General features: G+C 67.8%; 27 protein-coding genes (1 of these 27 only partly in view). 21 read left to right on the top strand and 6 right to left on the bottom strand.

What is annotated here, in order from left to right:
* Positions 1-10: 10 nt before the first annotated feature.
* The 6 genes from ACSFBC_RS27415 to ACSFBC_RS27390 all read left to right on the top strand — a co-directional run bounded on the left by ACSFBC_RS27415 (position 11) and on the right by ACSFBC_RS27390 (position 17297).
* Entirely contained in the window at positions 11-11272 is an 11262-nt protein-coding gene (locus ACSFBC_RS27415; RefSeq protein WP_435513492.1) for a filamentous haemagglutinin family protein, read from the top strand.
* Positions 11273-11288: 16 nt separating this feature from the next.
* Positions 11289-11873: an RNA polymerase sigma factor gene (locus ACSFBC_RS27410; RefSeq protein ID WP_435513491.1), complete on the top strand. Its 585-nt coding sequence runs from the start codon at positions 11289-11291 to the stop codon at positions 11871-11873.
* 373 nt (positions 11874-12246) lie between these two features.
* Positions 12247-13725, top strand: coding sequence for an aldehyde dehydrogenase (locus ACSFBC_RS27405; RefSeq protein WP_435513490.1), 1479 nt, complete (start codon positions 12247-12249; stop codon positions 13723-13725).
* 51 nt (positions 13726-13776) lie between these two features.
* Positions 13777-15249, top strand: coding sequence for an FAD-dependent oxidoreductase (locus ACSFBC_RS27400; RefSeq protein WP_435513489.1), 1473 nt, complete (start codon positions 13777-13779; stop codon positions 15247-15249).
* 88 nt (positions 15250-15337) lie between these two features.
* Positions 15338-16309: a Bug family tripartite tricarboxylate transporter substrate binding protein gene (locus ACSFBC_RS27395; RefSeq protein WP_435513488.1), complete on the top strand. Its 972-nt coding sequence runs from the start codon at positions 15338-15340 to the stop codon at positions 16307-16309.
* A gap of 91 nt (positions 16310-16400) precedes the next feature.
* Positions 16401-17297, top strand: a complete 897-nt coding sequence (locus ACSFBC_RS27390) for a LysR family transcriptional regulator (RefSeq protein ID WP_435513487.1) — start codon at positions 16401-16403, stop codon at positions 17295-17297.
* A 24-nt stretch (positions 17298-17321) separates the two neighbouring features.
* On the opposite strand, the gene ACSFBC_RS27385 is transcribed toward ACSFBC_RS27390, so the two are convergent.
* A complete protein-coding gene (locus tag ACSFBC_RS27385) occupies positions 17322-17690 on the bottom strand; it encodes a VOC family protein (RefSeq protein WP_435513486.1) in 369 nt (122 codons plus the stop codon).
* Positions 17691-18002: 312 nt separating this feature from the next.
* Here ACSFBC_RS27385 and ACSFBC_RS27380 point away from each other — a divergent pair, with 312 nt between their 5' ends.
* A complete protein-coding gene (locus ACSFBC_RS27380; RefSeq protein WP_435513485.1) occupies positions 18003-18830 on the top strand; it encodes a hypothetical protein in 828 nt (275 codons plus the stop codon).
* A 42-nt stretch (positions 18831-18872) separates the two neighbouring features.
* Here the strand turns inward: ACSFBC_RS27380 and ilvB are convergent, their stop codons facing one another.
* The gene (ilvB, locus tag ACSFBC_RS27375; protein WP_435513484.1) at positions 18873-20666 is read right to left on the bottom strand and encodes a biosynthetic-type acetolactate synthase large subunit; all 1794 of its coding nucleotides are present in this window, start codon (positions 20664-20666) and stop codon (positions 18873-18875) included.
* Positions 20667-20787: 121 nt separating this feature from the next.
* Here ilvB and ACSFBC_RS27370 point away from each other — a divergent pair, with 121 nt between their 5' ends.
* The 7 genes from ACSFBC_RS27370 to ACSFBC_RS27340 all read left to right on the top strand — a co-directional run bounded on the left by ACSFBC_RS27370 (position 20788) and on the right by ACSFBC_RS27340 (position 27561).
* Entirely contained in the window at positions 20788-21231 is a 444-nt protein-coding gene (locus tag ACSFBC_RS27370; RefSeq protein ID WP_183025354.1) for an Lrp/AsnC family transcriptional regulator, read from the top strand.
* A 70-nt stretch (positions 21232-21301) separates the two neighbouring features.
* On the top strand, positions 21302-21841 hold the full coding sequence (locus ACSFBC_RS27365) for a sigma-70 family RNA polymerase sigma factor (protein WP_435513483.1): 540 nt from the start codon (positions 21302-21304) through the stop codon (positions 21839-21841).
* 18 nt (positions 21842-21859) lie between these two features.
* A complete protein-coding gene (locus tag ACSFBC_RS27360) occupies positions 21860-22828 on the top strand; it encodes a FecR family protein (RefSeq protein ID WP_435513482.1) in 969 nt (322 codons plus the stop codon).
* 109 nt (positions 22829-22937) lie between these two features.
* Entirely contained in the window at positions 22938-25400 is a 2463-nt protein-coding gene (locus ACSFBC_RS27355; RefSeq protein ID WP_435513481.1) for a TonB-dependent siderophore receptor, read from the top strand.
* Between the two features lie 14 nt (positions 25401-25414).
* Positions 25415-25678 (top strand): hypothetical protein, encoded by a 264-nt coding sequence (locus ACSFBC_RS27350; RefSeq protein ID WP_435513480.1) that lies wholly within the window; start codon positions 25415-25417, stop codon positions 25676-25678.
* Positions 25675-25977, top strand: a complete 303-nt coding sequence (locus ACSFBC_RS27345) for a hypothetical protein (RefSeq protein WP_435513479.1) — start codon at positions 25675-25677, stop codon at positions 25975-25977. Before ACSFBC_RS27350 ends, ACSFBC_RS27345 begins: the two co-directional genes overlap by 4 nt.
* 6 nt (positions 25978-25983) lie before the next feature.
* Entirely contained in the window at positions 25984-27561 is a 1578-nt protein-coding gene (locus ACSFBC_RS27340) for a PepSY-associated TM helix domain-containing protein (protein ID WP_435513478.1), read from the top strand.
* On the opposite strand, the gene ACSFBC_RS27335 is transcribed toward ACSFBC_RS27340, so the two are convergent.
* Positions 27558-28013: a RidA family protein gene (locus tag ACSFBC_RS27335; RefSeq protein WP_435513477.1), complete on the bottom strand. Its 456-nt coding sequence runs from the start codon at positions 28011-28013 to the stop codon at positions 27558-27560. The genes ACSFBC_RS27340 and ACSFBC_RS27335 overlap by 4 nt on opposite strands.
* A gap of 33 nt (positions 28014-28046) precedes the next feature.
* Positions 28047-29369 (bottom strand): aminotransferase class V-fold PLP-dependent enzyme, encoded by a 1323-nt coding sequence (locus ACSFBC_RS27330; RefSeq protein WP_435513476.1) that lies wholly within the window; start codon positions 29367-29369, stop codon positions 28047-28049.
* Positions 29370-29679: 310 nt separating this feature from the next.
* Between ACSFBC_RS27330 and ACSFBC_RS27325 the strand changes: the two genes are divergently transcribed.
* The 6 genes from ACSFBC_RS27325 (at position 29680) to ACSFBC_RS27300 (ending at position 35636) form a co-directional block, all read left to right on the top strand.
* Positions 29680-30390, top strand: a complete 711-nt coding sequence (locus tag ACSFBC_RS27325; RefSeq protein WP_435513475.1) for a helix-turn-helix transcriptional regulator — start codon at positions 29680-29682, stop codon at positions 30388-30390.
* Positions 30391-30931: 541 nt separating this feature from the next.
* Positions 30932-32197: an ABC transporter substrate-binding protein gene (locus ACSFBC_RS27320; protein ID WP_435513474.1), complete on the top strand. Its 1266-nt coding sequence runs from the start codon at positions 30932-30934 to the stop codon at positions 32195-32197.
* Between the two features lie 135 nt (positions 32198-32332).
* Positions 32333-33187, top strand: coding sequence for a branched-chain amino acid ABC transporter permease (locus ACSFBC_RS27315; RefSeq protein ID WP_435513473.1), 855 nt, complete (start codon positions 32333-32335; stop codon positions 33185-33187).
* A gap of 13 nt (positions 33188-33200) precedes the next feature.
* Positions 33201-34208, top strand: a complete 1008-nt coding sequence (locus ACSFBC_RS27310; RefSeq protein ID WP_435513472.1) for a branched-chain amino acid ABC transporter permease — start codon at positions 33201-33203, stop codon at positions 34206-34208.
* A complete protein-coding gene (locus ACSFBC_RS27305; protein WP_435513471.1) occupies positions 34205-34939 on the top strand; it encodes an ABC transporter ATP-binding protein in 735 nt (244 codons plus the stop codon). Before ACSFBC_RS27310 ends, ACSFBC_RS27305 begins: the two co-directional genes overlap by 4 nt.
* Positions 34929-35636 carry an ABC transporter ATP-binding protein gene (locus tag ACSFBC_RS27300; protein ID WP_435513470.1) on the top strand — a complete coding sequence of 236 codons (708 nt, stop codon included), beginning with the start codon at positions 34929-34931 and terminating at the stop codon, positions 35634-35636. Before ACSFBC_RS27305 ends, ACSFBC_RS27300 begins: the two co-directional genes overlap by 11 nt.
* A 42-nt stretch (positions 35637-35678) precedes the next feature.
* Here ACSFBC_RS27300 and ACSFBC_RS27295 read toward each other — a convergent pair whose 3' ends face one another.
* Both ACSFBC_RS27295 and ACSFBC_RS27290 read right to left on the bottom strand, forming a co-directional pair.
* Complete coding sequence (locus tag ACSFBC_RS27295) at positions 35679-36653, bottom strand: Bug family tripartite tricarboxylate transporter substrate binding protein (RefSeq protein ID WP_435513469.1); 975 nt, start codon at positions 36651-36653, stop codon at positions 35679-35681.
* A 48-nt stretch (positions 36654-36701) separates the two neighbouring features.
* Positions 36702-40190: an indolepyruvate ferredoxin oxidoreductase family protein gene (locus ACSFBC_RS27290; protein ID WP_435513468.1), complete on the bottom strand. Its 3489-nt coding sequence runs from the start codon at positions 40188-40190 to the stop codon at positions 36702-36704.
* 269 nt (positions 40191-40459) lie between these two features.
* On the opposite strand from ACSFBC_RS27290, the gene ACSFBC_RS27285 reads away from it, so the two are divergent.
* Positions 40460-40633, top strand: partial view of a GntR family transcriptional regulator gene (locus tag ACSFBC_RS27285; RefSeq protein ID WP_435513467.1) — the 5' end (the start) only. The gene runs 558 nt beyond the window's last position; 174 of the gene's 732 nt are visible here — the first part of the coding sequence; it begins with the start codon at positions 40460-40462; the stop codon falls past the right edge of the window.

Here is a 40633-nt window from a genome sequence, read left to right as displayed (position 1 = left end):
CAGCAACGACGTGTGGATCGACCGGCGCAGCCTGGTGTTCGTGCCCAAGGGCACCAACGGCTACGAGAGCGACCGCTGGTACACCGCGGGCGGCCTGCTGGAGGTCGGCGGCTACCTGGGCACGCAGGGGCACACGGTCGGCGAATGGATGGCGCAGGGCGGCACGGTGAGCTTCGGCGGCAAGGATGTGGTCACCCAGGCGGGCTCGAACATCAATCTCTCGGGCGGCACGATCGATGTGCAGACCGGCTTCCTTCGACAGACGTGGCTCAAGGGTGCCGATGGGCGGCTGTACGAAGTGAACAAGGCCCCGGGGGACCAGCGCTACACCGGGGTCTACAAGGGCTTCGAGGACCGGCACGAACGCTGGGGCGAGAAGGCGACCGACTACTACTACAGCCCGCTGATCGCATCGCAGAGAAGGCTGGAAAGCGGCTACACCGTGGGCCGCGACGCCGGCCTGCTGGTGGTCGGGACGAAGAGCGCGGTGATCGAGGGTGACATCGTCGGCGACACCTTCCAGGGCGTGCGCCAGACGCAGGCGCCCAACATCAACCTCGACGGCTACAACCAGTCGCAGAATGCGGCGGCACGTGGCGGGCAACTGGTCGTCGGCAGCTACATCCCGTACTACGTCAAGGACAGCGCCACGTTCCGGCACCGGCTGACAGGCGATGCGAACACGGTGCAGAACGTCGTCTTGGACAACACCGCGGAGAAGATCGCCGCCGGGCTGGACCTGAGCACCACGCTGTCGCTGGAGCGGCAGGGCACGCTGTTCCTGGACACCGATCGATTGAATGCGTCCGGCTTGGGCGGCGTGAAGATCGCCGCGGTCAACAGCATCACCGTCGACAACGACCTGACGGTGGGCAACGCGGGAGAGATCACGCTGTATGGGCCGAAGATCGACGTCAACGCCGATCTCACGGCCCATGGCGGCACGATTCGGTTGGGCAATGTGCTGCACCAGGTCAGTGCCGGTGCGCGCATCGAGGACACGACGCTGGCTGCCCCGGCGCGGACGACGGCAGGTGTGACGGTGGCCGAAGGTGTGCTGCTCGATGCCGGCGGGCTGTGGAGCAACCAGCGGCTCGACGCCAGCGACGGCAGCCGCTTGCCCTACCTCAATGGCGGCAGTGTGGCGGTGCGCAGCACTGGCGATGTGACCCTTGAGGCGGGCAGCCGGGTGGACGTGTCCTCCGGCGCGGCACTGGATGCCAAGGGCCGGCTCACGGGCGGAAAGGGTGGTGACCTGACGCTCGCGGCCAACGCCAACACCGCTGGCAGCCTGGGCAATCTGGTATTGAACGGGGCGTTGCTCGGGTACGGGGTCAACGGCGGCGGGCGCCTGAGCGTGCAGGCCGGCAAGGTGGTGATCAGCGACCAGGCTGTCGCCCCCCAAGCCGGCACGTTGCAACTCGACAGCGGGTTCTTCGACAAGGGCTTCGGCGCCTATGACATCACCGGCAATGAAGGTTTGCTGGTCGCCGATGGCACCCAGGTCGCCGTGACTTCGCCGGTGTACCGCCTCAATGAAAGCGCACAAGGCGTGGCAAGTGGCACGGACCCGCACGGTGCACTGGAAATCTGGACGCCGCCCCCCTACCAGGACAACCCCACGAAGGGCGTGTTGACCCCCCGCAAGGGCGCGAGCCTGAGTCTGCAAGTCGGCACGCTGTTGTCGACGGCGACGCAGATGGCCATGGCGCAAGCACGCATCGGCGATGGCGCCCAGATCAACGTGGACCCGGGCCAGTCCATCAGCGTACGCAGCATTGGACAGCTGACCGTGGACGGCACCCTGAATGCCTGGGGGGGCAGCATCACCTTGGGTGGCGTCAGCATAGAACCCACCGTGGCCAGTAGCGTTGAAGCCCAGGGCCATGGCCGTTCGATCTGGATCGGTGAACACGCGGTGCTGGACGCGGCCGCGCGGGCGGCAACCGCAGTCGACAGCCGTGGCCGTCGCTACGGCGTGGTGGGGCAGGGCGGCAACATCGTGATCGGCGGCGATATCGACCCGGCCACCGGGATCGCCACCGCAGCCAACCTGTTTGTGGTGGTCCGCGACGGCGCGCGTCTTGACGCCTCCGGCACCCAGGCGGTGCTGGACCTGCCCGGCGTCGGCCCGAGCGTGATCGCCAGCCGCGGCGGCAACATCTCCCTGGCGTCCAACAATGGCGTGTACCTCGACGGAACGCTCAAGGCCAACAGCGGCGGCGCAGGTGCTGCGGGCGGCAGCTTGAGCCTGGCCCTGGAAGCACCGCTGTACCCAGAGGCAGCCGCCGCCCGCGTGCGGCAAGCCCGTGAATTGATCGTCAGTGCCGCCGATCCCGGCAAGTCGTTGCCGGACGGCAGCACTCCCGAATCGGTCGCCGGCACCCTGGCTTACGGCCATGGCCGGCTGACCGTCAGCCAGGTCAACGCCGGCGGCTTCGACAACCTGTCGCTGCTGAGCAATGGCCTGATCAGCTTCCATGGTGACGTGTCCCTGCGTCTGGGGCAGAGCCTGAGCCTGTATTCCGGGGCCATGGCCTTGACGGATGGCGCGGCCCGGCAGTCCCAAGTGCTGCTGGCGGCACCGTATGTGCGCCTGGCCGGTGTCGGCAACAACGATGCGGGCACCGACAGCGCCGTTCGCCCGACGGTCCAGGGCGGCGTTTCCACTCAGGGCGCGGCAGGCCTATTGAGGGTGGAGGCCGCGAACGTGCTGGACGTGCGCGACAGCGTCAACTTCGGTGCCCATGCCGAGCGCTCCAAAGCGCTGGCAGACACCATTGACCGTCGCGCTTTCGATCAGGCCCATTTGGTCAGCCAGGGGGACATGCGTTTTCTGGCGGGAACTACGTCTCTGGTCAAGACCACCTTGACCACCCAGGCCGACCTGAACCTGACGGCGGCGCAGATTTACCCGGCCACCGGGACCGTTGCCGAGGTCACGGTCGGCTTTGCGGGGCTCAACAGCGACTTTGACCCGACGCGTACCTTGCGCATCGGCAGGGTCGGCAGTACGGCCCCTGCGCAACCTGATTCCGTGTTCGGCAGCTTGTTGTTGAGTGCCTCGACGATTGAACAAGGCGGTGTACTGCGGGCACCCATGGGCAAGCTCACCTTGGGTGTGGATGGTGGCATCACTCGTTCGACCAAAGTGATCGACCTGCTGCCTGGCAGCCTGACCTCCGTCAGCGCCGGGGGCCTGGTGCTGCCGTATGGCGGGACGGTCGATGGTGTGACCTGGCAGTACGACGGCAAGCAGGTGGAGTTGCTGGGCGTCGGTGGCACCTCTAATTCCGGCAGTTTGGCGGTTGGCCTGCAACTGACGGGACGCTCACTGAATGTGCAGCAGGACGCGGTGCTGGACCTTTCCGGTGGCGGTGAACTGCTCGGCGCGGCGTTTGTTTCCGGGCGCGGCGGCTCCACCGATGCACGCTTCAGCCCCTTGGTGCAAATCGGCGCGGACGGGCGCTTTGCCTTGCCGGGGCTGGCCACCAACCCGGTCTATGCGATCGTTTCCGGCGCGCAGCCGGGGGTCGCGCCCAGTGGTGGAGAGCCGGGCGCAATCCAGCCGCTGGTGGGGCAACAAATCAGTATCGGTGCCGGCGTTCCCGGCCTGCCGGCGGGCATCTACACCTTGCTGCCGTCCACCTACGCCCTGTTGCCGGGGGCGTTTCGTGTGGAGATCAACGGTCTGGCACCCGCGTTTGCCGCCGGGTCGATGCCACATCCCTTGGCCATGAAGAACGGCTCCTGGTCAACCGAAGGCGTCCTGTCGATTGCGCATACCGGAATTCGCGACAGCCTGTCGAGCCAGGTGATCGTCACCCCGGCGGCGGTATTGCGCAGTTACTCCCAGTACAACGAAACTCGCTACGCGGACTTTGTTCGCGCTGACGCTGTGCGGCTGGGCGTACCACGCGCCGCACTGGAGGCCGATGCAAAAACCTTGCGCCTGCAACTGATTGCCGGGCAAAAGGATCTGGGGTTCACGTTTGACGGTGAGGGACGCTTTGAACCCGCCAAGGGCGGATTTGGTGCCAGTGTCTACGTGGTACCAGGCGGCGACATAGAGGTGATTTCCGACAGCGCCCAGGCCAGTACATCGCCGTCGATGGTGTCGGTGCGTGCCAGCGATTTGAATGCCCTGGATGCTGCCCGTTTGGTGGTGGGCGGCGACATGACGGTGGCGTATGGCCAGGGTGGCAACTTCGTAGGATTCGACAAGGGGGCCTACGCGACTTCGGTGGTCGTGCGTCAGGGCGCGACCCTGGCGGCGCCGGAGGTATTCTTGATGTCGGGGCGGTCTTCGGGCGCCATTGAGATCGAGCAAGGTGCATCGATCAACACCCTGGGGCGCGGCAAGGCCGCCTACGACTCGGACGATGGCTTTATCTATCGGCCCGGCAATCGCAGTGTGCTGGCGGTCTCCAATGGGCGCTTGCAAATGCTGGCCCCGACCCACGGGGATGGTTTTACTGGACCGGGCAGCATCCTGATCGGCCAGTGCAATCCAGGTGCCTGCGGCGGTGAAACCTCACTGTATTCCGAGGGCTCGATTGCCTTTGCGACCACCAACCGGTTTGCCTTGGGCGACAGCGTGCGCTACGGCACTCGCCATCTGGCACTGGCGGTGGGCGGGATCAACGTCGGCAGCGCCGAGGCGCTGGCCGATGCTGCCGCACGGGGGGCGTTGCCGTCGGGCTTGACCCTCAATCAGCAAGTGATGGATCGCCTGCTGCGCGGCGATACCGCCAACGGCGCGCCAGCCTTGCAAAGCCTGGCGCTGACCGCCGGGCAGTCCTTGAATTTCTATGGCACCACCACCCTGAGCACCCTCGACAGCTCGGGTAAATCCTTGCTCGATGAGCTGCTGCTCACGACCCCGGCGATCTATGGCCATGGCAACGCGGGTGACGTGGCGCTGATCCAGACCGGCACCTTGGTGTGGGGCGGCAACACCAGCGCGCCGCCGGCCGTGATCAGCAATGGCGCGGGCACCGGCAGCGGCACCCTGGAACTGCAGGCGCGACGCATCGAATTCGGCTACGGCCCCAATGCCCAGCCCGACAGCCTGGCCGACAACAGCCGGATGACCCTGGGCTTTGCCAACGTCAACCTCAACGCGAGCGAACGCATCACGGCCAACCACAAAGGCAGCCTGGCGGTGCATCAGTCGCAGGGGGCCTATGAAGCCGGCAAGGGTTTTGCCTACAGCGGCGGCAACCTGAGCATCACCGCGCCTTTGCTCACGGGCGAAGCCGGTTCGGTCAACCGGATCACCGCCGGTGGCGCAGTGACCGTCATGGCCCCGGCCAGCGGCGCGGCACCGGTGGATGCGGCGGCCATCGACGCGCTGGGCGCCGAGTTGCTGTTGTCCGGGCGCAGCGTGGCCCTCGACACGTCGGTGGTGCTGCCCAGCGGCAAGCTGACCCTCAGCGCCGATGAGGCGCTGACCTTGGGCGCTTCTTCGCGTCTGGACCTCAGTGGCCGCAAAGTGCAGATCAACGATGTCGGCAAATACAGCTGGGGCGGTGACGTCAGCCTGGAAAGCCGGCACGGCAACATTCGCCAGGCGGCGGGTGCGCTCATCGACCTGTCGGCCCCATTCAACCAGGGTGGCTTGCTCAAGGCCGTGGCCGTGGACGCCGCAGCAGGCCAGGTCGATCTGCAAGGGCAGATTCGTGCCGGTGGCAGCGGTTACTACGATGCCGGTGGCACCCTGGTGCCGTACAAGGCGGGCGGGGTGGACATCCGCGCGCAGCAGGTGGGGGATTTCGCCGCGCTGAACCAGCGCTTGAACCAGGGGCAGGTGTTCGGCTCGCGCAGCTTCCAGCTCAAGCAGGGCAACCTGGTGATCGGCGATGAGCTCAAGGCCAATCAGGTCAACGTCTCGGTGGACAACGGCAGCTTGACGGTGGTGGGCACCATCGACGCCAGTGGCGAGCGGGTCGGCACCATTCGCCTGGCCGGCAAGCAGGGCCTGACCCTCGCCGGCAGCGCCGTGCTGGATGCCCACGGCAGGGCATTGCGGGTCGACAGCTACGGCAAGATCATCGACGCGCCCAACCGTGCGATGGTCGAGCTCAACAGCGGGGACGGCCAATTGACCTTGGCCGATGGCGTGCACATCGATTTGCGCCACGGCACGGCCGCGGTTGCGGGCAACGCCCCGGGGCAATACGACGGCTTGGCCCGGGGCACCCTGGAGCTGAATGCGCCACGCCTCAATGCCAATGACGTGGCCATCGATGCCAGCGGGCGGGTCCATATCCTGGGCGCCCGTTCCATCGCGGTCAACGCGGTGGCCCGTTACACCGATGCACCGGTCGGCACCGAGCCGTCGGCCAGTGGCCGACCGTATCAGTGGATCGACCAGGGCTACCTGAGGAAAAAACACGACCTTGCCGAAACCTTCATCAACAACGCCTTGAACAACGACGGGCTGATGAAAGGCAAGCTCGCGGGTTTGAACAACAGCAGTTACAGGAATGCCTTCCACCTGCGCCCAGGCGTGGAAATCGTCACCGAAGGCGATCTCGTGGTCAGTGGCGACCTGGACCTGTCGGGCATGCGCTACGCCAGCGTCAACCCCAACACGCAGAAGACGTCGCTGTACGGCTCGGGCGAGGTCGGCAGCCTGGTGGTGCGTGCCGGTGGCAACCTGGACGTCTACGGCAGCATCAACGACGGTTTTGCCCCGCCGCCGGCCACCCCGGACGACAACGGCTGGGTGCTGACCCCCGGTCTGCAAGGGTTCGGTGCCGATGTGATCGTGCCCGGCCCTGGCGTGGTGCTGGCAGCGGGCAGTGCGTTCCCCACGGGCAAGACCCTCAACTACCCGTTGCCGATCCAGGCCACCAAACTGGCCCAAGGCACGGTGCTGCCCACCCAGGGCATCCTCGACGCACCCCTGACGCTGCCGGCCAATACCGTGTTGAGCGCGGCGGTGCGCGACAGCACCGGCAACCTGCTGTATGCCGCAGGCACCCTATTGCAACAACCCGTGATGCTGGCCGCCGGCACGCAACTGGACGCGGGCACCGTGCTGGCGGGCGCGGCCTCCCTGCGCGCGATGACCTGGCCGGCGGGCGTGCCGTTGCCCAGCCGTGGCCCGGTGACCGGCAGTGCGGCCGACGGTGTGGTGCTGGCCGAGAGCCTTGCACTCAATGTCGGAGCGCTGATCCCGTATGGCACGGACCTCAAACTGCCCGATGGCGCGCTGTCGGTGCCGTTGCGCACCGTGACCGGCGCCACGGCGCGCCAGAACTGGGCCATTGCGCCGATGTTGGCCGAAGGCTCGCAGTCGTGGTCATTGCGCCTGGTGTCCGGTGCCGATACCCAGGCTGCGGACACGCGCTCGATCCAGCCGGCCTTTGCCGGCGACCTGACCCTGGCCGACACGCACTACGGCATCTACGAAACCCATAGCAAGACCATCATCCCGGGGAAGCCAGCCCAGCCAGGCGGCGCCTGGTATTGGACTGATTTTGCCGAGGAACTGTTTGGTTTCGAGGCGGGTACTCCGGTGCCGGCATCCGATGCCATTCAGTGTGATGAGCCGGACTTCTGCGTCCGCGTCAAATACGTGTGGGACGCACTCGGCGAACTTTACGAAAAAGTACCCGGCCAACCAGTCTCGCCCGAGGATGAAGCCTTTTGCGCTGAAGCAGGTTTCTGCATTGCCCTGGGCGAACCCACTCCAGCAATACCCGAGCAGGTGATCGTGGGTCCGGTAAAACTGGTCTCGCCCGTGAGCCAGCATTTCAGCGTGCTGCGCACCGGCACCGGTGACCTGGACCTGATCGCTGCGGGCAACCTGTCGATGCAATCGCCCTACGGCATCTATACCGCAGGCGCTTCCAGCGCATCTCGCGCAGGCACTGCCGCCGCGGACTTTGACCGGGCCCGTGCCACCTCGGCGGATGGAACGGTGCTGGGCAAGGCGGCCAAGGCGTATGAGGCCTTGGTGGATGGAGGCGCTGCCAGCCCTTACGCCGCCTGGTACCCCGATGGGGGCGGCAACGTGTTGCTGCGCACGGGCGGTAGCCTGACGGGCGACCTCTGGACGCCGCGCACCGACGCGGCAACTGCCAATGATGGCCGCAGCCAACTTAACAGTGCGAATCTGGGTAACTGGTTGTGGCGTCAAGGCACGGGCGACACTGCGGGTGTGACCCCTACGCCGACCAGTTGGTGGATCAACTTCGGCACTTATGTACAAGGTACATACGGCGCCCACAGTCTGTTCGAAGACGCCGCACAGATAGACCTGCTCCCACGGCTTGTAGGTTTCACCGGTGTCGGCGCCCTGGGTGGCGGCAACCTGACCCTGGACCTGGGCGGCGATGGCGGCATGCAGACGCGTCGCGGTTCCCGTGGCGGGGTGAATGCGCCGCGCAGCGAAGGATTGGTGTTGGCGGTGGGCAGCACCGGGCGGGTCGTCGATGGCCAATTGCTGCTGACCGGCGGTGGTGACCTGAATGTGCGTATGGGGGGGGATTTGAACCCCGGGCTGGATGCCCGTGCGAGCGGCAATGTAAACAACTCCAGCACGCTGTCGGCCGACTATACCCAGCAGGTGCTCAGCCTCAACGGCGTGCTGACAAACCTGCGTGGCGCCTTGAACCTGCAGGCGGGCAGCCTGGGGGGCATCGCCTTGAACTACGGCAGCCTGAAGGGGAACCAGGACGCCAAGGAAAGCCGAGCCTACTCGCCGTATACCGCAAGCCTGGGCACGGCCACCGGTGGGATCACCCTGATGCTGGGGGATGCCACGGCCAACCTGTCGACCCGGGGCGACCTGGTGTTGGCGGGGACGGGCGACCCGGGGCGTATTACTACCGAAAATACCCAGGCGTTCCGTTACAACGGCAAAGACTATGGCAGTGGCGTCGCCTGGTTCTCGTTGTGGACCGATCGTACTGCCATCGACTTGTTCTCCGCAGGCGGCAGTCTGACGCCCAGCACGCAGACTGCATCGCTTACGGTTGGCAGCAGCGCGCTCGTGCCCTTGGGAGGGGTGAACTACTCCAGTTCGGACGGGCGCTTTATCTTCCCTTCCAAACTGGGCGTGGTGGCGGCCAACGGCAGCATTTATCTAGGTGCGTCGGCGTTGGGCGCCAACGCACAGGCCAATAACCCCGCGTACTCGCTGTTGCTGGCGCCGTCGAGCAAAGGCAGGCTGGCCATGTTGGCCGGGGACTCGATCTACGCCAGCGGTTATGCGGTCAATCAATCAGGGGAAAGCCTTGGGTCGATCCCGACGCCTTTCGCACCGGCTTTTGACGGTGGGCGGGATCCCCAGAACAGCGCCATCAACAACCTGGGCGGTGATGCGGTGTCGGCCACCGCCGCGCAGGGGCTTTCACTGTTCGCCTTCCGCGACTCGACCGATTTTGCGCGCCAGCAGTCCCAGGCAGAGCCGGCCCGGTTTTACGCCCAGCAAGGCGACATCGTGGGTTTGCGCAGCGGTGAAATCCTGACGTTCAGCGATGTGCGGCAGGGAGTCCGCTATGAATCCGCAGGCCCGGTATGGATCCGGGCGGGGCGCGACATTGTCAGTTCAGGCACGTATCTGGGCTTGCCCACGACGTTGCCTTCCCTGTCGGGCTACAACGGGGACTACAACGGCGAAAGCCGTGGCAACCTGTTCGTTCATAGCAATCCGAACGATGTCTCCGTCGTATCCGCCGCTAGGGACATTCTCTACAGCGCCTTCAACGTGGCCGGGCCGGGGACGCTGGAGATCACCGCCGGGCGCAACATCCTGATGGAAGACAAGGCTTCGGTCGTGAGCCTCGGTCCTGTCGTTGCCGGGGACCTGCGTCCAGGCGCCAGCGTCGTCATGCAGGCCGGGGTCGGTCCTTCGGGGCCGGACTATGTGGGCTTCGCCCGGCGTTACTTGACCCCGGGCAATCTGGCGGACAGCGGCGCATCGCTGGCCAGCCAGCCCGGCAAGGTGCCTTACCTCTACAACCGTGAACTGACCTTGGCTGGCTGGCTGCGCGAGCAGCATGGCTACACCGACGATGAGGCCGGTGCCGAAGCCTTCCTCGCGGGTCTGCAAGCCCAGCGCGATGCCGCCACCGATCAGCCCCGGCGCGACCTGCGCCAGGACTATGCACAGACGAGCCAGCTGCATCTGGTGAACTGGCTGCGCAACCGCTTCGCCTATGCGGGTGCGGCGCAGGATGCGCAAACGTTCTACGACGCGCTGGCCCCCGAGCAGCAGCGCGTCTATGCCCGCAACGTCTACTTCGCCGAACTGAAGGCCGGCGGCCGCGAATACAACGATCCCGACAGCGCTCGCGTCGGCAGCTATCTGCGCGGCCGCAACGCCATCGCGGCGCTGTTTCCGACACAGGATGCCCAGGGCCAGAAGATCAGCTACCAGGGCGACATCACGATGTACGGCGCAGCCGGGGTCAACACCCTGTTCGGCGGCGACATCACCATGCTCACTCCAGGCGGCAAGCAGGTCTTCGGCATCGAGGGCGAAGCGCCCCAGCCCGTGGCCGGTGTCATTCCCGGTGTCATCACGCAGGGCCAAGGCGACATCGCGCTGTATTCGCTGGGCAGCATCCTGCTGGGTCAGAGCCGGATCATGACCACCTTCGGTGGCCACGTCATGGGCTGGTCGGCTGAAGGCGACATCAATGCCGGGCGGGGTTCCAAAACCACCATCGTGTACACGCCGCCCAAGCGGGTCTACGACCAATGGGGCAACGTCACGCTGTCGTCGGATGTGCCGAGCACGGGCGCTGGCATCGCGACGCTGGCGCCGATTCCGGAGGTGCCGGCCGGTGACATCGACCTGATCGCGCCGCTGGGCACCATCGACGCAGGGGAGGCGGGCATACGCGTCTCGGGCAACGTGAACCTCGCGGCGCTGCAGGTGGTGAACGCGGCCAACGTCGCCGTGAAGGGCGAGGCCATCGGCATTCCGACCGTGGCGGCGGTGAACGTGGGCGCCTTGACCAATGCAAGTGCTGCCGCCTCGCAAGCCGCTGGCGCGGCGCAGGAGGTCTTGCAGCGCGAGCGCGTGGCGGCACGTCAGGCGTTGCCCTCGGTGTTCACGGTGCGCGTGCTGGGCTTCGGCAACGAGCCGGTAGACGGCGGCACGGGCGGCAGCGAGTCACGGCGCAGGCCGGCAGAGCAGACGAGCTATGACGCGTCGGGCTTTGTCCAGATGGTGGGGCACGGCGCCTTGACCGATGCGCAGATCGCACGCCTGAGCGAGGGCGAGCGCCGCGGTCTGCCGCGTGGACGCTAGTCCATGCCATCGACCCATGCGCACGCTGACATGTGAGTCCTGCGGCCAGGCTGCAGGGCCAGGCCTTGCCCTGCAGGCTGATTTCCAGGCGGTGCTGACGCAGAACTACGCGCGGTTGCATCGCAGACTTGCGCGGCACCTGGGCTGCGACGACATCGCCACCGAGAGCCTGCACGAGGCCTGGCTGCGGCTGGCCGATGCGCGCCTCGTCGGCGGCGTGCAGAGCCCAATGGCCTACATCTACCGCGTGGCCTGCAATGCCGCCATGGACCGGCTGCGCGCGGAGCGCCCCTGGCAAAATGCAAGCGACGCCGAGGAGCAGTTCGCAAGCATGGCGGACCATTCGCCGGGGCCCGAACTGATCGCCGAGGCGCGTTCCGGTCTACGTGCTGTGGAGCGGGCGATGCAACGCTTGCCCCATCGGCACCAGGACATCCTGGTGGCGCTGCGGGTGCACGAACTGACGCGACACGAGGTGGCGGTGCGGCACGGGCTGTCGCTTCGGCGGGTGGACACCACGCTGCGCCAGGCCCTGGCGCTCCTGTGCCCGCTGGAGTCCGCGGGGCTCGCCGCGGACGGGCGGGCAGGGCCCACGCATTGACGGGGGCGACGCCTGCCTGACCGACCATAACGCCCACCCGATGGGGGCGCAGGGCTCCGGTGGCGAGCGCCGCTGCTCCAAGCTGCGCGGCTCTTCTTCACTACCGTCCGGCTGCGGAGCAGCTGAGACGACTCGAGAACAACTGCGAACGCAGTTCTCTGCTGTTCCGCATCTGACACGCTCAGCTCCCGCTGCAGGCCGCGGCATCACATATGCCTGCATTTCCATTCCCTCGACGGAAACCCATGGCCACCCCCCGACGCATGACGAAACCTCATGAGAGGGTCAGGACTTCTCGTTTGTGCGCCGATGTGCGAAATCGGAAACTGAAGCTCATCAGTCAACCGCCTCACACACATCCACGGAGCAGGGCATGCAGCAGTACCAACTTTTTATCGACAACGAGTGGCAGGCGCCCGATTCGAAGCAATGGTTCGACTCGCTCGATCCCTTCTCCGGCGAAGCCTGGGCACGTATTCCGGAAGGAAATGCACAGGACGTCGATCGCGCCGTGAAGGCCGCCAAGGCAGCCATGGAAGGCCCCTGGTCGAAGATGTCGGCGACGCAGCGCGGCATGCTCCTGCACAAGCTCGGCACGCTCATCGATGCCAACCTGGATGTGCTGACCGAGGCCGAGGCCCGCGACAACGGCAAGCTGCGCACGGAAGTGCGGGGCCAGGTGTCGTACATGGCGAAGTACTTCTACTACTACGGCGGCCTCGCGGACAAGATTCAGGGCGCCGTGATCCCGATCGACAAGCCGAAGGTGTTCAACTACACCCGCTACGAGCCGGTAGGTGTGGTCGGCACCATCACACCGTGGAATTCCTCGCTGCTCCTGACCGCATGGAAGCTCGCACCCGCATTGGCGGCCGGCAATGCGATCGTGGCGAAGCCGTCGGAACACACCTCGGTGTCGCTGCTCGAACTGGCGCGGCTGTTCGTCGAGGCCGGCTTCCCTCCGGGCGTGTTCAACGTCGTCACGGGCTTCGGCAAGGAGGTCGGCGAACCGCTGGTGGCGCATCCCGATGTCGCCTGTGTAGCGTTCACCGGCGGCGATGAGGGCGGGCGCCGCGTGAGCGTCGCGGCGGCGAAGCACCTCAAGCGCGTGACGCTGGAACTCGGTGGCAAGTCACCCAACATCGTGTTCGACGACGCCGACCTCACACGTGCGGCCAACGGCGTCATCACCGGTATCTTCTCGGCTGGCGGGCAGACCTGCATGGCGGGCTCACGCTTGCTGCTCCAGGAGAGCATCCACGACGAGTTCGTCGAGCGCCTGATCACGATCGCCTCGAAGGCCAAGCTGGGCGATCCTGCGCTGCCTGACATCCAGGTCGGCCCGGTGGCGACGCGGCCGCAGTTCGACAAGGTGGTGGAGTACATCGCGATCGCCAAGGGCGAGGGGGCAACATGCGCCTTCGGCGGCAATGTGCGCAGCGGACCCGGCTACGGTGCGGGCCAGTTCGTCGAGCCCACCATCTTCACGGGCGTGAACAACCGCATGCGCATCGCGCAGGAGGAGGTGTTCGGACCTGTTCTGTCCGTGCTCAAGTTCAAGGACGAGGAGGAGGCGATCGCCATCGGCAACGACATCCGTTTCGGCCTCGCCGCCGGCGTCTGGACCCAAAGCCTGCATCGTGCGATGCACATGTCGGAACACCTGAAGGCCGGCACCGTGTGGATCAACAACTATCGTTCCACCAGCTTCACCACGCCATTCGGCGGCTACAAGGACAGCGGCATGGGACGCGAGGGCGGGGTCGAGGCGGTCAAGGAATTCCTGGAGGTGAAGAGTGTCTGGATCTCGACGGATCTCGACATGCCGGATCCTTTCATCCGCAAGTACTGAAGGCACGACCTTGGTCACGAAGAGAAGTGCAAGAAGAAAGAGAGTGGAGACATGAAAGAAACTTCCCTGGCCGACGATCACTGCGACGTGCTCGTGGTCGGTTGCGGCATCTCCGGTCTCAGCGCTGCGGTTGCCGCGGCGGCCGCGGGTGCGTCGGTCGTGATTCTGGAGCGCGCGACGCCTGAGGAGTTCGGCGGCAACACACGGTGGACCGAGTCCTACTTCCGCATGAAGAGCGAGGACGAGGTCAGCGACGACTTCGAGGACCTGCTGGTCGCGAATGCCGGGCACCACATCGATCCGGCCATCGTGCAGCACGCGGCAGCCGCCTATGGCGACTGGCCCCCTTACGTCAAGGCGCACGGCATGGCGGATCCGGAACTCATCTCGACCCTCGCAGTGCAGGCCGGGCCCACGGTTCAATGGCTCAAGCGCCTCGGCGTGCGCTTCGCGGCGCTGCCGACCTATTTCGTGACGGCGGCCGCACCGCGGCTGATGCCGGTGGGCGGCGGTCTCGCGATGATCGAGGTGCTGCGCGACGAAGCCCTTCGCAGGGGCGTGTCGATCCGCTACGAAACCACGGCGCAGCACCTGCAGCGGATGCCTGAGCAGGGCGGGTTGAAGGTCGAGACGGTCGGGCCCGACGGCGGTGTACGCCACGTCTCGGCGCGTGCCGTGGTGCTGGGCACCGGAGGGTTCGAGGGCAACCCCGAAATGCTGACGCGCTACATCGGGCCGGAGGCCCGCTACCTGCGGCCCGTGGCGCGAGGCGGCTACTACAACAAGGGCGAAGGCATCCGCATGGCGCTCGATGCAGGGGGCGCGCCGGCCGGCGACTTCGGCTCCTACCATGCCGAACCCCTCGACCCTCGCTCGGCGCAGGTCGAGCCGCTGGTGATGAGCTTCTCCTACGGCTTGCTTGTCAACCGTAACGGCCATCGCTTCGTCGACGAGGCACCCGGTCCGGTGGACGTGCACTACGACCACATCTCGCGTGCCATCAAGGACCAGCCCGACGGCATCGCCTACATGGTCTACGACCAGCGCATCCATGACGTCCCGAACTGGAAGAAGGGCATCCGCACCGACCAGCCGCCGCTGGAGGCCGGTTCGCTGGCCGCGCTTGCGAGGCTCTGCGGCATTCACGAAGCGGGACTGCTGGCGACGGTGAGCGCGTTCAACGCCGCATGCCCGCAGGGCGCGTTCTCGCCGCTCGAGGTGGATGGCCTCGGAACGACGGGCATCGAGCCGGTGAAGTCGAACTGGTCGCGTCCGCTCGATAAGGGGCCGTTCTGTGCATACCCGGTCATGTCCGGCATCTGTTTCACTTTCGGCGGCGTCAAGACCAACCGCGACGGCCAGGTGATCGACAACGATGGACGAACCATTCCCGGCCTGTATGCGGCGGGGGAGGCTGCTGGCCTCTACCACCAGATCTACACCGGTGCCACGTCGGTGCTGAGAGGTGCCGTGTTCGGAAAACTCGCGGGCGAACACGCCGCCCGCCTCACCCGTGGCGCATAGCGCGCCCTTGCCAACCGCCGGTTCCCGCCAACGCCTCCGCTTCGAGGGCGCACGCGGCCGTACGTCGAAGAATCAACAGGAGACAGACATGCTTTCATTCATCTCGCGCGGCCTTGCGTTCATCGCTGCAGGCTGCGTTGCCGTGGCCAGTCTGGCGCAGGCCCCGGCATGGGTGCCGCCAGGCCCCATCAGGCTGGTGGTTCCCTACGCGCCCGGCGGGGGCACCGACGTGCTGGCCCGCCTCGTGGCCTCGCAGGTCGGCAGCGCACTGGGACAGCCCTTGATCGTGGAGAACCGGCCCGGGGTGAACGGCATCCTCGGCGCGAACTACGTGTACGGCGCGCAAGCGAACGGGACCACGCTGCTGTTCGCCGCCGCGGATTTCATCTCGGTGTCGCCGCACATCTACAAGAAGGCCGTCAAGTACGATCCCGACGGGTTCAAGCCCGTTGCGCTCGTCGCGAAGATGGGCTTCGTGATGGCGTCCAAGCCGTCGAACGAGACGCGGGACGTCGCCGACTTCGTCGCCAAGGCGAGAGGCAAGGAAGTGACCTATGCGCATTGGGGCCCGGGCAGCATGTCGCAGATGGGCATGGAACTGCTGCGGTCCAAGGCCGAAGGCGTCAAGGCGCTGCAGGTGCCGTACGCGGGCGCCGCACCGATGATGTCGGCCGTGATGTCCGGCGAGGTGGAGTACGGATTCGTCCCGACGCCGCTCGCGGTGGCGGGCCGCACCAAGCTGAAGCTGTATGCGCTGGGCTCGCCGGAGCGCTTTCCCGGACTGCCCGATGTGCCGACGTTGAAGGAACTCGGCTACGCCATCGATGCCGACACGTGGTTCGGGATTCTCGCGCCGCCCCAGACGCCGCCCGCGGTCATCGAGGCGCTCCAGGCGCAGATCGACAAGGTCGTGAAAGATCCGTCGGCGCGCACCCGCATGACGGAGATCGGCTACACCCCGTCGAACATCGAACCCCGTGAGTTCGGCGCCTTTGTGAAGAGCGAGAACACGCGCTGGGGAGCGGTGGTGAGAGCCGCGAACATCAAGGTGGAGGAGTAGGCGTTGCCGGGGTGGTGCCCGGCGTCTTGATCAAGAATGGCCGTCCGACCCAAGGAAGCTGATTTCCATGAAGCGAAAGATTCCCAGCACGGTGGCGCTGTCGTTGTTCGAGTCGGCGGCGCGCCACGAGAGCTTTGCACGCGCGGCCGCCGAGATGTTCCTGACCGAAAGTGCGGTCAGCCGGCAGATCGCGGTGCTGGAGTCGTTCCTGGGCGTCAAGCTTTTCAGCCGCGGCAAGAAGCAGGTGGTGTTGACCGACGCAGGGCGCCTCTACGCACGAAACATCCGCGGCAATCTGGACGAGATCGAGCTTCACACCAAGTCGCTGATGCAGCACAAGGGCGCCGGCGGGGTGCTGGAGCTGGCAGTGATTCCGACTTTTGCGAGCCGATGGCTGTTGCCCCGTCTGCACGACTTCATGAAGAAGCATCCGGGCATCACGGTGAACCTCTCGGAACGCGCCGAGCCTTTTACCTTCCGTGGCACCAACCTGGATGCGGCATTGCACTTCGACGATCCGGTCTGGGATGGTGTCGAGAAGATCCATTTGTTCGAGGAGGAGGTCGTGCCGGTCCTGAGCCCGAATCACTTCGACATCGCCAAGCTCAAGACGCCTTCCCGGATCGCCGCATTGCCGCTGCTGCACAAGCGCACGCGGCCCGAAGCATGGCAGCGCTGGTTCGAGGCGGCCGGCTCGCAGCAGGTCGTGCCACCACCGGCCATGAGTTTCGAGCTCTACGCGATGGTGATCGATGCGGCGCGTGCCGGACTTGGGGTCGGCATGGTGCCGCGCTTCTACGTGCAGGAGGATGTCGAGCGCGGCACGCTGGTCGTTCCCTTCGATATCAGCCTCAAGCACGAGAAGCGCTATTGCCTGGTCTATCCGGAACACAAGCGGGATTCCCCGCTCGTCCAGGCCTTCCGGCACTGGGTGATAGAGGCCGCCGCCGAATTCACTCTCAGGCCGGGAGTTGAAACGAAATCATGAAATACGGAGGCAGGATCCGCCCATTCAGCCTTCCGCCAGATGGCAGACCGCCTCGACGTTGTGGCCATCGGGCGCAATGACGAAGGCGGCGTAGTAGTGCGGGTGGTAGTGGGGGCGCAGCCCTGGCGCGCCATTGTCCTGGCCTCCGGCTTCGATCGCCGCGCGGTGAAACGCATCGACCTTGCTACGGCGTGCTGCCGTGAAAGCGAGATGCAACGGCGTCGGGCGATCAGGGCTCTCGTAGATCCAGAGCGATGGTTTGCCGTTCTTTCCGAGGCCCGCACCCTGCGGCCCCTTCATGGCGATGCCGACGCCCAGCGGTGCCAACGCATGGAGAAAGAAGGCCTCGCTGACTGCGATGTCGCTGGCACGAATACCGATGTGATCGAACATGAAGGCCTCTGCGAGGTTGTGAGGGTTTCGTCGTTTTAGCGGCACTCGCCAAGGCTTGCCTTGCGGCAGGTCAATAGATGCGGTGACCCGTGCCGACGGCAACGCCCCTGTCGCAGCCGTGCCGCCGCAGGAGATCCTCCCGACGGCCGTGCCTCTAGGCAACGCGATGCCGCGTCCCAAACAAGCGGCGCAGCGATTGCAGCAGATCGTCCACGCCCCGAAGTCTCGAACCCGCCAAAGCCTGGGCCGAGCACGAGGACCCGGCAAGGTCTTGCGGTGCCCGGGCAGGAAGGTCGCTTTAAGCTTCAGCGCATGACCTCGAACTTCCGACGCGCACTCGCCTTCGTCCTGACCGTCATCGTTCTGCTCGGCGCCTGGACCACCTCCTTCGACGTGCCGGCGCGCGAAAGCCTGGACGCGGGCATGAAGCGCGCGCTCATCGCCTTCGCGGCGGCACGCACGCTCGGCGCCGTGATCTCCGTGGCGCAGGGCACGCAGGTGGACATCAAGCCCGGTGGCGTGGGTGTCGGCACCACGCCAGGCCAGGTGCTGCAGCCGCTGAACCAGTTGGTCGATCACTTCGCGACGGCGATGCTGGCGGCGAGCGTGGCCTTCGGTGTTCAGCTGGTGCTGCTCGACTTCGGCAGCAGCCATGCCGTGGCCGCTCTGCTGAGCATCGCGACCGTCGGCTGGTTGGTGCTCACATGTCTGAAAGGCGGGCGCCATGCGCGCTGGCTGCAGCCGGTGCTGGTGCTGCTTCTGCTGGCCCGCTTCGCCGTGCCCCTGACCGCCGTCGCCAACGAAGCCCTGTACGAGCGGTACATGAAGGGCAAGCACGACAAGGCGTTGACGCTGGTCGAGCGCACGCCGCAGGAAGTGGCGTCGGCCACGCTGCCCGTGCCGTCGAAGGAGACGATCCGAGAACGTTTCGAGCGCTGGTGGAATGGCCTGCCGGACCTCAAGGCCGGCTATCAGGTGCTGCTGGATTCCGCGAGCACATGGGCCGACAGGATCGTCGACCTGATGGTCGTGTTCCTGGTCCAGACCCTGATCGTGCCGGTGGGCATGCTGTGGCTGATGTGGCGGGCGGCGCGGCTGGCGACGGCGTCGCAGGGAGGCAGCGATCGGACCGCTGCATAGCAGCGCCCGGCGGCATCCCGATCTCGCCCGCGCAACGCGGCATCAGCCTTCCTCTTCGTACCAGCGGTCCTTCCCCAGCATCACCCGGTGATGCCCCTGGCCGGCCGGCATCATCGGAAAGCAGTTCTCTTGCGCGGCCACCTGCACGTCGAGGAAGAAGGGGCCGTCGTGGGCCATGCATTCGGCCAGCGCCGCGTCGAGCTCGGCCGGATCGGCGACGCGCCGCGCGCCCCAGCCGAAGGCGCGCGCCAGCGCCACGAAATCAGGCAGCGCCTCGTTCCAGCTGTGGCTCAGCCGGTTGCCGTGGTTGAGTTCCTGCCACTGGCGCACCATGCCCATGTAGCCGTTGTTCGACAGCACCAGCTTGACCGGCGCGCGGTGCTGCATCGCGGTCGACAGCTCCTGGATGTTCATCAGCACCGACGCGTCGCCGCTCACGCACACCGCCAGCGCGTCCGGGTGCGCGATCTGCGCGCCGATGATCGCCGGCAGGCCGTAGCCCATGGTGCCGGCGCCGCCCGAAGTGAGCCAGCGGCGCGGGCGGTCGAAGCGCAGGTACTGCGCGGCCCACATCTGGTGCTGGCCGACGTCGGTCGAGACGATCGCATCGCGCCCGCCGACGGCCTGCTGTAGCGAGCGCATGAGCTGCTGCGGCAGGATCACGTCGGTGCGCGGCGCGAAGTCCAGGCAGCGCTTCGCACGCCAGCGCTCGACGCGCTGCCACCAGGGTGCGAGCCGTTCGGCCGGCAGGTCCTGCAGTGCGGGCAGGATCCGCAGTGCCTCGAGCACGGCGGCGCAGTCGCCGACCATCGCCACGTCGACCTTGACGACCTTGTTGATGCTGGCGGGGTCGATGTCGATGTGGATCTTGCGTGCGTGCGGGCAGAACTCGTCGAGCTTGCCGGTCACGCGGTCGTCGAAGCGCGCGCCGACGCAGACCACGAGGTCGGCGTCGTGCATCGTCAGGTTGGCTTCCAGCGTGCCGTGCATGCCCAGCATGCCGACGAAGCGCGGGTCGGACGCGGGGAACGCGCCCAGGCCCATCAGCGTCAAGGTGCAGGGCGCGTTGAGTTGGCGCACCAGCTGCGTGAAGGCCTCGCAGGCCGCGGGTCCGGAGTTGATCAGGCCGCCGCCGCCGTAGAACACCGGCCGGCGCGCGCTGGCGAGCAGGTCGGCCGCGCGCTGCAGGCTGCCGTGCGGCGGTGCCGAAGGGGCCGTGCGTGGCAGACGGCGCGGCATGGATGCCGGCCCGCCGCCGCGCAGGCGCGCGGACTGCACGTCCTTGGGCACGTCGAGCAGCACCGGGCCGGGCCGGCCGCCGGTCGCGATCGCGAAGGCACGGCGCACCGCGGCCGGGATGGCGTCGGCTTCGCGCGGCTGGAAGTTCCACTTGGTCACCGGCCGGGTCATGCCCAGCGCGTCGCTTTCCTGGAAGGCATCGGTGCCGATCGAGGCCGTCGCGACCTGCCCGCTGATGCACAGCACCGGCACCGAATCGCTCATCGCATCGAGCAGGCCGCTGATGGTGTTGGCCACGCCCGGGCCCGAGGTGACGAGCACCACGCCCACGCGGCCGGTGGTGCGGGCGTAGCCCTCGGCCGCATGCACGGCCGCCTGCTCGTGGCGCACCAGCACGTGGCGCAGACGCGGCTCGCCGTGCAGCGCGTCGTAGAGCGGCAGCGCAGCGCCTCCGGGATAGCCGAAGATCGTGTCGACACCGCATTCGATCAGCGTGGCCAGCAGGGCTTGCGCGCCGTTGCGTACGGGTTCCGGTTCGGCCGCAGAAGGCCTGTGGGGCAGGGCGGTCGCATCGCGTTCGAGGGCTGTGGTGTTCATCCCTCGATTCTTCGGGTTTTGACGCAGAATGTGCTTCTTGTTTTCGCCTTTTGGAGCGTGCAACTTGAAGAATCAACGTTCAAAAGAGAAATCCTCCGAAGGATCTTTCGACAAGATCGATATGGCCATCCTGCGCATCCTGCTGCAGGACTCGCGCCGCACGCTGCAGGAGATCGGCACCGAGGTCGGCCTGTCGGCCACCAGTTGCTGGAGCCGGATCAAGCGGCTGGAGAGCGAGGGCGTGATCAAGCGCTACACCATCGACGTCGACCCGGGCAGCCTGGGGTACCACGACTCGGTGATCGTGCAGGTCACGCTCGAGAGCCACACCGACGAGATGCTCTACGAATTCGGCCGGGTGCTGGCCACCATCCCCGAGATCCAGGAGGCCTACCTGGTCTCGGGCGACTACGACTACTACGTGCGCATCGCCGTGCGCGACACGCGCGACTATGAGCGGCTGCTGCGCGAGAAGCTCTACAAGATCCCCGGCATCCGCCACAGCAAATCGAGCTTCGTGCTGCGCGTGCTCAAGGAGGCGACGGTGCCGCTGGCGGGGCTGTGAACCGGCGGGTGCGCGCGCACCCCTACAATGAGAGTTATTCTCATTTGATCCACTCCCTGCGTCGTCCCGCATGCGTGCCGCCTCCCTCCTGCCGCCCGTTTCCTCCGTCGGCGACGCGCAGGTCCCGGTGTCGGTGGCCGGTCTCTACGGCGAGCACCAGAGTTGGCTGCAGTCGTGGCTGCGGCGCCAGCTGGGCTGCGCGCACCAGGCGGCCGACCTGTCGCAGGACACCTTCGAGCAGGTGCTGCGCGCCGAGGCCGACCGGTTGCGCGAGCTGCGGGAGCCGCGCGCCTTCCTCACGGTCATCGCCAAGCGCGTGCTGTTCAACTTCTGGCGCCGGCGCGATCTCGAGCAGGCCTACCTCGAGGCGCTGGCCACGGTGGCGGACGAACTCATGCCTTCGGCCGAGGAGTGCGCGGCGGTGCTGCAGGCGCTCGAACGCGTCGACGCGCTGCTGCAGGGCCTGCCGGTGCGCACGCGGCAGGTGTTCCTGCTCAACCAGCTCGAGGACAAGAGCTACCGCGAGATCGCCGACGAACTGGGCATGCCGGTGATCAGCGTGCGGCGCGCCATGGCCAGGGCGATCGCGGCCTGCTGCCGGCCCGGCTGAGCGCCGCGCCACCTTCGCATGGCCGGCAAAGCCTCGCCCCTGGACATCGCCATCGACTGGATGGTGCTGCTGCGCTCGGGCGAATCGACGGCCGACGACAGCGCGCGCCACCGCGCCTGGCACGAGGCCGACCCGCGCCATGCCGAGGCCTGGGCCCAGGTCAACGGCATGGTCCAGCGCTCGGTCATGCCGCTGCGCGACAGCGGCGCGCGCCAGGGCCCGGCGATGCAGGCCGCGCTGCTGCGCCGGCCGCGCCGCCGCGTGCTGCGCGACGTGGTCGCGCTCGCGGGCATCGGCATCGCGACCGGCTGGCTGCTCAGGGAACAGGCGCCGGTGCGCGCCCTGCTGGCCGACCTGCGCACCGGCACCGGCGAACGCCGCACGGTCATGCTGCCCGACGGCAGCCAGCTGACCATGAACGCCCGGTCTGCGGTGGACCTGGCCTTCTCGGCCGGCGCGCGCGTGCTGCGTCTGCGCGAGGGCGAGATCATCGTCAGCGTGTCGCCGGACCGTGCCCGGCCCTTCGAGGTGCAGGGCGCCCACGGCAGCGTGCGGGCGCTGGGCACGCGCTTCCTGGTGCGGCAGGGCGAGGCGCGGACGCTCGCGATGGTGCTGGAGCACAGCGTGCGCGTGCGCACGCGGCAGGGCGAGGAACGCACTTTGCAGGCCGGCGAGTCGGCGCTGTTCGACGACGCATCCATCGGCGCGACCGAAGCCGGCCGGACCGGCCTCGCGAGCTGGGAGGGCGGCATGCTGGTCGCCGACGACCAGTCGCTGGGCGAGGTCGTCGACGCGCTGCGGCCCTACCGCCGCGACGGCTTCCTGCGCATTTCGGACGCGGCCGCCCGGCTGCGCGTGCTGGGCGCCTTCCCGCTCGACCAGCCCGAGCGCGCGATCGAATCGCTGGCGCAGACGCTGCCGATCCGCGTCACGCGCTACGGCCAGTGGCTGCTCGTGATCGACATCCAGGCCGGCGCGACGCACTGAGGGCCGGCGTCTGTCGGCTCTTTTTCTTTGCGCCAGGTGATCACTTTTTGCGGGCTCGCTGCACAAGGCATCGAGAACCTGCATTCAACGAACACCTGGGAAACGTCTCATGGCCTTTTCATCGCGCCCTTTCGCGTCCTTCGCTTTCGCCCCTGCCGCGTTGGCCGTCGCCGTCGCCTGCCTGCCCTTCGGCGCGCAGGCCCAGGCCGTCCGTGCCTGGGACCTTCCGGCCGGCCCGCTGGGCGCCACGCTGCTGAACATCGCGCAGCAGAGCGGCCAGCCGATCGCGGTGTCGCCCGAGCTGGTGCGCGGGCGTTCGGCGCCGGCCGTGCAGGGCCAGCTCACGACCGAGCAGGCCGCGCTGGCGGCGCTCGCCGGCCAGCCGCTGCAGCTGCTGCGCACGCCGAACGGCACGCTGACGGTGCGCGAGCACGCGAGCCCGGCCGCGGCGTCGGCCGGCGCCACGACCGTCTCGGCCCAGACCCTGTCGCAGGTCACCGTCACGGCCGACGCCGAGCGTGAAAGCCCGCGCGGCCCGCTGGCCGGCTACGTGGCCCGGCGCAGCGCGAGCGGCAGCAAGACCGACACCGCGCTGCTCGAGACGCCACAGGCGATCAACATCGTCACGCGCGACCAGATGAAGGACCAGGGCGCGCGCACCGTGGCCGAGGCGCTGCGCTACACCGCCGGCGTGGTGGCCGAGCCCAACGGCTTCGACGTGCGCTACGACTGGAACTACATCCGCGGCTACGACACCTTCGGCATGCAGTGGCTCGACGGCCTCGCGCTGCCCGGCGATCCCCTCAACTACGCGGTGCCGCGCATCAGCGCCTACGCGCTTGAGCGCATCGAGGTGATCAAGGGCCCGGCCTCGGTGCTCTACGGCAAGGCCGTGCCCGGCGGCATGCTCAACCAGGTGTCGAAGCGTCCGCTGCCGGTGGCGCAGCGCGAGGTGCAGGTGTCGACCACGAACTTCGGCGGCGCCGAAGTCGCGGCCGACCTCACGGGCCCGCTGGATGCCGATGGCCAGTGGCTCTACCGGCTGGTCGCGCTCCAGCGCGAGGCGCATACGCAGGTCGACCTGGAACGCGACCGTCAGACGCTGATCGCGCCCAGCCTCACCTGGCGGCCCTCGGCCGACACCTCGCTCACGCTGCAGGCCTACTACCAGAAGGACGATCCGCTCATGAGCGCACGCTTCTACCCGGTGCAGGGCACGCTGCGGCGCAACCCCGCGGGCCAGATCCCGCGCAGCGTCTACCTGGGCGAGCCCTCGACCGACAGCTTCCACCGGGACTACCGGTCGATCGGCTACGCCTTCGAGCATCGCTTCGACGACACCTGGTCGGTGCGCCAGAACCTGCGCTACGGCCATGCGAAGCAGGACATGTTCCTGGTGCGCGCGCATCCGTTCAATGCGCTGCAGGCCGATGGCCAGACCCTCAACCGCGTGTCGGCCATCTCGGACGACGATGTGCGCTCCTTCTCGGTCGACAACCAGATCGAGGCGCGCCTGCGCACCGGCGCCGCGACCCACACGCTGCTGGCCGGCGTCGACCATGTGCGCGGCAAGCTCTCGTACAACTTCGCCAACAGCGCGGTGGGTGTGCCCACGCTGAACATCTTCCGCCCGGTGTACGGGCAGGCCGTGCTGCGGCCCACGGCCTTCACCAACTCGAGCGCGCAGGACGTGACGCAGACCGGCCTCTACCTGCAGGACCAGGTCCGGCTCGGGCGCTTCATCGCGACCCTGGGCCTGCGGCACGACCAGTCGAAGCTCGAGACCACGAACCGCATCGGCACCCCGCTCACGGTCGTCACCGACGATGCCGCGAGCACGGGCCGCTTCGGCATCACCTACGTGTTCGACAACGGCCTCGCGCCGTACGCCAACTATTCCACCTCCTTCCTGCCGACCGCAGGCGTCGACCGGCTCGGCACCCCGTTCCGGCCGCAGAAGGGGGCGCAGATCGAGGCGGGCCTGAAGTACGAGCCCACCGCGGGCTGGGGCTTCGTCACCACCTCGGTCTACCAGAACGACCTGCAGAACGGCCGCACGCCCGATCCGGTGAACAGCAGCTTCTCGGTGCAGACCGGCGAGCAGCGTGTGCGCGGGCTCGAGCTCGAGGCCAAGGCGGAGCTGTCGAAGCAGCTCAGCGTGATCGGCGCTTACGCGTACACCGATTCCAAGGTCACGCGCAGCAACAACGCCGTGGCGCTGGGCCGCAACATGCTGCAGGTGCCGCGCCACCAGGCCTCGGCCTGGATCCAGTACCGCTTCGCGAGCGTGGCCGGCCTCGAGGCCGGCATGGGCGGCCGCTACATGTCGGCATACGACACGGCCGCGGCCTACCTGCCCGAGCTGCGCATCCCCTCGCTGTTCCTCTGGGACCTGGGCGCCTCCTACGACCTCGGCGCGCTGGGCTCGCGCTACAAGGGCGCGAAGCTGCGGCTGACGGCGGCCAACGTGTCCGACAAGCGCTATGTGTCGCACTGCCTCATGACGGTGGGCTCGCCCTGCAACTACGGCGCGCGCCGCACGGTGACGGCGACGCTGTCGTACGCCTGGTAGGCGGGTCGCGCGCCATGTCGCAGCAGATCCTGGCCGTGCTGTGCACGGTCGCCGGGGCGAGTGGCCTCTGTCTCGCATCGCCGCAGCAGCGGCTGCTCGGTGCCGTGCCGCACGCGCGGCGCTGGCGCATCGCGTGTGCGCTGCTGCTGCTCGCGGGCTTCGTGGGCTGGTCGCTCGCCCTGCAGCCGGTGGCGGGCTTCTTTGCGGCGCTCACCGTGATGATGGGCACCTGGGTGGCGCTGCCCTACCTGGCGGCATGGTGGGAGGTGCGCAGATGACGCGGGCTGAACGCCGGCCGCGCACGCGTGCCGAGTGGCTGTGGCAGAGCGCAGCGGGCACGGTGCTCGGCTTCACGCTGGCCATCGCGCTCTCGGGGCTGTTCGCCTGGCTCGGCCCAGGCGGGCTCGCGCCGCTCAACAAGTACCAGTTCAACATGTGGATGGTGCCGCCGCTGTGGCTCGGCGTGCTGAGCGCGGTCTTCCTGTTCCCCTCGGGCGCCGCAGCCTGGGGCTGGCTCGGTGCCGCCAACCTGCTGACCTTCGGCGCGCTGCTCGCCGTGCAACGCCTCGGGAGCTGAAGACGCATGCGCGCCGACACGCTCCGGACCTACAAGACCGTCCACACCTGGACCGGCATCGTGGCCGGCCTGCTGCTGTTCATCGCGTTCTATGCGGGCGCGCTGACGATGTTCAAGACACCGCTCGCGCGCTGGACGGCTGCGCCCATCGCACCCGCCTCGGTGACCCATGCCGACGCCGATGCCCTGATGGCGCGCACGCTGGCCGAACGTCCGGAAGCGCGTGCCGACTTCACGCTGCAGCTGGGCGACGGACGCCATGCGCCGCATCGCCTGCGCTGGCAGCCGCGCGGCGCGGACGTGGCGCGCGAGGCCACGCTCGCGCCCGACGGCACATTGGTCGTCGGCGCGCCCCATGCGGCGGACCTGGCCGACTTCATCGACGAGGTGCACCGCACCGCGGGCCTGCCGATCGGGCGCGAGGCGGGCACGGTCGTGATGGGCGTGGTGAGCGCGCTGTACTTCCTGGCTCTCGTGTCCGGCGTGGTCCTGCTGTGGCCCACGCTGGTCAAGGATCTGTTCGCATTGCGCGTGGGCCCCAACCTCAAGCGGATGTGGCTCGATGCGCACAACGTGATCGGCCTGCTGAGCCTGCCCTTCCATGTCGTCATGGCGCTGAGCGCCGTGGTGTTCGGCCTGCACGACGTGATCTACGACGCACAGAAGGCCGTGGTCTACGAAGGCCGCTTCGAGCAGATGTGGGAAGCCAGCGGACCGTTCGCCGCGGCGCAGCCCGACCCGGCGCCCGCACCGCTGTTGCCCCTGCAGGCGCTGGTGGCGCGGGTGCAGGCGCATACGCCCGGCTTTGTGCCGCACACCCTGCGCATCCGTGGCGCGGGCACGGCCGGCGCGGTGGCCTGGATCACCGGCGACCAGCCCTGCTGCATGCAGCGCTCGGCCCAGGGCTCGCTGCTGCTCGTGCGTCCGGTCGACGGTGCGCTGCTGCACGGCGAGTACGCGCCCGGCCACCGCTCGGGCTGGATGGCGAGCGTGTCGACCTTCTTCTCGCTGCACTTCGGCTCCTACGGCGGCGCGTCCGTGCGCTGGGGCTATTTCTTCCTGGGCCGGGCGGGGGCCTTCCTCTTCTATTCGGGCAACCTGCTCTGGATCGAATCACGCCGCAAGGCCGCGCGACGCGGCGCGGCGCCGGTGGTGCAGAGCCGCGCCACCGCGCGCATGGCGGCCGGCACGGTGGGCGTGTGCCTGGGCTGCGTGGCGGGCCTGTCGTTGAGCATCGTCGCGAGCAAATGGCTGCAGGGCCATGTGGCGAACCTCGACGTCTGGCACCGCGGCGTGTACCACGCGACCTTCCTGGCCAGCATCGGCTGGGCCTTCTGGCGCGGTGGCGCGCGCGCGTCGGTGACGCTGCTGTGGTTCGCCGCCGCGGCGGCCTGGGCGCTGCCGGCCACGACCCTGGCCGGCCTGCTGCTGCCGGCCGCGGCGGGTTGGGTGCCCGCGGCCACCGGGCCGCTGGGCGTCGATGCGGTGGCGCTTTGCGGTGGTCTCGGTCTTGCGGCCATGGCACGGGTGGCCGCACGACGCGTGCGGCACGGCGCGGTGGACAGCGTCTGGCGTGCTGCCTAGGAAGTCTTGGCCGCGATGCACTCGACCTCGATGCGCGCATTGAACGCGAGCGCCGTCGCGCCGAAGGCACTGCGCGCGGGGTAGCGGCCCGCGGTGAAGTAGGTCTGGTAGACCGCGTTGAACGCCGACCACTCCGACATGTCGGCCAGCATGGCCGTGCACTTGACGACGTCGCCCATCGTGTAGCCGTGGGCCTCGAGCGAGGTCTTGATGTTGTCCATGACCTGCTTCGACTCGGGCGTGATGCCACCCGGTGCGAGCTTGAGCCCGCCGGGCAGGTTGCCGATCTGGCCCGACAGGTAGAGCGTGGGGCCGACCTTCACCGCTTCCGAGAACGGCAGCGTGGCGGGCAGGACCTTGCCCGAGTTCAGGTAGGTGGGGGCGGTGGTGCAGGCAGCGGTCGACAGGGCCAGGCAGGTGATGGCGGCGAGAGAGAGGGTGCGGTTGCGCATGGAGAGGTCCTTGAATGATGGGGAGGGTGCGACTCAGGGCGTGCCGATGGCCGCCAGGAATTTCTCGATGTCTCCGAGGTCGTTGAAGACCGAGGGCGAGATGCGCGCGTGGTTGGCGCGCAAGGTGATCTCGATCTTTGCCGGTGCCAGGCGCGTGGAGAGCTGCGCCGCGTTCGCATAGGCGAAGGTGACGATCGGCGCGCGGGTCTCGGGCGGCGTCACGACCTGGAAGCCCTTGCCGCGCAGGCCGGCCTGCAGCGCATCGAGCATGGGTTGCTTGTACTGCTGGATCTTCTCCACGCCGACGCTGCGGATCCAGTCGATCGACGCGGCGCACGCCACTTCCACCGCCGTTGCCGGGAAGGAACCGCTGAAGTAGCCCGAGACCGACTCGATCTGCACGCTTTCGTAGGGCACGCTGCCCGGCGGATCGAGCGGGTAGACGTGCAGGATCGGCGCCGCGAAGTTGCGTGTCTGCCGGTAGCCGTACCAGGGCCGCTGCAGCCGCGGCAGCAGGTCCTTGCGCACGTACAAAAAGGCGAAGCCGAAGTCGCCCATCAGCCACTTGTAGGTGCCGCAGGCCGCGAAGTCGACGCCCATGGCCTTGACGTCGACCGGTATCGCGCCCGCGGACTGGATCAGGTCGACATAGACCAGCGCGCCGCGCGAATGCGCGAGATCGCAGACGGCCTTCACATCGTGCGTGAAGCCGTTGTAGAGCGAGACATGCGAGATCGCGACCAGTCGGGTGCCCGGGACGATCGCCTGGTCCAGGTCGGCGAGCGAGATCCGGTAGCCGGCGTCCATCTTCACCGTCACCACGTCGACGCCGCGGGCCTTGTACTGCTCGTACATGTAGAACGAGCCCACGAAATGCAACGCGTCCGTCACCACCCGACCGCCTTTCTCCGGCAGGCCCAGTGCCTGGGTGACCAGGTATTCGCCCATCGAAGTGCTGGGCACGTAGGCGATCTCGTCGGCATCGGCGTTGATCAGCGCGGCGAACTTGGCCGCGGCCGTCGCGTTGGTGCCGTTGAGTCCGAGCTTGCCCTTGGCGTAGTCCGTCGAGGCGTCGACGGCGAGCTGGCTCCAGGGATGGTCGGCCGCCGAGTTGAGAAAGATCCGGTCGGCCACGCCCGGGAACAGTGCCTTGGCGGGCAGCGTTCCGGCGGCGGGTGCCGGGTCGTTGGTGCCGGCCGAGGCCGTCGGCAGGAAGGAGCCGCCGGAGCCGCCGCCGCAGCCGGCGAGTTGCGCGCCGAAAGCCGTGGCGACCGAAGCACCGCCCAATGATTTGAGCCAGTTCCGGCGGGAGCTCGGACGCGGTGCGAGACCGCTGGGATCGAGGAGGGAGTTCATTTTCAATGAGGTGTTGAGTGGTTCACAAAATGTTGAAAAATGGTGCGAAGTCGGCCCCGGGGTGCAGCACCACGCGCCATGCCGGGGCGTCCGGTCTGCGCTTGGCCGCTGCGCCGTGCCGCCGGCGACGCGGTTGCAAGTCCTGTGCCGATTTCAACAACAAATCTAGTATTCAACAATTTGTTGAAATCAAACTCAGGGTTTGTGCGATAACTGGAGCCCTATGTCCGTCAAGAAGCCCGTTCCCCGTTCCCCCGCACCCGTCCGGCCTCGTGTGCCCCGCACGGCGGCGCCGACGTCCGCGCCCGCTGTGAACGCGCGGCTCGCCGCCGAGCGGCGCCAGGTGCTGGACGTGCTGCGACCGATCGTGACGATGATGCAGAGCATCCTCGGGCCCAACGTCGAACTGGCATTGCACGACCTGACGCAGCCGGAGCGCTCGGTGCTCGCGATCGCCAATGGGCATGTCTCGGGGCGCCAGGTGGGGAGCTCGATCCTGAGCGGCCCGAAGGAAGACCGGGCCTTCGCCGTGGCATGGAACGCCACGTTGGACCGGAGCCAGCGCGGCCATTCGGTCGTGACCGATTACCCCACGGCCTCGCCCGGCGGCACGCCGCTGAAGTCGGCGACCGTCGTCTACCGCGACACCGAGGGCACGCCGTTCGCGGCGCTCTGCATGAATGCCGATCTCTCGGTGCTGAAGCTCGCGCATGCCTGGCTCGAGCAGGCGCTCGTGGGCAAGCCGAGTGTCGCGGCGCCGGCGGTGACATCGGCCGAGGCGCCGGAGATGGACGTGCTGATGGACGACATCATCCGCTCGGCGATCCGCACGCTGGGCAAGCCCGTGCGGCTGATGAACAAGCAGGAGAAGGTCGCGGCTGTGGAGCAGATGATGCGGCGCGGCCTGTTCATCGTGAAGGGCAGCGTGGGCAGCGCGGCGAGCGCGTTGGGCGTGTCGCGCTTCTCCATCTACAACTACCTCGACGAGATCCGCGGCCGCGACGAGCCTGCGCCGGGCTGAGCGCGGCGCGCTTCCGCGGCTCCGCGGTCGCCGGCTCAAAGGCCCTTCGGCCGCCCCATGTCCGGCTGCGCGCAGTCGCACACGCCCTGCGGGAAGATCCGCGCGAGCCAGGCCTTCTCCTCGGCGCTGAACGGATCGGCCGCGCCGCCCGTGCTTCGGGCGTAGGTGCCGTCGGCCAGCGCCGTGGCGCTCGTCGCGGCCTGCAGGATCCTAAGGAGAGCGTGCCACGCCGAACAGTCAGATCACCGGGCAATGGCTGGCAGATGAACGGGCGTCGACGGTCGCCGGACACGGGCTCGTCGCGAGAGTGACAGGAGGGGCAGCGATCTAGCGTAAACCACTATCAACGGTGTTTCCGACTGACAGGACAACTGTCTACACTTTCATCGACTGGCCGCAAGCGCACTCTGCAGAGGAACTTCGGCCTGTCGGTGTCGAACACGTCCGGCGTGATGAGCGGCCTTGTGAAAGGCCGGTCGAGGTCATCCGAAGAGGCGCGCGCATCGCAGTTTCCATCTATCCACAGAAGGAGCGAGACAAGATGTTTTTCCACCTCAGTCAGGAAGCGGGCGACGTCCCGGTGCGCAGCCGGCGCGGCGTGCTCGGCGGTTCGGCGCTGGTGCTGGCGGCCGGTCTGCTGGCCGGCGCTGCCGTTCATGCACAGGACAAGCCGGTGAAGATCGGCGTGACCACGCCCATCCAGCTGCAGGTGGGCCGCGACACGCAGGACGCCATCAAGATCGCGATGGACGAGATCAATGCCAAGGGCGGCGTGCGCGGGCGCAAGCTCGAGATGACGGTGGCCGACGAGACCGAGAACCCCGAGGCCGGCATCAACGCGATCAAGAAGCTCACGGCCGACGAAAAGGTCGACGTGCTGATCGGCGGCTACACCAGCGGCGTGACGCTGGCCCAGTTGCCGCACATCACCGCGGCCAAGACCATCTACCTGGGCGTGGGCGCGGCATCGCCGGCCATCACGGCCGCGGTCAAGAAGGACTACGAGCGCAACAAGTACATCTTCCGCACCGGCCCGATCAATGCCGCGCACCAGGCGCGCGGCCTGGTCGACTTCATCTCGGGCCTGGTGATCGGCGAGCTCGGATTGAAGAAGATCGCGATCGTGGGCGAGAACGCCAAGTGGGTGCAGGACCTCGTGCCCATCCTCAAGAAGGGCGCGGTCGACGTCGGCGCCGACGTGCGCATTACCGAGCTGTTCGATGCCAGCACCTCCGACTTCTCGCCGCTGCTGTCGAAGGTCAAGAGCAGCGAGGCGCAGTTCCTGATCGTGATCCTCTCGCACGGCTCGAGCGACACCTTCGCCAAGCAATGGCACGACGCGCGCTTCCCCATCCCCTACGGTGGCATCGACGTCAAGAGCATGGACGGCGACTTCTTCGACCGCGTGGGCGGCAAGTCGATCAGCCAGATCGCGGCCAACTTCGCGGTGCGCGCGCCGCTGTCGGTGAAGACCGTTCCCTTCTTCGACGAGTTCAAGAAGCGCACCGGCCGCGTACCGGTCTACACCGCCTACGGTGCCTACGACTCGGTCTATGCCTACGTGGCGGCGGTCGAGCGGGCCAACGGTTTCGACACCGACGCGATCATCAAGGGCCTCGAGAAGACTTCGATGCCCGGCGTCGCGGGCAAGCTGGAGTTCGACGACTCGCACGACGTCAAGGCCGGCGGCGAGTTCAACAACCTGCTGTTCGCGCAGTGGCAGGAGAAGGGCACCCGCGCCGTGGTGTGGCCCAAGGCGTTGCGCACCGGGCCGGTGATCGCGCCGCCCTGGCTGGCCAAGAAGTAGGCAGCGAGCGACGCGGACTGCAGCTTCGGCCGCGTCCGCGCGATGCGCCCCGCGCCGCGGGAGCGCTTCTTCTCGCAGACCCGAGACCCGATCACCCCGTCGCGCCCCACCGTGGGTGCGGCCCTGGAGACGCACGTGGCAGAGATCCTCATCTTCGGCACCATCACCGGCTCGATCTACGCGATGCTGGCCGTGGGCTTCACGCTGATCTTCGGCGTGGCGCGCATCCTCAACCTGGCGCACGGCTCCTTCTATGCGCTGGGGGCCTACGGCGCCTACACGTTGACTTCGGTGGTCGGCCTGCCGCTGTGGCTGGCCGCGATCCTGTCGGTGCTGTTCGTGGCGGCCTTCGGCATGCTGGTCGAGCGGGTGCTGATCCGGCCCATGCGCGCCTCGCAGATCGCGGTGCTGATGATGTCGCTGGCCATCGCACTGGTGGTGGAGCAGGCGCTGTTCCTGATCTTCGGCTCCGAGTACCGCAACGTGCCGGCGTTCTCGGACGTCAAGTTCACCATCGCCGGTGCCGACGTGGCGGGCCAGCGCCTGCTCGCGCTGGCGGTCGGCGTGGTCGCGATCGTCGCGGTCTACGTGTTCATCCGCACCACGCGGCTGGGCAGCGCGATCCTCGCGATCTCGCAGGACCCCGAGGCCGCACAGTACATGGGCATCCCCAGCGACCGCATCTTCTCGGTTGTGATGGGCATCTCGGCCGCGCTCGCGGGGCTGGCCGGCGTGATGGCCGGACCCTTCCTGTCGGTCAACCCCTCGATGCACCTGCTGCCGCTGGTCAAGGCCTTCGCGATCGTGGTGCTGGGCGGGCTGGGCTCGATCCCCGGCAGCATCGTCGCGGCCTTCATGCTGGGCTATGCCGAGACCATCGTGAGCTACACGGTCTCGACCGCCTGGACCGAGATCCTCTCGGTGCTCGTGACGCTGGTGGTGCTGGTGGTCCGGCCGGCCGGCCTGTTCGGCCGCCGCGCGGCCTTCTGATCGGAGCGACGCGATGATCCAACGCTTCAACAAGATCGACCTGGTGGCCGCCGTGGGGGTGTTTGCCGTGTTCGTCGGCCTGCCGATGGTGGTCAGCAGCAGCTACCTGATCGGCGTGCTCACCGTGGCTGCCATCTACGGCATCTGGGCCGTGAGCTGGGACTTCATGTCGGGCCTGACCGGGCGCGAGAACTTCGGCCATTCGCTGTTCATCGGCGTGGGCGCCTACGCGGCCGGCTTCCTCAACACCAGCCTGGGCCTCGGGCCCTGGTGGGGCCTGCCCGCGGGCATGGCGGTGGCGGTGGTTTTCTCGCTGATCATGGGCTTCCCGACGCTGCGGCTCAAGGGCCCTTACTTCGCGCTCGCGATGCTGTCGGGCGCGGTGATCATGCAGCGGCTGATGCTGATCTTCTGGGAGCACACGGGCGGCGAGGAGGGCATCCAGGGCATCGAGCCGCTGATGGCGAACCCGCTGCACTTCTACTGGTTCGTGGTCGCGGTGCTGGCTGCCACGACCGCGCTGCTGACCTGGGTCGCGCATTCGAACTGGGGACTGATCCTGCGCGCGATCCGCGGCGACGAGGCGACCTGCATGGCCGCCGGCATCAACGTCACCTTCTACAAGATCGCATCGCTGGCCATCAGCGCGGCCTTCGCCGGGTTGGGCGGGGCGCTGTATGCGCATTACCAGCTGCAGGTCAGCCCGCAGCTGTTCGCGGTCGTGACCTCGGTCACGATCATCACCATGGTCTACGTGGGCGGCATGACCACCATCTACGGTGCGGTCGGCGGCGCGCTGCTGCTCACGCTCATGACCGAGCTGCTGCGCGACTTCGGCGAGTGGCGCCTGATGGTCTACAGCGTGGTGCTGATCCTGATCCTGTTCTTCCTGCCCAAGGGCCTGGTGGCGCCGGCGTGGCAGTGGCTGCGGGCCCGTCTCTCGGGCGTGCCCGTCGTGACGCCGCCGAACGGCGATGACAAGGCTGCCGCAGACAAGCTGAAAGGACGGGTGTCGGCATGACATTGCTCAGCGTGCGCAACCTCGACAAGCGCTTCGGTGGCCTGCATGCCGTCAAGGGCGTGACCCTCGACATCGAGAAGGGAGAGATCGTCGGCATCCTTGGCCCCAACGGCGCGGGCAAGACCACCCTCTACAACCTGCTGACGGGCTTCATCCCGGCCGACGGCGGCGAGATCCGGTTCCATGGCCAGTCGATCCGCGGCATGAAGCCCTACCGCATCGTGGGCCTGGGCATCGCGCGCACCTTCCAGCTGTGCCGGCCCTTCGTCGGCATGTCGGTGCTCGAGAACGTATTGGTCGGCAGCCTGGGCCCGCGCGTGCCGGCCGGCGACCGCGAGGCGCGCGCGCGCCGGCTGCTGGCCGATGCGGGGCTGGCGGCCAAGGCGGATTACCCGTCGGAGCAGCTGTCGTACGGCGACCTGCGCCGGCTCGAGATCGCGCGCGCACTGGCCACCGAGCCCGACCTGCTGCTGCTCGACGAACCTTTCGCGGGACTAGGCTCGGGCGAGATCGAGGAGGTGTCGGCGCTGATCCGCCAGCTGCACCGCGAGAAGGGCCTGACCATCATCCTGATCGAGCACAAGCTGCGCGAATTCATGAAGCTGGTCTCGCGCGTGGTGGCCATCGACTTCGGCGAAGTCATCGGCATCGGATCACCCGAGGAGATCGTCAAGAACCCCCGCGTGATCGAGGCTTACATCGGGCGTCAGGAGGCTGCACATGCTGCTTGAGATCGAACACCTGCAGGCTTTCTACGGCAAGGCCATGGCGCTGGAGGACATCAGCCTGGGCGTCGCGCGCGGCGAACTGGTCGCGGTGCTGGGGCCCAACGGCGCGGGCAAGACCACGCTGCTCAAGGCGATCTCGCGCACCGTGCCCTCGCGCGGCAAGCTCGACTTCGACGGCAACTCGCTGCACGACCTGCCCGCGCATGCGGTGGTGGGCCGGGGGGTCTGCCATTGCCCCGAAGGGCGGCGGCTGTTCGGCGAACTTACGGTCCGCAAGAACCTGATGCTGGGCGCGTACCTGCGCAACGACCGCGACGCGATCGAGCGCGACCACCAATGGGTGCTCAAGCTCTTTCCCGTGCTGCACGAGCGCGGCAGCCAGATCGTGAGCACCATGTCGGGCGGTCAGCAGCAGATGGTCGCGATCGGCCGCGCGCTGATGGGCGCACCCCAGTTGCTGCTGCTCGACGAGCCGTCGGTGGGCATCGCGCACAAGCTCAAGATCGAGATCTTCGAAGCCATCTGCGCGATCCGCGACCGCGGCGTCGCGATTCTCATGGCCGAGCAGGATGCGCTGTCGGCGCTGCGCGTGGCCGACCGCGTCTACGTGCTGGAGCACGGCAAGGTGGCGCAGAGCGGCACCTCGGCGGAGCTGGCGGCCGACAACCGCATCCAGCAGATCTACCTGGGCGTCGAGTAGAAAGGCCGCGGCAGCGTTCGAAGGCTGCCGCGCCTGCGCCCATCACTGCAGCTTGAGCCCGATCTTCGCGATCAGCTTCCTGTAGAAATCGCTGTCACTGACCATCTGCGCCTTGAAGGTCGTGTTGTCGGCGTACGAGTAGCCGAGATTGAGCTTCTGCAGGCTCTCGATGAAGGCCGGGTCCTTGGCGGTCTTCTCGGCCGCGACCTTGAGGATCTCGATGATCTCGGGCGGCGTGCCCTTGGGCGCGGCCAGCCCGCGCCAGGCGCCCAGCGACACGTCGATGCCGCGTTCCTTGAGCGTGGGCGTGCTCTCGAAACCCTTGAGACGCTGGTCCGACATCACGGCCAGCATCTTGAGCTTGCCCGCGGCCAGGTGCACGCCGACCTCGGCCGGACTCACGGCCACCGCATCGATGTGGCCGCCCAGCAGCGCGAGCACGGCGGGCGCCGCGCCCTGGTAGGGCACCTGGTTGAACTTGACCTGCGCCTGGTCCTCGAGCGCCGAGGCCGTGAGGTTCCAGATCGAGCCGTTGCCGGCGTTGCCCATGCGCATCTCGCCGGGCGCCTTCTTCGAGGCTGCGAGGAATTCCTCGATGGTGTTCCAGGGCGCGTCGGCGCGCACCGTGACCGCCGAGGGGTCGAAGTTCAGCCGTGCGATGGGCGTCATCGCTTCGTGCGTGAACTTCACCAGGCCCAGGCTGTTGAGAAAGGTGAGTTCCACCGTCACCAGTGCGAGCTTGTAGCCGTCGGGCTTGCTGTTGATCACGTCGGTCCAGCCGATCGAGCCGCTGGCGCCCGGCTTGTTGTTCACCACGATGCTCTGCTTGAGGTACTTGCGCGAGACGTCGGCAAAGGCACGCGCCAGCGCATCGGTGCCGCCGCCGGCCGCGTAGGGCACGATCAGCTCGATGTTGCGGTCGGGGTAGGCCGAGGTCGGCTGGGCCTGCGCCAGCCCGGTCAGGCCAAGGCCTGCCAGTGCCATCAGCGCCGCGCGCCGCGTGTTCTTCAAAACCATCGTTGTCTCCTGGGGATGTTGTCGGTCGTCGAAAAAAAGGAAGGACGTTCAGGCAGCGCGCTGCAGGGGGATCACGCGGCGGTCGAGAGCGGCCAGGAGATCCTGTTCGCGCGCATGCACCGCGACCAGGCTTCTGGCGCGCACATGGCCGTAGCCGCGGATGTCCTCGGGCAGCGAGGCCAACGCCACGGCGGCGGCATGGTGGGCCGGGTCCGAAGAAGACTGCAGCGTGCCGAGCACACGCTCGATCGTCTGCTCGTAGCGCGCGAGCATGGCGCGCTCGCTGCGGCGTTCCTCGGTGCGGCCGAACAGGTCGAAGTGCGTGCCGCGCAGCGTGCGCAACTTCGCCAGCACCCTGAACAGCGGCAACACCCAGGCGCCGAACTCGCGCTTGCGCAGCTCGCCGGTGGCCGGATCCCGGCGCGACAGCAGCGGCGGTGCGAGGTTGAAGACCAGCCGGTAGTCGCCCTCGAACTGCTGTGCGAGCTTGTCGAGGAAGCCGCTGTGCGCATGCAGGCGCGCGACCTCGTACTCGTCCTTGATCGCCATCAGCTTGAAGTGGTAGCGGGCCACGGCCTCGGTCAATGCGGTGCCGTGGCCGAAGCGCGCGGCCTCGACCGCACGCACGCGCTCGACCAGCGCGGTGTAGCGCGCCGCATAGGCCGCGTCCTGGTAGTCGGTGAGGAAGCGTGTGCGCAGCGCGATGGACTCGTCGAGACCCTTCGCACGGGGCGGCGAAACCTGCGCCCCGTCGCTGCCGCGCTTGAGCACCAGCAGCCGCTCGACCGCGTTGGGGTCGACCGCGGTGCGGCGGCCCCAGAGGAAGGCGTCGGCGTTCATGCGCTGGCCCGTGCCGTTGAGTGCGATCGCGGCCTCGATGGCTTCGGCGCCGATCGGGATCAGGCCGCGCTGGTAGGCGAAGCCCAGCATGAACATGTTGGCTGCGATGCTGTCGCCCAGCAGCGCGGTCGCGATGCGGCCCGCATCGACGAACTCGGCCGCATCCTCGCCCACGGCATCGATCACGTTGCCGCGCAGGCCGTCGCGCGGGAACTGCATGTCGGCGTTGCGGGAGAACTCGCCCGGCATGAATTCCTTGGTGTTGACCAGCACGCGCGTGCGGCCGCGCCGCGTCGCAGCCAGCGTCTTGGAGTTGCCGGCCACGATCACGTCGCAGCCCAGCACCAGGTCGGCGCCGCCCGCGGCGATGCGGATGGTCTTGATGGCCTCGGGCGAGGCGCCGAAGCGCAGGTGGCTCCAGACCGAGCCGCCTTTCTGCGCCAGGCCCGCCATGTCGAGCAGGCCGCAGCCGCGGCCTTCCAGATGCGCCGCCATGCCGAGGATGGCGCCGATGGTCACCACGCCCGTGCCGCCCATGCCGGTCACGAGGATGCTGTAGACGCGCTCGTCGAGCGAAGGCAGCACCGGCTCGGGCAGCACCGGGAACAGCGTGGTCTCGGCCACGGGTTCGGGCTTGCGCAACGCGCCGCCGAGCACGGTCACGAAGCTCGGACAGAAGCCCTTGACGCAGGAATAGTCCTTGTTGCACGAGGACTGGTCGATCTGCCGCTTGCGGCCGAACTCGGTCTCCAGCGGCTGCACCGAGACGCAGTTGGACTTCACGCCGCAGTCGCCGCAGCCCTCGCACACCAGGTCGTTGATCACCAGGCGCTTGGCCGGGTCGGGGAAGGTGCCGCGCTTGCGCCGGCGCCGCTTCTCGGCCGCACAGGTCTGGTCGTAGATCAGCGCCGTGGTGCCGGTGAGTTCGCGCAGTTCGCGCTGCACCGCGTCGATGTCGTCCCGGTGGTGCACCGTCACGCCCTCGGGCCAGCGCACGTCGGCCGCGTACTTGTCGGGCTCGTCGCTCACGATCACGATGCGGCCCACGCCTTCGGCGCGCACCTGGTGGGCGATCATCGGCACGTCGAGCGGGCCGTCGTGGCGCTGGCCGCCGGTCATGGCGACCGCGTCGTTGAACAGGATCTTGTAGGTGATGTTGGTGCGCGCGGCCACGGCGGCGCGGATCGCGAGCAGGCCCGAATGGAAGTAGGTGCCGTCGCCGATGTTCTGGAACATGTGGGCGCGTTTCGAGAAGGGCGCCTCGCCGACCCACGACATGCCCTCGGCGCCCATCTGCGTGTAGCCCAGCGTCGAGCGGTCCATGCTCTGCGCCATCCAGCTGCAGCCGATGCCGGCGTAGCCCTTGCTGCCGGCGGGCAGCACGGTCGAGGAGCTGTGTGGGCAGCCGCTGCAGAAGTAGAAGCTGCGCGACAGGATGTCGACCACGCCGCGCGGCGCGCGCCAGGCCTTGATCTCTTCCACGCGGCGGCGCAGCGCCGGATCGTCGGCCAGCGCGAGCAGCCGCTCGCCGATGGCGATCGCGATCTGGTTCGAGTCCAGCGCCATCTCCGACTGGAACATCACGGCGCCTTGCTCGTCGCGCTTGCCCACGATGGCCGGCGTGTGGGCGCGGCCGTAGAGCTGTTCCTTGAGCTGGAACTCGATCAGGCTGCGCTTCTCCTCGACCACCAGGATCTTCTCCAGCCCGTCGGCGAAGGCCACCGCGCCCTCCGGCTCGAGCGGCCAGGGCATGCCGACCTTGTAGAGCCGCAGGCCCTTGGCCACGGCCGCTTCCTCCGACAGGTTCAGGTCGTCGAGGGCCTGCAGCACGTCGAGGTAGCTCTTGCCATGCGAAACCACGCCCAGCCGCGCCGCGCCGCTGTCGAGCACGATGCGGTCGATGCCGTTGGCGCGCGCGAAGGCGGTCACGGCGCCGAGCTTGTGGCGGTGCAGCCGCGCTTCCTGCGCATGGGGCGTGTCGGGTTGGCGGATGTTCACGCCGTCGGCGGGCAGGTCCACGCCCTGCGGCTGGACGATCTTCACGCGCTCGATGTCGACGTCGATGGACGCGGTGGCCTCGACCGTGTCCTTCACGCATTTGATGCCGACCCAGCAGCCGCTGAAGCGCGACATGGCCCAGCCCAGCACGCCGTAGTCGAGGATCTCCTGCACGCCGGCCGGGCTCAGCACCGGGATCATCGCGTCGACCATCGCGAACTCGCTCTGGTGGCAGGTGGTGGAGGATTCGCAGGTGTGGTCGTCGCCCATCAGCACCAGCACGCCGCCGTGGCGCGAGGAGCCCGCGAGGTTGCCGTGCCGGAAGGCGTCGCCGGTGCGGTCCACGCCCGGGCCCTTGCCGTACCACATGGCAAACACGCCGTCGTGCTTGCCCTCGCCGCCGATCTCGGCCTGCTGCGAGCCCCAGACGGCCGTGGCCGCGAGGTCTTCGTTCACGCCCGGCACGAACACCACGTTGCGCGCGCCCAGATGCTTCTTCGCCTTGCCGATCTGTTCGTCGAGCCCGCCCAGCGGCGAGCCGCGGTAGCCGCTGATGTAGCCCGCGGTGTCGAGGCCCGCACGGCGATCGCGTTCGTGCTGGGTGAGCGGCAGGCGCACCAGCGCCTGGGTGCCGGTGATGAAGATGCGTCCGCTGGTCAGCGTGTACTTGTCGTCGAGCGTGACGGCTTTCAAGGTCATGGCCTGCCTCGGGAGTGGGGTTTCACGTGGGCGAGGCGCATCGGTGCGCGCCTGCGAGTCGGCATCCTCACGAAAGAGGCGCCCTCGCAAGTGTCGACACTTTCTGGCGACGGCCCACTAGGGAAACTCCGCGCTCGGGCATCGCAGGTTTCACGCGCATCGAACGAGGGCGTTGCTCGCTACACTGAGGCGCGATCTGTCGCCTGAGCGACTGCTGCGATCCCCCAGCCGAGCGCCGCCGTCGCCTCGATACCTTTCCACATCGCCCCATGCCCCGAACGCCCCGTCGACCCAGCCCGAAGCCGCCGCGCGAGACGCGCGAGGAGAGCAGCGTGGAGCGGCTCTATCTCGCGCTGCGCGAGCGCTGCATGCGCTACGACTTCAAGCCCGGCGCGCGCATCAACGAACAGGCGCTGGGGCGCGAGCTCGGCGTGAGCCGCGCG

The organism is Variovorax frigidus (assembly GCF_051216515.1).
In the GTDB taxonomy this organism is placed as follows: domain Bacteria; phylum Pseudomonadota; class Gammaproteobacteria; order Burkholderiales; family Burkholderiaceae_C; genus Variovorax.
Note: the sequence above shows the minus strand (reverse complement) of the source record. Positions and strands in the feature narration are given on the sequence as shown.

What these genes read in the sequence shown, in the direction of transcription:
- ACSFBC_RS27410 (WP_435513491.1), top strand. Translation starts at nt 11,289, where the DNA reads ATGCGCACGCTGACATGTGAGTCCTGCGGCCAGGCTGCAGGGCCAGGC.
- ACSFBC_RS27405 (WP_435513490.1), top strand. Translation starts at nt 12,247, where the DNA reads ATGCAGCAGTACCAACTTTTTATCGACAACGAGTGGCAGGCGCCCGAT.
- ACSFBC_RS27400 (WP_435513489.1), top strand. Translation starts at nt 13,777, where the DNA reads ATGAAAGAAACTTCCCTGGCCGACGATCACTGCGACGTGCTCGTGGTC.
- ACSFBC_RS27395 (WP_435513488.1), top strand. Translation starts at nt 15,338, where the DNA reads ATGCTTTCATTCATCTCGCGCGGCCTTGCGTTCATCGCTGCAGGCTGC.
- ACSFBC_RS27385 (WP_435513486.1), bottom strand. Translation starts at nt 17,690, where the DNA reads ATGTTCGATCACATCGGTATTCGTGCCAGCGACATCGCAGTCAGCGAG.
- ACSFBC_RS27380 (WP_435513485.1), top strand. Translation starts at nt 18,003, where the DNA reads ATGACCTCGAACTTCCGACGCGCACTCGCCTTCGTCCTGACCGTCATC.
- ilvB (WP_435513484.1), bottom strand. Translation starts at nt 20,666, where the DNA reads ATGAACACCACAGCCCTCGAACGCGATGCGACCGCCCTGCCCCACAGG.
- ACSFBC_RS27370 (WP_183025354.1), top strand. Translation starts at nt 20,788, where the DNA reads ATGGCCATCCTGCGCATCCTGCTGCAGGACTCGCGCCGCACGCTGCAG.
- ACSFBC_RS27365 (WP_435513483.1), top strand. Translation starts at nt 21,302, where the DNA reads ATGCGTGCCGCCTCCCTCCTGCCGCCCGTTTCCTCCGTCGGCGACGCG.
- ACSFBC_RS27360 (WP_435513482.1), top strand. Translation starts at nt 21,860, where the DNA reads ATGGCCGGCAAAGCCTCGCCCCTGGACATCGCCATCGACTGGATGGTG.
- ACSFBC_RS27355 (WP_435513481.1), top strand. Translation starts at nt 22,938, where the DNA reads ATGGCCTTTTCATCGCGCCCTTTCGCGTCCTTCGCTTTCGCCCCTGCC.
- ACSFBC_RS27350 (WP_435513480.1), top strand. Translation starts at nt 25,415, where the DNA reads ATGTCGCAGCAGATCCTGGCCGTGCTGTGCACGGTCGCCGGGGCGAGT.
- ACSFBC_RS27345 (WP_435513479.1), top strand. Translation starts at nt 25,675, where the DNA reads ATGACGCGGGCTGAACGCCGGCCGCGCACGCGTGCCGAGTGGCTGTGG.
- ACSFBC_RS27340 (WP_435513478.1), top strand. Translation starts at nt 25,984, where the DNA reads ATGCGCGCCGACACGCTCCGGACCTACAAGACCGTCCACACCTGGACC.
- ACSFBC_RS27335 (WP_435513477.1), bottom strand. Translation starts at nt 28,013, where the DNA reads ATGCGCAACCGCACCCTCTCTCTCGCCGCCATCACCTGCCTGGCCCTG.
- ACSFBC_RS27330 (WP_435513476.1), bottom strand. Translation starts at nt 29,369, where the DNA reads ATGAACTCCCTCCTCGATCCCAGCGGTCTCGCACCGCGTCCGAGCTCC.
- ACSFBC_RS27320 (WP_435513474.1), top strand. Translation starts at nt 30,932, where the DNA reads ATGTTTTTCCACCTCAGTCAGGAAGCGGGCGACGTCCCGGTGCGCAGC.
- ACSFBC_RS27310 (WP_435513472.1), top strand. Translation starts at nt 33,201, where the DNA reads ATGATCCAACGCTTCAACAAGATCGACCTGGTGGCCGCCGTGGGGGTG.
- ACSFBC_RS27305 (WP_435513471.1), top strand. Translation starts at nt 34,205, where the DNA reads ATGACATTGCTCAGCGTGCGCAACCTCGACAAGCGCTTCGGTGGCCTG.
- ACSFBC_RS27300 (WP_435513470.1), top strand. Translation starts at nt 34,929, where the DNA reads ATGCTGCTTGAGATCGAACACCTGCAGGCTTTCTACGGCAAGGCCATG.
- ACSFBC_RS27295 (WP_435513469.1), bottom strand. Translation starts at nt 36,653, where the DNA reads ATGGTTTTGAAGAACACGCGGCGCGCGGCGCTGATGGCACTGGCAGGC.
- ACSFBC_RS27290 (WP_435513468.1), bottom strand. Translation starts at nt 40,190, where the DNA reads ATGACCTTGAAAGCCGTCACGCTCGACGACAAGTACACGCTGACCAGC.